Annotated in this window: 44 protein-coding genes and 2 pseudogenes; 17 read left to right on the forward strand and 29 right to left on the reverse strand. The window is 67.6% G+C overall.

The window, feature by feature from the left end; all coding sequences use genetic code 11:
• On the forward strand, positions 1-781 hold a 781-nt coding region (locus ACZ6DL_RS36640; RefSeq protein ID WP_466058160.1), incomplete at its 5' end, for a universal stress protein.
• A 69-nt stretch (positions 782-850) separates the two neighbouring features.
• Here the strand turns inward: ACZ6DL_RS36640 and ACZ6DL_RS36645 are convergent.
• Together ACZ6DL_RS36645 and ACZ6DL_RS36650 are read right to left on the reverse strand one after the other, a co-directional pair.
• On the reverse strand, positions 851-3,649 hold the full coding sequence (locus ACZ6DL_RS36645) for a cation-translocating P-type ATPase (RefSeq protein ID WP_466058161.1): 2,799 nt from the start codon (positions 3,647-3,649) through the stop codon (positions 851-853).
• Positions 3,646-4,524 (reverse strand): DUF302 domain-containing protein, encoded by an 879-nt coding sequence (locus ACZ6DL_RS36650; protein WP_466058163.1) that lies wholly within the window; start codon positions 4,522-4,524, stop codon positions 3,646-3,648. Before ACZ6DL_RS36650 ends, ACZ6DL_RS36645 begins: the two co-directional genes overlap by 4 nt.
• Positions 4,525-5,051: 527 nt before the next feature.
• On the opposite strand from ACZ6DL_RS36650, the gene ACZ6DL_RS36655 reads away from it, so the two are divergent.
• The 4 genes from ACZ6DL_RS36655 (at position 5,052) to ACZ6DL_RS36670 (ending at position 9,563) form a co-directional block, all read left to right on the forward strand.
• Positions 5,052-5,387, forward strand: a complete 336-nt coding sequence (locus tag ACZ6DL_RS36655; RefSeq protein ID WP_466058226.1) for a PfkB family carbohydrate kinase — start codon at positions 5,052-5,054, stop codon at positions 5,385-5,387.
• A 203-nt stretch (positions 5,388-5,590) separates the two neighbouring features.
• A complete protein-coding gene (locus ACZ6DL_RS36660) occupies positions 5,591-7,036 on the forward strand; it encodes a serine hydrolase domain-containing protein (protein WP_466058165.1) in 1,446 nt (481 codons plus the stop codon).
• Entirely contained in the window at positions 7,033-7,947 is a 915-nt protein-coding gene (locus ACZ6DL_RS36665; protein WP_466058166.1) for an ABC transporter ATP-binding protein, read from the forward strand. Before ACZ6DL_RS36660 ends, ACZ6DL_RS36665 begins: the two co-directional genes overlap by 4 nt.
• Positions 7,944-9,563, forward strand: a complete 1,620-nt coding sequence (locus ACZ6DL_RS36670; protein WP_466058168.1) for an ABC transporter permease — start codon at positions 7,944-7,946, stop codon at positions 9,561-9,563. Before ACZ6DL_RS36665 ends, ACZ6DL_RS36670 begins: the two co-directional genes overlap by 4 nt.
• Before the next feature lie 28 nt (positions 9,564-9,591).
• Here the strand turns inward: ACZ6DL_RS36670 and ACZ6DL_RS36675 are convergent, their stop codons facing one another.
• Both ACZ6DL_RS36675 and ACZ6DL_RS36680 read right to left on the reverse strand, forming a co-directional pair.
• A complete protein-coding gene (locus ACZ6DL_RS36675) occupies positions 9,592-9,762 on the reverse strand; it encodes a hypothetical protein (RefSeq protein WP_466058170.1) in 171 nt (56 codons plus the stop codon).
• Positions 9,762-10,373 carry a mycothiol-dependent nitroreductase Rv2466c family protein gene (locus ACZ6DL_RS36680; protein WP_466058172.1) on the reverse strand — a complete coding sequence of 204 codons (612 nt, stop codon included), beginning with the start codon at positions 10,371-10,373 and terminating at the stop codon, positions 9,762-9,764. The genes ACZ6DL_RS36675 and ACZ6DL_RS36680 overlap by 1 nt, the downstream gene beginning before the upstream one ends.
• Positions 10,374-10,511: 138 nt before the next feature.
• On the opposite strand from ACZ6DL_RS36680, the gene ACZ6DL_RS36685 reads away from it, so the two are divergent.
• Both ACZ6DL_RS36685 and ACZ6DL_RS36690 read left to right on the forward strand, forming a co-directional pair.
• Positions 10,512-10,781, forward strand: coding sequence for a metal-sensitive transcriptional regulator (locus ACZ6DL_RS36685; RefSeq protein ID WP_466058174.1), 270 nt, complete (start codon positions 10,512-10,514; stop codon positions 10,779-10,781).
• A gap of 32 nt (positions 10,782-10,813) precedes the next feature.
• Positions 10,814-11,227 (forward strand): DUF302 domain-containing protein, encoded by a 414-nt coding sequence (locus ACZ6DL_RS36690; protein ID WP_466058176.1) that lies wholly within the window; start codon positions 10,814-10,816, stop codon positions 11,225-11,227.
• On the opposite strand, the gene ACZ6DL_RS36695 is transcribed toward ACZ6DL_RS36690, so the two are convergent.
• Positions 11,180-11,899: an SRPBCC family protein gene (locus ACZ6DL_RS36695; protein ID WP_466058177.1), complete on the reverse strand. Its 720-nt coding sequence runs from the start codon at positions 11,897-11,899 to the stop codon at positions 11,180-11,182. The genes ACZ6DL_RS36690 and ACZ6DL_RS36695 overlap by 48 nt on opposite strands.
• Positions 11,900-11,978: 79 nt before the next feature.
• Positions 11,979-12,974 carry an Acg family FMN-binding oxidoreductase gene (locus ACZ6DL_RS36700; RefSeq protein WP_357963249.1) on the reverse strand — a complete coding sequence of 332 codons (996 nt, stop codon included), beginning with the start codon at positions 12,972-12,974 and terminating at the stop codon, positions 11,979-11,981.
• A 136-nt stretch (positions 12,975-13,110) separates the two neighbouring features.
• Between ACZ6DL_RS36700 and otsB the strand changes: the two genes are divergently transcribed.
• Complete coding sequence (otsB, locus tag ACZ6DL_RS36705; protein WP_466058178.1) at positions 13,111-17,100, forward strand: trehalose-phosphatase; 3,990 nt, start codon at positions 13,111-13,113, stop codon at positions 17,098-17,100.
• Positions 17,101-17,231: 131 nt separating this feature from the next.
• Here otsB and ACZ6DL_RS36710 read toward each other — a convergent pair whose 3' ends face one another.
• Together ACZ6DL_RS36710 and ACZ6DL_RS36715 are read right to left on the reverse strand one after the other, a co-directional pair.
• Positions 17,232-18,140, reverse strand: coding sequence for a universal stress protein (locus tag ACZ6DL_RS36710; protein ID WP_466058179.1), 909 nt, complete (start codon positions 18,138-18,140; stop codon positions 17,232-17,234).
• A gap of 284 nt (positions 18,141-18,424) precedes the next feature.
• Positions 18,425-18,952 (reverse strand): flavodoxin domain-containing protein, encoded by a 528-nt coding sequence (locus tag ACZ6DL_RS36715; RefSeq protein WP_396988713.1) that lies wholly within the window; start codon positions 18,950-18,952, stop codon positions 18,425-18,427.
• 178 nt (positions 18,953-19,130) lie between these two features.
• Here ACZ6DL_RS36715 and ACZ6DL_RS36720 point away from each other — a divergent pair, with 178 nt between their 5' ends.
• The 4 genes from ACZ6DL_RS36720 to ACZ6DL_RS36735 all read left to right on the forward strand — a co-directional run bounded on the left by ACZ6DL_RS36720 (position 19,131) and on the right by ACZ6DL_RS36735 (position 22,737).
• The gene (locus ACZ6DL_RS36720) at positions 19,131-20,843 is read left to right on the forward strand and encodes a SulP family inorganic anion transporter (protein WP_466058181.1); all 1,713 of its coding nucleotides are present in this window, start codon (positions 19,131-19,133) and stop codon (positions 20,841-20,843) included.
• 80 nt (positions 20,844-20,923) lie between these two features.
• Positions 20,924-21,526: an Rv1733c family protein gene (locus ACZ6DL_RS36725; RefSeq protein ID WP_466058183.1), complete on the forward strand. Its 603-nt coding sequence runs from the start codon at positions 20,924-20,926 to the stop codon at positions 21,524-21,526.
• 44 nt (positions 21,527-21,570) lie between these two features.
• Positions 21,571-21,813 (forward strand): SHOCT domain-containing protein, encoded by a 243-nt coding sequence (locus ACZ6DL_RS36730; RefSeq protein ID WP_466058185.1) that lies wholly within the window; start codon positions 21,571-21,573, stop codon positions 21,811-21,813.
• Positions 21,814-21,879: 66 nt separating this feature from the next.
• Positions 21,880-22,737, forward strand: coding sequence for a universal stress protein (locus tag ACZ6DL_RS36735; RefSeq protein ID WP_466058228.1), 858 nt, complete (start codon positions 21,880-21,882; stop codon positions 22,735-22,737).
• A gap of 106 nt (positions 22,738-22,843) precedes the next feature.
• On the opposite strand, the gene ACZ6DL_RS36740 is transcribed toward ACZ6DL_RS36735, so the two are convergent.
• The 8 genes and pseudogenes from ACZ6DL_RS36740 to ACZ6DL_RS36775 form a co-directional block, all read right to left on the reverse strand.
• Entirely contained in the window at positions 22,844-23,323 is a 480-nt protein-coding gene (locus ACZ6DL_RS36740) for a hydrogenase maturation protease (RefSeq protein WP_466058187.1), read from the reverse strand.
• Positions 23,320-24,609, reverse strand: coding sequence for a Ni/Fe hydrogenase subunit alpha (locus tag ACZ6DL_RS36745; protein WP_466058189.1), 1,290 nt, complete (start codon positions 24,607-24,609; stop codon positions 23,320-23,322). Before ACZ6DL_RS36745 ends, ACZ6DL_RS36740 begins: the two co-directional genes overlap by 4 nt.
• A complete protein-coding gene (locus ACZ6DL_RS36750; RefSeq protein WP_466058191.1) occupies positions 24,596-25,369 on the reverse strand; it encodes an NADH-quinone oxidoreductase subunit B family protein in 774 nt (257 codons plus the stop codon). The genes ACZ6DL_RS36745 and ACZ6DL_RS36750 overlap by 14 nt, the downstream gene beginning before the upstream one ends.
• Entirely contained in the window at positions 25,366-26,220 is an 855-nt protein-coding gene (locus ACZ6DL_RS36755; RefSeq protein WP_466058193.1) for an FAD/NAD(P)-binding protein, read from the reverse strand. Before ACZ6DL_RS36755 ends, ACZ6DL_RS36750 begins: the two co-directional genes overlap by 4 nt.
• Positions 26,217-26,726 carry a Crp/Fnr family transcriptional regulator gene (locus tag ACZ6DL_RS36760; RefSeq protein WP_466058195.1) on the reverse strand — a complete coding sequence of 170 codons (510 nt, stop codon included), beginning with the start codon at positions 26,724-26,726 and terminating at the stop codon, positions 26,217-26,219. The genes ACZ6DL_RS36755 and ACZ6DL_RS36760 overlap by 4 nt, the downstream gene beginning before the upstream one ends.
• A complete protein-coding gene (locus ACZ6DL_RS36765) occupies positions 26,713-27,840 on the reverse strand; it encodes a 4Fe-4S dicluster domain-containing protein (protein WP_466058196.1) in 1,128 nt (375 codons plus the stop codon). The genes ACZ6DL_RS36760 and ACZ6DL_RS36765 overlap by 14 nt, the downstream gene beginning before the upstream one ends.
• A gap of 291 nt (positions 27,841-28,131) precedes the next feature.
• Complete coding sequence (locus ACZ6DL_RS36770) at positions 28,132-28,992, reverse strand: universal stress protein (RefSeq protein ID WP_466058198.1); 861 nt, start codon at positions 28,990-28,992, stop codon at positions 28,132-28,134.
• Positions 28,993-29,107: 115 nt separating this feature from the next.
• A pseudogene (locus ACZ6DL_RS36775) lies at positions 29,108-29,794 on the reverse strand (DUF4389 domain-containing protein); the annotation flags it as partial.
• Positions 29,795-30,222: 428 nt separating this feature from the next.
• Here ACZ6DL_RS36775 and ACZ6DL_RS36780 point away from each other — a divergent pair.
• The gene (locus ACZ6DL_RS36780) at positions 30,223-31,170 is read left to right on the forward strand and encodes a universal stress protein (protein ID WP_466058200.1); all 948 of its coding nucleotides are present in this window, start codon (positions 30,223-30,225) and stop codon (positions 31,168-31,170) included.
• Positions 31,171-31,273: 103 nt separating this feature from the next.
• On the opposite strand, the gene ACZ6DL_RS36785 is transcribed toward ACZ6DL_RS36780, so the two are convergent.
• The 4 genes and pseudogenes from ACZ6DL_RS36785 to ACZ6DL_RS36800 form a co-directional block, all read right to left on the reverse strand.
• Positions 31,274-32,932 (reverse strand): SulP family inorganic anion transporter, encoded by a 1,659-nt coding sequence (locus tag ACZ6DL_RS36785; protein ID WP_466058230.1) that lies wholly within the window; start codon positions 32,930-32,932, stop codon positions 31,274-31,276.
• 135 nt (positions 32,933-33,067) lie between these two features.
• A complete protein-coding gene (locus ACZ6DL_RS36790) occupies positions 33,068-33,397 on the reverse strand; it encodes an ArsR/SmtB family transcription factor (protein WP_466058202.1) in 330 nt (109 codons plus the stop codon).
• 524 nt (positions 33,398-33,921) lie between these two features.
• Positions 33,922-34,326 (reverse strand): sigma 54 modulation/S30EA ribosomal C-terminal domain-containing protein, encoded by a 405-nt coding sequence (locus ACZ6DL_RS36795; RefSeq protein WP_466058232.1) that lies wholly within the window; start codon positions 34,324-34,326, stop codon positions 33,922-33,924.
• Positions 34,232-34,459, reverse strand: a pseudogene (locus ACZ6DL_RS36800) (hypothetical protein); the annotation flags it as partial. The pseudogene ACZ6DL_RS36800 and the gene ACZ6DL_RS36795, both read right to left, overlap by 95 nt.
• 882 nt (positions 34,460-35,341) lie before the next feature.
• On the opposite strand from ACZ6DL_RS36800, the gene ACZ6DL_RS36805 reads away from it, so the two are divergent.
• On the forward strand, positions 35,342-37,708 hold the full coding sequence (locus ACZ6DL_RS36805; protein ID WP_466058234.1) for a heavy metal translocating P-type ATPase: 2,367 nt from the start codon (positions 35,342-35,344) through the stop codon (positions 37,706-37,708).
• Between the two features lie 172 nt (positions 37,709-37,880).
• On the opposite strand, the gene ACZ6DL_RS36810 is transcribed toward ACZ6DL_RS36805, so the two are convergent.
• The 4 genes from ACZ6DL_RS36810 to ACZ6DL_RS36825 form a co-directional block, all read right to left on the reverse strand.
• Positions 37,881-38,729 carry an MFS transporter gene (locus ACZ6DL_RS36810; RefSeq protein ID WP_466058204.1) on the reverse strand — a complete coding sequence of 283 codons (849 nt, stop codon included), beginning with the start codon at positions 38,727-38,729 and terminating at the stop codon, positions 37,881-37,883.
• Between the two features lie 101 nt (positions 38,730-38,830).
• Positions 38,831-40,234 (reverse strand): wax ester/triacylglycerol synthase family O-acyltransferase, encoded by a 1,404-nt coding sequence (locus ACZ6DL_RS36815; RefSeq protein WP_466058206.1) that lies wholly within the window; start codon positions 40,232-40,234, stop codon positions 38,831-38,833.
• 83 nt (positions 40,235-40,317) lie between these two features.
• Positions 40,318-41,181, reverse strand: a complete 864-nt coding sequence (locus tag ACZ6DL_RS36820) for a universal stress protein (RefSeq protein ID WP_466058207.1) — start codon at positions 41,179-41,181, stop codon at positions 40,318-40,320.
• 108 nt (positions 41,182-41,289) lie between these two features.
• The gene (locus tag ACZ6DL_RS36825) at positions 41,290-41,619 is read right to left on the reverse strand and encodes a hypothetical protein (RefSeq protein WP_466058209.1); all 330 of its coding nucleotides are present in this window, start codon (positions 41,617-41,619) and stop codon (positions 41,290-41,292) included.
• A gap of 409 nt (positions 41,620-42,028) precedes the next feature.
• Between ACZ6DL_RS36825 and ACZ6DL_RS36830 the strand changes: the two genes are divergently transcribed.
• Positions 42,029-42,307 (forward strand): DUF1918 domain-containing protein, encoded by a 279-nt coding sequence (locus tag ACZ6DL_RS36830; RefSeq protein WP_466058211.1) that lies wholly within the window; start codon positions 42,029-42,031, stop codon positions 42,305-42,307.
• Between the two features lie 370 nt (positions 42,308-42,677).
• On the opposite strand, the gene ACZ6DL_RS36835 is transcribed toward ACZ6DL_RS36830, so the two are convergent.
• From ACZ6DL_RS36835 to ACZ6DL_RS36855, 5 genes are all read right to left on the reverse strand, one after another.
• Positions 42,678-42,860, reverse strand: a complete 183-nt coding sequence (locus tag ACZ6DL_RS36835) for a CBS domain-containing protein (RefSeq protein ID WP_466058213.1) — start codon at positions 42,858-42,860, stop codon at positions 42,678-42,680.
• Between the two features lie 272 nt (positions 42,861-43,132).
• Positions 43,133-44,140: an Acg family FMN-binding oxidoreductase gene (locus tag ACZ6DL_RS36840; protein WP_466058215.1), complete on the reverse strand. Its 1,008-nt coding sequence runs from the start codon at positions 44,138-44,140 to the stop codon at positions 43,133-43,135.
• Positions 44,141-44,480: 340 nt separating this feature from the next.
• The gene (locus ACZ6DL_RS36845) at positions 44,481-45,035 is read right to left on the reverse strand and encodes a flavodoxin domain-containing protein (protein WP_466058217.1); all 555 of its coding nucleotides are present in this window, start codon (positions 45,033-45,035) and stop codon (positions 44,481-44,483) included.
• Between the two features lie 479 nt (positions 45,036-45,514).
• Positions 45,515-46,237 (reverse strand): hypothetical protein, encoded by a 723-nt coding sequence (locus ACZ6DL_RS36850; protein ID WP_466058219.1) that lies wholly within the window; start codon positions 46,235-46,237, stop codon positions 45,515-45,517.
• 149 nt (positions 46,238-46,386) lie between these two features.
• On the reverse strand, positions 46,387-46,767 hold the full coding sequence (locus ACZ6DL_RS36855) for a universal stress protein (protein ID WP_466058220.1): 381 nt from the start codon (positions 46,765-46,767) through the stop codon (positions 46,387-46,389).
• A gap of 490 nt (positions 46,768-47,257) precedes the next feature.
• Here ACZ6DL_RS36855 and ACZ6DL_RS36860 point away from each other — a divergent pair, with 490 nt between their 5' ends.
• Together ACZ6DL_RS36860 and ACZ6DL_RS36865 are read left to right on the forward strand one after the other, a co-directional pair.
• Positions 47,258-48,148, forward strand: coding sequence for a universal stress protein (locus ACZ6DL_RS36860; protein ID WP_466058222.1), 891 nt, complete (start codon positions 47,258-47,260; stop codon positions 48,146-48,148).
• A 171-nt stretch (positions 48,149-48,319) separates the two neighbouring features.
• On the forward strand, positions 48,320-49,663 hold the full coding sequence (locus tag ACZ6DL_RS36865) for a phosphoribosyltransferase family protein (protein WP_466058224.1): 1,344 nt from the start codon (positions 48,320-48,322) through the stop codon (positions 49,661-49,663).
• Positions 49,664-50,237: the final 574 nt, after the last annotated feature.

A 50,237-nucleotide genomic window follows, 5' to 3' on the forward strand; every position in this document is an offset into this window, starting at 1 on the left:
TCGGTGCCGGTTGCATATAGTCACCTCCGTCGCCATTCAGCCCGGGTACGGTCCCGGTGCCACGCTGACCGAATCCGATGTGGAGTGGCTGCGCAAGGACGGGGAACGGGTGCTGACCGAGGCCGCTCGAGTAGCCAGGACAGCGGCTGCGGGCGAGGCGTTGGCCATCGATACCGAGCTGATCGTGGAGCAGATCATTCCGCAACTGATCGAAAGGTCCAGACACGCCAGGATGCTGGTCGTCGGCAGCCGCGGTCTCGGAGCCGTCCGTCGTGAACTGCTCGGCTCGGTGAGCACGGCGGTCACCCGCCACGCTCACTGCCCGGTCGCGGTCGTGCGTTCGACGTCCGCGACGGATGTCGTCTCGGCCGGCAGATCAGTCCTCGTCGGAGTGGATGGCACCATGACCAGCGTGCCCGCCCTCGAAGTCGCCTACGAGGAGGCCGCTCGACGTAAGGTCGGTTTGATCGCACTGCATGCCTGGAGCGACGCGAGTGGAATCGACCTCATGCCCGGCTGGGATGCGGTGCGGCAGCGGGAGGACGCATTGCTCGCCGAGAATCTGGCGGGGTTCGGCGAACGCTACCCGGAGGTGCCGGTGCGACGCGTGCTGGTTCGCGACCGGCCGGTTCGCTCGCTGCTCGATGAATCCGAAGACGCCCAGCTGCTGGTAGTGGGTAGCCATGGTCGCGGTGGTTTCACCGGCATGCTGCTCGGTTCGACCAGTGCCGCCTTGCTGCATTCGGTCGAGTGCCCGATGATCGTCGTACGTGAGCGATGAGGATGAATCGTGACAGCTCGGTGCTGATGGAGACGCGCGCTTCGCGTGCCCAGGCCGCCGGGAACCAGGTCACTGCCGATGGTGGCGGTCGCCTCCGCTGATCGCGTTCGGACGCGGCCTCGGACCCCGCACTGTGGCCGGATGCTCGGTGGCCGGCACGGCCCTGCGGCGCCGCAGCAGCCAGCGCCGTAGTTCGTCGGCGCCCCACACGATGAACGGATACGGCAGTGTGAACGCGAGCATGGCGGGAGTGAGTGCGGCTGTCCCGAGCAGGCTCTGTAAAACCGGTACGTAGATGATCGCCCCCGCGAGGGCGAGTTCGAAGGCGATCCCCCACAACAGCAAGCGATTGGACAGCACGCCGATCGAGCGCAGTGAGGCATGGTCGGTTCGTGCGGCGAACGCGGTGCCGATCTGGCCTGCGACCATACCGAAGAAGGTCATGGTGGTCGCTTGCTGGTAGGTGTGGTGCAGGGGCGTTCCGGGGCCGGTGGGGTCACCGGGGTGCCAGCCGCCGTGCAGTAGAACGAAGAAGAAGCCTGTCATGGCCAGGACCGCCGCGATCACGCCGAGGAACAGCCATGCGCGCAGCAGCATCGGTGTGCGGATCACCGATTCGCTGCGTTTGCGAGGCGGGCGGTGCATCAGGCCGGGCTCGGCCGCTTCTCGTCCGAGTGCGAGCGCGGGAAGGGTCTCGGTGCCGACGTCGAAGGCCAGTAGCTGCATCACGGTCAGCGGCAGCGGGACCGCGCCGCCGGAGAGCGCGAACACCAGCAGCGGTGTCACCTCGGGGGTGGTGTGGGCGAAGATGTAGCAGATGAACTTGCGAATGTTGTCGTAGACGCGCCGACCGGCCTTGATGGCCGCGGTGATGGTGGCGAAATTGTCGTCGGTGAGCACCATGGTGGCGGCCTCGCGGGCGACATCGGTGCCGGAACGGCCCATCGCCACACCGATATCGGCGCGCCGCAGTGCGGGCGCGTCGTTGACGCCGTCACCGGTCATGGCGACGACGTGGCCTGCGGCGCGTAGCGCGTCGGCGATGCGCAGCTTGGCCTCGGGCGAGGTACGGGCGAAAATGAGTTCGGCCGGTCCGGCCAGCAATTCGTCGAGTTCGTCCTCGCTCATCCGGTCCAGTTCGGCGCCGGTGATCACGATCGGCGTGCCACGCGTGATACCGAGCTGGTCGGCGACGGCCGCGGCGGTGAGGCCATGATCGCCGGTGATGACGATGACGCGGATGCCCGCAGTGTGGCACTGCTGTACCGCCTCGGCGACCTCAGGCCGCGGTGGGTCCTCCATGCCTATCAAGCCGAACAACACCAGGTCTTGTTCGGCCCGTTCCCGGCTCAGCGCCGCAGCTGAGCCCGGAAGCTCGCGCGCGGCGACGGCCAGCATCCGCAGGCCTTGCCGGGCGCGGTGGTCCACGAGTTCGGCGAGTTGCTCGCGGCGGTGCGGACTCAGCGGCCGGACGCTTCCGTCGGCACCGAGTTCGGCGGTGCACAACGGCAGCAGCGACTCCGGCGCTCCCTTGGTGTGCACCTCGAGTCGACCGTTCTCGTCGGCATCGACCGTCGACATCCGTTTGCGCACCGGGTCGAAATGGAACAGCCGCTGCCGGTAGCGCTCCCCGTCGACCTGCTGACCCAGGGCCGTGGCCGCGGCCAAGAGCGCCAGCTCGGTGGGGTCGCCCACTGCGGCTCCGGTGTCGGCGAGACGAGCGTTGTTGCACGCGGTCATCACTGCCGCGACGCGGGCCAGCGTGGGATCGCGCCTCGTAGTCGGGGCATGCGGGTCGTATGTTCCGGTCGTGGTGTCGATCGTGACCACCCGCATGCGGTTCTCGGTGAGGGTGCCGGTCTTGTCGGTGCAGATCACATCGGTGGAGCCGAGGGTCTCCACGGCGCTGAGGCGTTTGACCACCGCGCCGCGGCGCGCCAGATCCCGCACACCGATCGCCAGCGCCAGCGTGATCACCGGCAGCAGGCCCTCCGGGACGTTGCCCACCAGAAGTCCCACGGCGAAGACCACGGAATTGATCGGGGACAGTCCGGCGCCGAGCATCGCGAGCGGGATGAACGCCACCGCAAGCACAACGGAGATCAACGCGATCAACCAGGCCACGCGGCGCACCTGATGTTCGAGGGGGCTTTCGTCCGCCTCGACACGTTCCGACAGCGCGGCGATGCGGCCGAGTTCGGTGTGCATGCCGGTGGCGAAGACGACCCCGCGGGCTTCGCCCTCGGTGCAGGAGGTGCCGCTGAAGACGAGTTCGCGTGCCTGCGCCAGCGGCACCCCGGCGTCGACGGCGTCGGCGCTGCGGTAGACCGGCATCGATTCGCCGGTCAGTTCGGACAGATCCACCTCTATGCCGCCGTCGAGCAGCCGCGCGTCCGCGCAGATCCGGTCGCCCTCGGCGATGACCAGGACGTCTCCTGGCACCACATCGGTCGCCTCGATCTCGGTGATCTGCCCGTCCCGCACGACTTTCGCTCGCATCGGCAGATAGGCGGCCAGAGCCTCCACCGCCTGCTCGGCGTGCCGTTCCTGGGCGAATGCGAACGCCGCGTTGATCCCGATGACGACGACGATGGCGATCGCGACCGGGACGATGCCGACCGCCGCCGCCAGGGCAGCCGCCACCCACAGCAGCAGCGCCAGCGGGTGGGTGAACTGACGAACCAGATCTCGTCGCCAGCTTCGGCGGGTGCGCCGCTGCAGCATGTTCGGCCCGTAATGGATCAGGCGCCGTTCGGCCTCGCGCGTGGTGAGCCCGCTGCGGCTGCCACGCAGATCACGCAGCAGCAGATCGATCCGTTCGGTGGGATCGATTCGCAGACCCGGTTCCGCTTCGACCAGGCCGGTCATGTAGACGCCGTCGTCGCGTCTCGGAGACTGTCCAAGGCGGCGGTGAGGCGCTGCCGCAGCTCATCCGCGACCGAGCGCAGCCCCACTCGGCCGACGGCCCCCACCAGCACGTCGGGATCGATCACCTCGACCGCCGTGCCGCTCTCGATCGCTCGCACCACCACCCTGGACGACATCACCAGGGCGGCCTGCCGGTCGGTGAGCAGTGCCCGATATGCGAGGCTGGGATCGCAGACGTCCACGAGCAGGTAGTCCTCGATGTCTCGACCGGCGTTCGCCTTCAAAGTGGCCTGGATGTCGACCTCGGCTGTCACCATGAGCCCATGGTGTTGCAGTGCTTCCTTGGTGCGTTCGACCGCGACGCCGAACGGTGCGTCGAGATGGACCGCGATAGTCGCGGCCGGGGTCACCGGCACGCGGATCTCGGTCAGTAGGCGTCGAGGATCGGTGACGTCGTCCGGGCCGATCAGGTAAGCCTCGGTCGGCGGCCCGATCGGCCGGTAGCCGCCCTCGTGCATCCACTGCCGTAGCGCCTGATATGCCGCACCGAGGTCGTGGTAGCTACCACGGTGGCAGGTCCGGGCGACCAAAGTACCGGCCATCACGACAACCTGTGCGCCGGAACTCGGCCCGAGGTTGGGCGCGGGCTCGACCGGGACGCCGAATTCCACTGCGATCGCCTCGTCGGCGGGCATGTCGTCGTGGAAGGTGATCGTCGGCGCGCCACTGGCGGTCAACCCAGCGCGCTGCACGATTCGGCTCACCTCTCGCATGCCTTCCGCGATGTCCTGCCCCAGGAGATTTGGGCGGACCTCGCGTGGCACCCGCAGCACTGCCTCCGGCGCCGACTCGACCAGGGCCACCTGATACTCCACTGAATCCTCCTCAGCCTTCTCGGTTTGTCCTGCCACGAGCGTGCGCTCCCGGCGACGTGGCCGAACAGGGGCGAAGGTCCTGCCCTGATGGGGTAGTGCGACAGCGCTCGAGGACTTCGTGTGACCCGGTTCGATGTGGCGGCCGCTGCCCGGCGTGGCGGCCACAGGGGGTTCCGCCCGCGACCCAGGCGTCAGCGGTTGGCCCTTGCAGCCTGGAACCAATGCCCCCGGCGGAGGCGTCGAACCGGGTGCCGTGCAATGCCGAACGACTGTGCCAGTGGACTGTCGCCGCACGAAGCATGTCCGATTCTGCGGCACCGGACCCATGAAACGGGCCCTGCGGTAGCGACAAGGGACATCGGGCGCCGCGTGCACGGATGCGAGGACCTAAGTCCAGTGCCAGAGGGGCGGCCGACTCTGCTCCGGTCGCCGGCGAATGGGCAAAGTGATCGGTGTCGAACGATGGGTTGTCGTAGAGGGACGGATCGAGGAGGTTTCGGTGGGCCGGATCGTGACCTTGACGATGAATCCCGCGATCGACCTCGCGACCCGGGTGGCCGAACTCGTACCAACCGCGGGACTCGCACGAGTGGTTCGCGCCGCTTCCCGCTCGGGTGCGTAGCGGCATCGGCGCGGGCGACGCGATGGTCGGCGGCACCACGGTGGGGCTCACCCGGGGTTACGAACTGGCCGACGCCGTGCGTCTGGGTATCGCGGCCGCGACTGCGGCGCTCGCCACCACGGGCACCGGACCTGGTCGATCGGAGCACATCGCGGAGCTGTACCAGGAACTGCTGCCCCACCGCAGCAACGGTGGCGATGCCGATGATGTCGCGCGGCCGACGGCCCCGCGACTGCCGTAACCCGGCGAACTGTTCGCCTCGGGCACATCGGTATGTCGCGCGACCGCGCGTAGGGATCGAGGGCCGCGGTCGTCCGATCGCCGGCGAGGGGGGACATTCGGCCCCGGACTTCGAGTCGATGTCCTCCTCCACCGGTGGCCGCGGAGTCACACGCTGATAGGGAGGGCCACCACCGGCAGCGAGTGAATGGAGAAGCCGTGCTGATGAGTCAGGACATCCGGATAGCGGACCGGATCGGCCGCGTGTTCAACCGTCGAGCTGTTGTCGGCGCCGCAGTCGCGGTGGTGAGCGGGGGCCGGATGGACTTCGCTGGGCACGGTCTGGCCGACATCGAGGCGAACCGCCCTGTCACCGAAGACACCGTCTTCCGCATCGCCTCCATCACCAAGACATTCACCGCGATCTCGGTGATGCAGCTGTGGGAGACCGGCGTGATCGATCTGGACGCACCGGCGAGCGACTATCTGCGGGCCTATCGTCTCGTACCCGCCGATCCGCGGTTCGGGCCGGTGACGGTGCGCCACCTACTAACTCATACCTCGGGTATCGGCGAGACGGCGCACCCTCGTCGGGTGCTCAACCCCGATTTCGGGGAAAGTGTCTCCCCGGGCCGGCCGGTACCGGCACTGAGCGATTACTACCGGCACGGATTGCGGGTCCAGGCAGAACCCGGCAGCCGATGGACCTACACCAACCATGGCTTCGCCACACTGGGCCAGATCGTCAGCGACGTCACCGGCCTTCCATTCGCCGACTACCTGCGCGAGCGAGTCTTCCTGCCGCTGGGCATGTTCGACACAAGTGTCGCTCCGCCCGCGCCGACGCGGCGGGCCGTCGGGTACGCACTGCGCGCCCGCGGTCCGGAGGCGGTCACCCATCGCGAGATGATCACCGCCGCGGCCGCCTCGGCCTACTCCACTCCGCGCGACATGAGCAGATACCTCACCGCGTTGCTGGGCGGGGGCGGGAATGACTGCGGCTCCGTGCTCGAGGCTTCCACGTTGGCAATGATGTTCGCGCCGCAATACCAGCCCGATCCCCGTGTCCCGGGAATGGGCCTCGGATTCTTCCGCGGCGAGGCGGGAAGTCACCGGGTGATCGAGCACCAGGGCATTCTGCCGGGGTTCAACTCCCAGATCTGGCTGGCCCCCGACGACGGGCTGGGTCTCATGGTCTTCATCACAGGCGGGCATCGCGCGACGCTGTGGCTCCCGGCGGAGACCTCCGCGTTACTCCACGAACTCCTCGGTGCCCCGGAGTCGGCGATCCGCGACGACGTCGCGCACCACCCGGAGATCTGGCCGGAAATCTGCGGTTTCTACCCACTACCGGGCGCGCTCACAGATATCCGCGCTCGATCGATGGTGGGGGCCGGAGCCGAAGTGCGTATCAGCGGTGGTCGGCCGGTACTACGGGTGCTCACTCCCATTCCCGCTCTGCTGCGCGGGCTGCCGTTGCACCCTGATGATCCTGACGACCCGTTCGTCTTCGGCATCGATATGACCCGGTGGGGTATCGGCACCGGCCGGATCCTGTTCAGTCGCGAGCCCGGTGACGGGACGATGCGAATGCACTTCGATCTGCATCCGCTGACTCTGCGTAAGTCGAGAACCCCGATGACGCGTCGGGCGGAAGGGGCGCCGCGATGAGCGAGCCCGCGATCTCCATCACCGGTCTGACGAAGTCGTTCGGCCCGGCGAAAGCGCTCGACGGCCTGGATCTGAGCGTGAACACCGGTGAGGTGCATGGCTTCCTCGGTCCCAACGGCTCGGGTAAGACGACGACGATCCGCATCCTGCTGGGGCTGCTGCGAGCCGACACCGGTTCGGTACGCATGCTCGGCGGCGATCCGTGGTCGGACGCGGTGGCGCTGCACGCCCGGTTGGCCTATGTTCCGGGTGAAGTGATTCTGTGGCCGGGGGTCACCGGCGGTGAGGTCATCGACTTGATGGGGCGGTTGCGCGGCGGGATCGACCCGCGCCGACGGGCGGAACTGCTGGAACGATTCGATCTCGACCCGCATCAGAAGGCGCGCGCGTACTCGAAGGGCAACCGGCAGAAGGTCGCGCTCGTCGCAGCCCTGGCTTCGGATGCGGAACTGCTGCTGCTCGACGAGCCGACCGTGGGGCTGGACCCGCTGAAAGAAGCCGAGTTCCAGCGCTGCGTAGCGGAACTGAAGCGAGAGGGCCGGACAGTGCTGTTGTCCAGCCATATCCTCGCGGAGGTGGAGGCGCTGTGTGATCGGGTGAGCATCATCCGGCGCGGGCGCACCGTGGAAAGCGGCACTCTGTCCGAGCTGCGACACCTGACCCGAACCTCGATCGCCGTGGAGACCATCCGGCCACCCACCGGTCTGGAGGCGATGGCCGGCGTGCACGATTTCGCGTGTAACAGCACTCGGGCCAGGTTCGACGTCGACACCGCGCACCTGGACACCGTGATGCGCGCACTCGCCGAACTCGGTGTGCGCAGTCTCACCAGCAGCCCGCCCACGCTGGAGGACATCTTCCTTCGCCACTACGGCGCCGTTTCGGCGCCCGCGGGGCAGGCGAGCCGATGAGCGCCACGGCGATCTCTTGGTCGCCGCTTCGGGAGAATCTCTCCGGAGCCGGGACTCTGCTGCGTTTCTCGCTGCTGCGTGAGCGGTTCGCCCTGCCGGCTTGGCTGCTGGGCTCCGGCGCGTTGTTCGCTTTCCAGTCCCTGGGTAGTCAGCGCTTCTACGATTCCCCGCAGAAGCTGGCGCAGATCCGGGAGACGATGAGTGCCAGCGCGGCCACGGTGGCGATGGGCGGGCCGACAGGATTGCTCACGAGCATCGGTGGCGAGATCGTGTTCGAGATCTTCGCCTACCTCGCGGTGGTCGTCGCGTTGATGAACATGTTCCTGGTCGGTCGGCATACCCGCTCGGACGAGGAGACCGGGCGCGCCGAATTGCTCCGGTCGGCTCGGGTGGGCCGGCGGGCGCCCGCGGTCGCCGCCCTCGCGTTGGCGGGCCTGGCCGATATCGCCGTAGCACTGGTCGTTTTCGCCGCCGCTGTCGCTACCGGGCTCCCCGCGGGTGGATCGCTGCTGCTGGGAGTCGCGATCGGGGGCGTGGGAGTCACATTCGCCGCCGTCACCGCCGTCGCCGCGCAGGTCTTCGAGAATCCGCGCAGTGTCTACGGGGCGGTCGGTCTTGCCTTGGCGGCGGCCTATGTGGCGCGTGCGATCGGTGATGTGGGCAGCGGAGCCGCCTCGTGGGCGTCGCCTATCGGATGGGGTCAGCGTAGCTACCCGTACGCCGGCGACCGCTGGTGGACGGTGCTGCTGTTCGCCGTCGCGACGCTCACGCTGACCGCCGTGGCCTTCGCACTGCTGGATCGACGTGACTTCGGCGCCGGGCTGCTGCCGTACGGAACCGGCCGCGCCACGGCTTCTCGGGCGCTGGGCTCGCCGCTGGGCCTGGCCTGGCGGTTGCAGCGCGGTTCGCTGGCCGGATGGGCCGTAGGCGTCTTCGCGCTGGGGGCAGCGTACGGCTCGTTCGCCGAAAGCATCGAGGACTATCTCGCAGACAATCCCGAGATCGCCGCCTATCTTCCCGGTGGCGCCGCCGATGCGGTGAATTCCTATCTATCGCTGACTGTTTCGATCGTCGCGCTGCTCACCGCGGCTTTCGGCGTCGCGAGCTCGCTGCGTGCCCGCGGTGAGGAGACAGCGGGTCGGGCGGAGCCGCTGCTGGCCGCACCCGTCAGCCGGAATCGCTGGCTGGCGAGCCACCTCAGTGTCGCACTGGCCGGCGGTGCTGCGGTGTTGGCCGTCGGCGGATTCGGTGTCGGGCTGACCTACGGCTTGACGATCTCCGACGCCGTCCAGCCACTGCGAATGACCGGTGCGGCGCTGGTGTATCTACCCGCCGTCTGGTCGGTGACAGCGGTCGCGGCACTCGCCTTCGGCTGGGTGCCGAGGGCGGCTGCCGCCGTGGCATGGGCCACCTTCGCCTACTGCGCCGTGGCCTTGCTTTTCGCGGACGCCTTCGATTGGCCCGACTGGTTCGACGCCGCGTCTCCATTCACGCACACTCCGAACGCGCCGCTGCGGACCGTCACCGCCGCGCCGATACTCGCGATAGCCTCGAGTGCCCTGGTCGGCTCGGCGCTCGGTTTCGCCGGCTTTCGCCGCCGCGACGCCGGGTACTGAGCGAGATTTCGTCCACTCGCGCGCCGGGTCAGCGGAACCAGATGCGGCGAGGACGTCGCACTGGTTCCCGCTGGACGGTCTCGTCGTGACCGGAGCACCACTGGTCCGGCGGGGTGGCGGCGCGGACGGTGTCGATGTGCGCGCCGCAGCCGGCCCAGGTGGTCTTGCCGCAGACGCCGCAGGTGACGGGGGAGCACATCAGGGCTGTTCCTCGTTCCCGACGAAGGTGGGTGGGCCGTGGTAGGGACGCTGCAGCGCGGCGAATCCTGGAGTTGTGGCCGCGGTGACGATGGCATCCAGCAGTTCGTGGGCATGTTGTGCGGGGGGAGGCTCGGTCAAGACGGGGCCACCGAAGGCGTGGCCATCGATGCTGATGATGGGGCTGCCGCCACTCCCGCCGAGCGCGGTCTGGCTGGCGTGATGGGCGCGGGCCACTGCGGCGTCGTAGCGAGCGTCATCGAGCGATTCGAGCAGCGTGCGATCGCGTCCGGTCGCGTCCAGAGCTGTGGCTACCGCGTCGTCGACGTGCTGTGCGCGCACATGCAATCGCGGGCCGAGTGCCAGGTAGAGCGGTGTGAAGGCGGCTTGGCCGTCCTGCTCGACGGCGGCGGCGAACACGCGGCCGATCCGGCGCGATCGGGTCATCATCGGCGCGTGGTCGGCGTCGACGTCGCGACCGCCGTTGAGTACCGCCAGACTCATCTGGCGCAAGGTCACCACATGGTCGGCGCCGGCGCTGTCGAGCAGCCACTGCGCGGCCACCCAAGCGAATGGGCACACCGGATCCACGTATAGGTCGATATCGGCCATGGAAATCCTCCTGTCGCCGATAAAAGGAGATATACGGGTGGGGGTATAGTAGAACCTACTATACCCCCAGGGGTATATTGGTAGGTGTCATACCCCCAGGGGTATCATGGGATGCTGGCGGAGCAGGAAGGCGCAATCATGGTCGGCGACGAAACCGCCCTCACCGAAACACTCAACAGGCTGCGGCGCGCGCATGGTCAGCTCGCCGGCGTTATCGCCATGATCGAGCAGGGCCGGGACTGCAAAGATGTGGTCACCCAGCTCGCCGCGGTTTCCCGCGCACTCGATCGCGCCGGGTTCAAGATCGTCGCGACCGGACTGCGCGAATGCCTCACCGGCCAAGCCGTCGACGGACAGAATCCGATGACCGTCGAGGAACTGGAGAAGCTGTTCCTAGCTCTCGCCTGACTCGCAACCCCCCTCTACGGAAGGACCGCACCATGAATCTGGGACTGTCCACCACGTTGCACACCGGCTTCGACGACGCCGTCGCCCGGACCCGGACCGCCCTGAGCGAGCAGGGATTCGGCGTCCTCACCGAGATCGACGTCCGAGCCACCCTGAAAGCCAAACTCGACGAGAACATCGAGGACTACCTGATCCTCGGGGCCTGCAATCCATCCCTGGCCCATGAGGCGGTCGGTATCGACCGGCAGATCGGGCTCCTGCTGCCCTGCAACGTCGTCGTGCGCCGGAACCCCGACTCGGACGCCGAGATCCTCGTGGAAGCGATGAATCCGCAACTCATGGTCCAGGTCACCGACGAACCTGCCCTGCAATCGGTAGCCACGCGGGCGGGCGCCAAGCTACAGGCTGCCATCGACTCCTTGAGCACCCTGAGCAGCAGCCTCTGACGCGCCTCGCGCGGGTGTCTGCGGTGGCGTGGGCGCTTTCGACATCTCGGATGGCCGGTGTGCGGGTCCGAGCCGCTCTGCTCGCTGTTTGATACCACGCAGCATCTTTCGTTCCATGATGAGACTGCCCGGTTCCATCACGAGCACGGTGAACAGGCGCTTGAACGGGGACGCTCCGGTCAGTGCGATGCGGTTGCGGCTCACGAGCCGGGTCGCCGCATCCATGGGATAAAGGCCGAAGGACCAGACCCAGCGGCCGTCTTCGGACGCGAAGGTGAGATTGTGCTCGCTTTCGACAATCGCGACCCTCATACGCGGACCGGACTTGCCGATCGGGAAACTGTCGCCGACCGAGAGGTTCTGGAACTGCGGCAGGATCTCTCGGGCGCTGTGCATATCGAGGCCGAGCAGGTTCTCGATCCAATCGTAGGTGTAAGCGCCGCCGCGGCCGGGGCCCAGTTGAATCAGCCACGGCCAGATCTTGTCGGCGCCTGTGTCGATCGTGATCGCGCGCGTCGAGACGATATCGGCGTCCACCAGCAGATCATCACCGGGCATGACTCGCGCGATCTCTTCCCCGCAGGCTCCCCAGGTCAGCCATCTGGTGCGCAACCGGCTTCCGGTGTGCCTTCCGATCGCCGATCCGAAAGTGGCATGCATCGTCGTGTTCATGACGTCCAACTTCTCCTGATTTGGTTGTCGGCACCCTGCCCTGGCCTCGGGAGAACAGAGGCCAGGGCAGGGTGCGGCCTCACTGCGTCTCGCGGGTGGACTCGGGCAGGTCGAGGATCTCGCTGAGCGGGCGGCGTGGCGTCGCCGGACCGTTGGGCTCCGCTTCGGGCGCGATACCCACCCGGATCAAGACCTGCGGCAGGCCGGAGTGCCCGATCAGCTCGCGGACCACGGCGCGGCTGCGCGGTATTTCGGTCAGATGAGTCAGCGGGCAGGTCGCGTACCCGGCGAGGGTGCATTCCAGGAGCACCGTGGACAACACCTCACCGCAGCGCACCAGGTCCTCGGCTGTGTCGCGGTCGGTGGACAGCACGAGGATCAACGAATGGTCCTCGGCCTCGCCGCGTCGTTCGCCGGTGGCGGCGGTGGGGAATTTGCGGGCCACGGCTACTCGCGACCGTTCCTCCTGGGATATCAAGGCTTCGCTGGGCACGCCCGCGTCGGCGATCGCGTGTCCTGTCCACCATTGCATTTCGGCGTGGTATCCGGCGTCGTAGCGGCGCAGGGCCGCGCTCATCTCCGAGGCGCGGGCCAAGGTGGGGCGGCTGTCGTCTCCCAGGACGTCGAGCGTGGCGTCGGAGGGATCGAAGGTCGCCCGTAGGACCTCTTCGAAGTCGGGCCATCCGGTGGGCGCTCGGAACGGGAGCCGGTCGGTATGCCGCCGCAGGATGGCGTCGGCGCGGGCACGGTCGCCCTCGGTGACTATCCGCGCCGGTTCGAAGGTGATATTGGCCAGGTGCTCGCGGCGGTTCGGGTCGGGGAAGCGGGCGAGGTGGATCCGCCATCCCGCGGCGGCCATCGCGGCGCGCAGATGGTCCAGTGCGATACCGCAGCTGAGCAGCATCTGCCTGCCGGAGGTGTCCGTCGCCGAAAGCATGCGTTCTGGCACGGCGAACAGCCGCAGGGCGTGGCCGTCGAAGCTCCAGTGCCAGGGTTGGCTGTTGTGCAGGGACGGCGCCCGGCCGGCGAGCAGGACGGCCTTCTCGATGGTCTCTCCGGTCGGTAGCTGGTTCATAGTGTCACGGTAGGGATCGAGAGCCGATGCCCGGAGGAGTCGTAGGTCCCGAATTCCACCGCAGGTGGTCCTTTGTAGGACTGCCGCGTGACCTCGGCCTCTGGACGGCCGGCATCGGTCCGTTCAGGCTGGAGGGATGGGACATGGTGGCACGGCTCTACCGGTGATCGATGCGCGCAGGCACGATGCGGTGATCTTCGATATGGACGGTGTGGTCACCGATAGCGCGTCGATGCACGCCGCGGCCTGGACGGAATTGTTCGACGTCTTCTTGGATCACCGTCCGGCCGGCGCCGGACAGGACCGCTCCCCGTTCACCGAGGACGACTATCTGCGTTTCGTCGACGGCAAACCCCGCTATCGGGGTGTCGCGGATTTTCTCGCCGCACGGGGGATCGACCTGCCGTGGGGGAACTCTTCCGATCCGGAAACGGCCGAAACGGTCTGCGGGCTGGGCAACCGGAAGGATCTCCTGTTCCTGGAGAAGGTCGCCCGCGAGGGTGTGCGAGTGTTCGGATCCACGGTCACGCTGATCCGGCGGCTCGGCGACGCGGGTGTGCGCACGGGGGTGTTCTCCGCGAGCCGCCACTGCGCGGACGTGCTCACTGCCGCTGGTGTCGCCGATCTGTTCGCGGTGCGGGTGGACGGCATCGTCGCCGAGAAGCTGGGCCTGCCGGGGAAGCCGGATCCGGCGATGCTGCTCGAGGCCGCCCGGCGGCTGGGTGCCGAGCCGGATCGGACGGTGGTCGTCGAGGATGCCGAGGCGGGTGTGGCGGCCGGACGCGGCGGCGGTTTCGCCCTGGTCATCGGCGTCGACCGGCACGCGAACGCCGACCGGTTGCTCGCGCACGGCGCCGACTTCGTGGTCTCCGACCTGGCGGAGGTAGGACTGCGCGGCGGATTCCGGCGGATGTCGGAACTTCCGGACGCCCTGAGATGCTGGTCACGCATCGCCGATCTGTTGGGCACCGAAAAGCCCGCCGTCCTCCTGGATTTCGACGGCACCGTGGCCGATATCGTCGCCGACCCCGCCGACGCCGAACCGATCGACGGTGTCGCGGCAGTGCTGGCAGAACTGGCCGGACAATGCCCGGTCGCGGTCATCAGCGGCCGCGATTTGACCGATCTCCGGGACCGCGTCGGGGTCGACGGAATCTGGTACGCGGGCAGCCACGGCTTCGAACTCATGGCCCCGGACGGCACCCGGCATGTCCACGACGCCGCGCCGGGGGCGGAGCGGGTACTCGCCGAGGTGGCCGGTGACCTGAGTCGGAGATTGCGCGATGTAGCGGGGGTCCTGGTCGAGCCGAAGCGCTTCGCTGTCGCCGTCCACCACCGAAATGTCGCGGCCGACGAAGTCGCGCGGGTGGTCGCCGCCGTGCACGAGACCGGTCAGGCCGCCGGTTTGCGGGTCACGCATGGCCGCCGGGTCACCGAATTGCGACCGGACGTGGATTGGGACAAGGGCACCGCGTTGCGCTGGATCCTCCAGCACCTCACCACCCCGGTGATGCCGATCTACTTGGGCGACGACCTTACCGACGAGGATGCCTTCGATGCCGTCGGATCCGATGGCGTCGCGATCGTGGTGCGCGCCGAAGAGACCGGCGACCGGCACACCGCTGCCCGGTTCTCGGTCGCCGGAACCCGGCAGGTGCGTGCCTTCCTGCATCGGCTGGCGGAGTTGTTGCGCGGCGGGACGACTGCTGTCGCCCCGGAGGCCTGGACGCTCACCTTCGATGGTTACGACCCGGCGCAGGAGAAGCTTCGCGAGGCGCTGTGCACGGTCGGCAACGGCTACTTCGCAACCCGCGGTGCGGCGCCGGAGTCTCCGGCCGGAGCGGTCCACTATCCGGGGACCTATGTCGCCGGGGTGTACAACCGGCGCACCGACCAGATCGGCGAGCACGTCATCGACAACGAGAGTCTGGTGAATCTGCCGAACTGGCTTCCCGTCACCTTCCGGATCGACGGCGACGACTGGTTCGCCCTCGAATCGGCGACCTTGCTGGATTACCGGCAGCAGTTGAATCTTCGCCACGCCGAACTCGTACGGAGGTTCCGCTTCCGTGATCGTGCCGGGCGGATCACCGCGGTGTCGCAACGCCGCTTCGTCGCCATGCATCGCCCACACCTGGGCGCACTGGAAACGACGATCACCGCCGAGAACTGGTCGGGCACGCTGCGAATCCGCTCGACGATCGACGGCACGGTGCGCAATCGGCTGGTGCAGCGCTATCGCGATCTGTCGGACACCCATCTGGTAACGGAACGCGCTGTCGAGGTGTCCGGCGATTCGGTGCTGCTCGCCGTGCGCACCAATCGATCCGGCCTGCCGGTGGCGATGGCGATGCGCAGCACTCTGCGACGCGGCGGTGAACCGGTCGACCAGGTTCGGGATTCGATCGATCGAGACGGACTGATCGGCCACGAGTACACCGTTGACGTCGCCGCCGGAGACTCGGCCACTGTGGAGAAGATCGTCAGCGTCTGCACCGGACGGGATCACGCGAACGCGGGAACCGAAGAGGAGGCTGTCCGCTGGCTCGAGAGCGTCGGCGGCTATGCGGAGTTGTTCGAGGGACATGCCGTCGCCTGGGAGCATCTGTGGGCGCGGTTGCGCATCGACCTCGACGGCCGGGAACAGCCGGCCCGGGTCGTGCGCCTACACCTGTTGCACCTGGTACAGACGTTGTCGCCGAACACCGTCGATCTCGATGTGGGCGTGCCTGCCCGCGGTCTGCACGGTGAGGCCTATCGCGGTCACGTGTTCTGGGACGAGCTCTTCGTCTTTCCCGTGCTGAATACCCGCTTCCCCCATTCGACTCGATCCTTGCTGCGGTACCGCTATCGGCGGTTGCCCGAGGCGCGCCGGGCGGCCGCTGCGGCGGGACTGGCCGGAGCGATGTTCCCGTGGCAGTCCGGCAGCGACGGCCGCGAAGAAAGCCAGCGACTGCATCTGAACCCGCTGTCGGGACGGTGGAATCCGGATCCCAGCCGCCGCGCGCACCACATCGGGATCGCGATCGCCTACAACATCTGGCAGTACTATCAGGCCACCGGCGACCTGGAGTTCCTCATCGATTCCGGTGCGGAACTGCTGGTGGAAATCGCTCGCTTCTGGGCAAGTCTGGCGACCTACGACACCGAGCGCGACCGCTACACGATCCGCGGTGTCATCGGGCCCGACGAATTCCATTCCGGCTATCCGGACGCGCCCGGGACCGGCATCGACAACAACGCCTACACCAATGTCATGGCGGCATGGGTGATCTTGCGGGCGATCGACGCGCTCGCACTGCTCGCCCCGCGCGAACGGTCGGAATTGCTGGAGACGCTGTCGGTGCGCCCGTCGGAACAGCGGCATTGGCACGAGGTATCCCGGCGGATGTACGTGCCGTTCCATGACGGGGTCATCAGCCAGTTCGAGGGATACGAGCAGCTGGCCGAGCTGGATTGGGACGATTACCGGCGCCGTTACGGCGACAACATCCAGCGGTTGGACCGGATACTCGAAGCCGAGGGCGACGACGTCAACCGCTATCAGGCCGGCAAGCAAGCCGATGTGCTGATGCTGTTCTATCTCCTGTCGGCCGACGAACTGCGCGAACTGCTGGGGTATCTCGGGTACCAGCTGCCCGGTGAGATGATTCCGCGGACCATCGACTACTACGTGGCGCGGACATCGCACGGTTCGACGCTCAGCGCGCTGGTGCATTCGTGGGTGCTGGCGCGGGCCAACCGTGATCGCGCAGTGGAGTTCTTCGATCTGGTGCTGGGCTCCGACGTCGCCGACATCCAGGGCGGCACCACCGCGGAAGGGATTCACCTCGCCGCGATGGCAGGCAGCGTCGACCTGTTGCAACGCTGCTTCACCGGCATGGAACTGCGCCAAGACCGCCTGGTCTTCTGCCCGTACTGGCCCGCCTCGCTCGGCGCCCTGTCGTTCCCGATGATCTATCGAGGCCACCGGCTGACTGTGCGCGTCAGCGGCGACGGCGTCGAGATCAGCTCGGATCCGGGCGCGTCGCCGCCGATCGAGATCACCTGCCGGGAACGGACCGCGCGGCTGGCCCCCGGCGACACGGTCCGGCTGGCGAACTCGATTCCTGCCCGCGCGGGGTGAGCGCGTGGACGAGGCGGTCAGCTCTGCGATCTGGCGATGAGCACGGGCACGGCGGCCGGCGCGGACTTCGACCCGTCGACGCCGACGAGGACGAGCTGATTGATGTCGGCCGAGGTGTTTCTTCGCCTTCTCTAGGCCTGGTGGGCGACCATGACCGGGCAGTGGGCATGTTGGACAAGGTAATTGCTGACCGAGCCCAGCAGGAGGCTGCGGAATCCGCCGCGCCCCCGGCTGCCGACCACGAGCAATTGCGCGGACTTCGACCATGCGGTGAGCAGGTTGCGTGGCCGCGCGACGGCGGCCTCTCGAGTGACCTCGACCGCGGGATATTTCTCCTGCCAACCGGCGAGTTGCTCGGCGAGCAGAAGTTGTGCGGCGGTCTCCAGCTCGCGAGCCGGAAGGAACTCGGTGGCACCGGAATGGAAGGCGAAGTCGGTAGCTACATGGAGCGCGACCAGCGAAGTCCCGCGCCGGTCGGCCTCGGCGAAGGCCGCGCCGACCGCGGCTTCGGCGGCGGGGCTGCCGTCCACGCCGACAACGACGGGCCCATCGGTGCGGGTGCGTTGCTCACTGCCGGTGTCATGCACGACCACGATGCCGCCGTGGCCGTGTGCGGTCACCGCGAGCAGTGTCGATCCGACGTGGGCGAGTTCGCCGCCTCGCCCGGCGCCGAGCACCACGAGGTGCGCGGAGGCAGAGCGCTCGATGAGCACGGTGGCCGGGTGGGCGGGCGACAATTCGGTGTCGACGCGCAGTCCCGGATCGACGCGGCGGGCCAGCCGTGCCGAACAGGCCAATCGGGCGGCGCCTTCCTCTCGCAGTCGCTGGGCGACCGCGGGGATCATCAGGTCGTACATGCCGAAAACCGCTTGGGTTGACGCCACATCCAGGCCGTGCACGATCAGTAGCCTGCGTGCGCGCCGGGCGGCTGTCTCGGCGGCCCAGCACACAGCCAGATCGGAAGCTTCCGATCCGTCGATGCCGACGACAACCGCAGCCGATGCCAAGTGATGCGGATTGTCCGGAGAAGAGGCGGACATGGTGATAACCCTTCGGAGAGCGCTGTTTCTGTACTCGAAGAGTAGGAATCGACGCGGTCACATACGCCTGGCGTTGGTCCTGAATCCCGAGGGCCTTCGGCCACACTCGGGCGACGGTCCGATCTCGACGTCTCGGGGCTAGTTCGAAAGCCCTGGCCTGCAGCGAGTCGTGTTCAGGATTCCGAGTGGCCGATCTTTGCGGCGGCAGGGTGTCGTGCGGATGCGCTGGTCCCGGCCGGTGGTGAGTGGACACTGTAGTGCGGGTCTTCGGGCTCGCTCGCACGTCACATGTGGTGCATGATTCGGTCGAGTTCGGTATGGGCGATCCGCCCTGCCCAGACGCGCGCGCAGTCCAGCTCGCCCGGAGCGAGGGGTCCGGTCGTATCTTCGACGAGGAAGTCCACCGGCTGATCGGCGAGAGAATAGCCCAACCGACACAGCCGTTTCCCGATTCCGCGTGCGGCTGAGCCCGACAACCAGGGAGGTTTGTCGACCTTGGTGCCGAACGCCAACGCGCGGTGGCCCGGCGACACGGGGAGTGCCGCGGCGAGCCATTCCCGTACCCCGAGGTGAGTCGCGATCGGCGCATCAGTGAGCTTGGCGGCGTCGCGGCGTGTCTGGCGACGACTGAGCCCGAAGGCGTGGGTGGGGCCGCCGACCACGAGCAGGTGTACCGTCGGCGTGAACAATTCGGCGGCGGCCACGACGTTCACCACTTCTACCTCGGCATGCTCGCGCAGGCCCTGGGCGATGGCCTCGGCGATCGCTGCGGTGTTGCCGAACATCGATTCGTAGATTATTCGCGCGCGCATGACGAATCTCTCCTCTGCGCTGTGCTGGGTAGCACCCCGACGTTAGAACGGCGGAGTGCGTTCGGAACAGGGTCGAAGCGACCATCGCCATGGGACCTTGGCCCCGCGCTGGCCGCGTTGCCCTCGGAAGTCCGATTTCCGGCCGACGCCGTAGCGGTGGGTAGGCGATGCTGGAACGGTGCTGGCACGTTTACTTCCGGGATTGGGGCAGTTCAAGGGTTACCAGCGGGCGTGGCTACGGCCGGACTTGCTCGCGGGTGTCACCGTGGCCGCTTATCTGGTTCCCCAGGTCATGGCGTATGCGACCATTGCGGGGCTGTCACCGGTGGCCGGCCTGTGGGCGGCGATCGGACCGCTGGCGATCTACACCCTGCTGGCAACGTCGCGCCAGCTGTCGGTGGGACCGGAGTCGACCACCGCGCTGCTGACCGCTGTCGCGCTGGCTCCGCTGGCGATGGGCGATCCCCGTCGGTACGCCGCGCTGGCGGCTGTGCTCGCGCTGTTGGTCGGTGGACTGTGCCTGGCCGGTGCGGCCATCCGGCTGGGTGTGCTGGCGGACCTGTTGTCGAAACCGGTCCTCGTCGGGTATCTCGCGGGAACCGCCGGGATCATGATCATCGGTCAGCTCGGGGCGGTGACCGGAGTACCGGTGGAAGGCGAATCCATTCTCGCGCAATCGCGTTCATTCGCCGACAATCTGGATCATTGGCATTGGGCGACTTTCTGGCTCGCGGCGACCGTGCTGATGGGGCTTGTGCTGCTGGCATGGCGTGCTCCTCGCGCGCCGGGCCCGTTGATCGCGGTATTGCTGGCAACCGCGGTGGTTACCGCATTCTCGTTGGATCGTTTCGGTATCCGCTCGATCGGCGCGATTCCCACCGGCATCCCCGCGCCCGGGCTGGGCTCGGTCACGATCACCGACGTGACCGCTCTGATCCTGCCCGCCGTCGGCATCGCGGTGGTCGGATTCTCCGACTGTGTCTTGACGGCCCGGGCTTTCGCGGCGCGTCACGGTGACCGGGTGGAGGCGAACACCGAACTCGCGGCTCTCGGCGCGACGAATCTCACGGCCGGGCTGCTGCACGGATTTCCGGTGAGTTGTTCGGGCAGCAGGACCACCATCGCCGATGCGATGGGCGCTCGCACCCAGCTGTATTCACTCGTCACGCTGGGAGGTGTCGTGGCAGTGCTGCTCGTGGCACGTGACATCCTCGCAGCTCTCCCAACCGCCGCGCTGGGGGCGCTGGTCATTTACGCGGCGTTGCGGCTGATCAACCTGACGGAGTTCCGTCGTATCGCGCGATTCCGGCGCAGCGAGTTGCTCCTGGCGCTCGGCACGCTGGTCGCGGTGCTGGGCCTCGGCGTACTCTACGGCGTGCTCGTCGCGATTGCGCTGTCGGTCTTCGATCTGCTGCGCAGGATCGCCCGCGCGCACGACGCGATCCTGGGTTTCGTATCCGGCGTGGCGGGGATGCACGACATCGATGACTATCCCACCGCGAAACCCGTTGCAGGACTGGTTATCTACCGCTACGACGCGCCATTGTGTTTCGCCAATGCGGAGGATTTCCGCCGCAGGGCTCTGGCTGCCGTGGACTCGAGCGCCGAACGCGGGGAGACGCCGGTGCGCTGGTTCGTGCTCAACGCAGAGGCCAACGTGGAGGTCGACTTGACCGCCTTGGACGCCGTGGAACAACTCAGGGCCGAACTGTCGGGCCGGGGGATAGTCTTCGCGATGGCCCGGGTCAAACACGACCTGCGCGATGCCCTCGACGCTTCCGGCCTGACATCGAGAATCGGCGAGCGACACCTTTTCCCGACATTGCCGACCGCGGTTGCCGCCTACCATGCGTACTGCGATCCGGAGTCCGACGTCCCGCGCGATGAATGACCTTCGTCTCTGCCGATGACCCGCCGAGCGCGCGATCCTCGAAACAGACGGTGTCACCCGTCGGAAGAGGTGAAGAGGCGATGTCCGAGAGCGTGACCATTCCGCTGAGCGGGTGGTGGACCAGTCTGACCCGCTTGTGGACGCTGCAACCATGCAACCCGAACCAACTGATGCGTGCATCCGACCGCATCGAGTCAGCGGTGCGCGTGATCGCCACGGTCGCGATACTGGTCGCGGTTCCTGTCGCGGGCGCCCTCGCCACCGAAGCGTATGCCGACACCTCCGCCGAAATTCGCCACGAGAATTCGATGAAAACCCCGATCCATGCCGTGATCGTCGACGAGCCCGTCAAAGCCGCGGCGCATCGCTCCGAAGCCCGGGTGCGGTGGGACGAGACCGGCCGCACCGGCAACGCCATCGTGCCGGTGAGAGAACGGGCACGGACCGGCGATCGCGTCGAGCTGTGGCTCGACGCCGACGGCGCTCCCACCGCGCGACCACGCGACCCGGTCACCGCGGTCGTGGCCGGGATCGGCGTGGGTGTGTTCGTCCTCGTGGGTGTCTGGCTGTGCGGGTGGTGCCTGGTGCACGCGGCCACCCTGCTGCTGGACCGGCAGCGCAGCGCGCTATGGGACCGCCAGTGGCGACAGATGTGTCATGCGACCAGAGAGGACACGCAATGATGTACTGGGACGGGAACGGGCCACAGTGGTGGATGTTCGTTCTCATGATCTTGTTGGTCGCACCTCTGTGGATTGCGGTGGCCATCGCGCTCGTGGCCGTTCGCAGACCTGAGCGCCCCGAGGTGGTCCGCCCCGCCGGCCCCACCCGCCTGGCACCGGAAGCGCTGCTGGCCGAACGGTTCGCCAGTGGCGATCTGGACGAAACCGAATACCGGCGCCGTCTTACGGTACTGCATCCCGTCCCCACTGCCCGGGCGGCGGATATCGACTCACGCACTCGGCAGTGAGCACGGCGTAGAGAGGAAGTCGGCATAGACATCGAAAAGGATGCGCGCCCTGTACGGAACTCTCCGATCCTGGCGGCGGTGGACGGGTCGGCCAGTTCGTATCAAGCGGTGGCCTGGGCGGCAGCCGAAGCAGCCCTGCACCGTTGCGCGCTGCACATCATCACCTCCATGGCCATCCCCACCGGCTTCGGGCCGGGCATGTCGCTGGGGGAGGCCGACCTGGAGTGGATGCGCAGGGACGGCGAACGCGTAGTCACCGAGGCCGCGCGGGTTGCGCGGACAGCCGCATCCGGGGAGGAGCCGCCGATCACCACCGAGGTGAGCTTCGAACTGGTCATACCACTACTCATCGAGCGGTCCACGGAGGCGCGGATGCTGGTGGTCGGCAGCCGCGGGCTCGGCGCGTTCCAGCGTGGCTTGCTGGGTTCGGTGAGCACCGCGACCACCCATCACGCGCACTGCCCGGTCGCGGTGATCCATGGCATGTCCGCGATCGACGCGGTGTCGGCGCGCCAACCGGTGCTCGTCGGCGTCGACGGCACCGACAACAGCATGCCCGCCGTCGAGCTCGCGTTCGAGGAGGCATCGCGGCGGAAGGTCGAGCTGGTCGCGTTGCACGCCTGGAGTGACAGCAGTGGTCTGGACGTACCGGTACGGGGGTGGGACGCCGCGCGCGGGTCGGCTGAGGCGCTGTTGGCCGAGAGCCTGGCAGGCTGGGGGGAGCGCTATCCGGATGTCGCCGTGCGGCGCGTCGTCACGGTCGATCGGCCGGCGCGGTCGCTGCTGGAGGAGTCGGCGAATGCGCAATTGGTGGTGGTGGGCACTCACGGTCGAGGCGGATTCGCGAGCACTGTGCTGGGGTCGACCAGCAACGCGTTGCTGCACTCGGTGGAGGTACCGATGATCGTCGTCCGTTCGCGGTAGCGGGGAGGAACAGGTCGATCCACGTTGTGTTCGGGTGGCCGAAGTCGAAGTCGGGCCGTGCCGGATCAGGGGCAGCTTCCGGAGCGGTCGAAGGGCGATCGACGGGTCAGGTCCGTAGTCCAGTCGCCGGCTCGGCCGGCCGCAACCGTGCCGCAACGGCTTCGACCGCGCGCGGAACGGCGGCGGCGACCGGTTCGGACAGACCGACACCCGGATCGACAGTCGCGACATCCACGGCGATGACCACGATCCTGCCAGGGAGTCGGCCGAGGATGCGGCCCAAGGCCAGCGCGTCCGGCAACCCGAGGGTGTGGGAGGACGCCGAACCGAAGTGCCGGAGCAGGTCGATGTCGGCGTGGCGAAGCCGGCCCGGGATCGATGGCTCGCTGCGGACAGCGTCGATCACGATGGCGAGGTCGACATCAGCCCAGAGCTCCAAAAGTCTGGTCGGCTCGCCATCCGACAGATTTACGAGGACTCCGGGGAGGTCGAGTTTCTGGATCTCGGAGGCGACGGTCGGCCCGAACCCGTCATCTCCGCGGAATTCGTTGCCGATGCCGATGACCACGGCCCACGGCTCGGTCATCGGCGCACCACGTCGATGTCAAGAAAGTGGGCCGAGCAGGAGATGCACGGATCGTAGTTGCGGATCGTGCGTTCGCACATCGCGGCCAGCGCGGCGTCGTCGAGATCGAGGTGGTCGGAGGCGACGCGCCGCAGGTCGTCCTCCATCACCGCCTGGTTCTGGGATGTCGGTGGCACGATCATGGCCGAGCGTACGACTCCCTGATCATCGATCTCGTATCGGTGGTAGAGCAGCCCGCGGGGCGCCTCGCTCACGCCGTGGCCGATACCGGCCCGGGGCCCGACCGGAACGGCGGCGCGAGCGGGGCGTTCGTAGCCGTCGATGATCGTCAGCGCCTCATCCGCCGCGTGGATGACTTCGATCGCTCGCACGAGGATGCTGCGGAACGGGTTGCGGCATTCCGCGCCGAGTCCGATCTCCGCCGCGACCTGCCGGGCGATCGGTGACAGCTGGTGGTGATTCAATGTGTACCGCGCGAGCGGCCCGGTGAGGTACCGTGCGCCGTCGAGCGTCGCGTGCAACGCGGTCGAGTGCGGAACCTGATGCTCCCGTATGTGTTCGGAGAAATCGCTCGCGGGGAAGTGGAGTCCGGTGCTGGTGTGCAGATCACCATTGTCGATGGCGTACCGGTCCGGATCGGCCGCCGCCAGCAGCGCGTATTCGAGTTCCGGCTCGGGGAAATCGAAATTCGCCGCGACGAGTGCGGTGTTCACCGCATGATCCCGCGCCCGACGCAGTTGTTCGGTCACGGCGGAGAATTCGGCGCGTTCGGGGACCGAGTAGAAGCCGCCGAGCCGGACGTTGACCGGATGGATGGCCCGGCCGCCGAGGAGTTCGAGCAGCGCGTTGCCCGCTCTTTTCATCGCTAATCCCTCCTCGACGAGTTCGCGGTGATCGGCGGCGAGCGTGATCGCGTCCGGATAGCCGAGGAAGTCGGGCATGTGCAGCAGATGAATATGTAGAGAGTGGCTGGAAATCCACTCGCCGCAATACAAAAGCCTGCGCAGGTCGGCCAGTGGCCGGTCCAACTCCACGCCACAGAGTTGTTCGAGGGCGTTGCAGGCGCTGGTCTGGTAGGCCACCGGACAGATTCCACAGATGCGAGAGGTGATATCGGGCGGTTCGGTGTAGGCGCGTCCGCGCAGAAATGCCTCGAAGAATCGCGGTGGTTCGTAGATGTTCAACTCGGCGCTTTCCACGTGCCCGTCCGAGACGACCACGCGCAGCGCGCCCTCGCCTTCGACGCGAGCCAGCGTGCCGACCTTCAGCTGCCTACGCCGACTCATCGCGGGTCCTGTTCGCGAAGTCCGGCGCGGCGGCGGCGTAAGTGGCGAAGACGCGGTCGATGTCGTCGGTGTCCATGCCATTCACGCGCAGGATGGGGAGCAGCGCGTGGATGTTGGGATCGGCCATAGGACCGAAACAACCGAAGCACCCGCGGTGGTACGCCGGGCACAGTGCCCCGCATCCCGCCTGTGTGACCGGACCCAGGCAGGGGATTCCCTCGGCGACCATCACACAAGTGGTGCCGCGGCGTTTGCACTCGGTGCAGACGCTGGTGTTCGGGATGTCGGGTGCGCGACCGGCGAGGAACGCGCACAGGGTGTCGAGCAGTTGGCGCCGGTCGATCGGGCAGCCACGTAGCTCGAAGTCCACCGGGACATGGGCAGAGATCGGTGTGGAGGTCCTCAGGGTGGCGATGTACTCCGGGCTGGCGTACACCACCGACGTGAATTCGGCGACGTCGGCGAAATTGCGCAGCGCCTGAATACCGCCGTGGGTGGCGCACGCCCCGATGGCCACCAGGATCCTGGATTGCTCACGGATCTCGATGATCCGGCGCAGCTCTTCTTCGGTCGTGATCGAACCCTCGACCAGCGACACATCGTAGGGGCCGGGCTCCATGGTGCTGGACGCTTCCGCGAAATGGGTGATGCGCACCCGTCCCGCGAGAGCGAGCAGTTCGTCCTCGCAGTCGAGCAAGGTGAGCTGGCAGCCATCGCAGGAGGTGAACTTCCACACCGCGAGTGTGGGTGTCTTCGTCATAGCTCTCGCACCGCCAGGAGTGGTTCGGCGGTCGCGTAGTCGACGACGGGTCCGTCTCGGCACAGCAACAGCGGGCCGAGCTGGCAATGACCACATCGCGCGACACCGCACTGCATGTTGCGCTCCAGCGACAGTTGGATGTCGGCGGCGGCAATTCCCTTGCGCAGCAGACTCTGTGCGCAGAAGCGCATCATCATCTCCGGGCCGCAGAGCAGGGCTGTGGTCTTGTCGGGGTCCACGATCAGGTGAGCCAGTGGTTCGGTGACGAAGCCGACGCGGCCCCGCCAGCCCGGCGCGGGGCGATCGACGGTCTGCTGAAGTTCGATCGAACCGGCCTTCGGCCACGATTGTTGGTCGTCGCGGAACAACATGTCCGCCGGGGTGCGGGCGCCGGTGATCAGCACGATCCGCCGGTAGTCGGAGCGGGCGGCGAGCACGGTGAGCACGGCTGAGCGCAGCGGGGCCAGTCCGACGCCGCCGCCGATGATGACGAGATCTCCGCCGATCGCGGACGCCAGGTCCCATCCTGTGCCGAACGGTCCTCGGACACCGATCAGCCCCCCGATGTCGGTGCCGTGCAACGCTGCGCTCACCGCGCCCACCGCGCGGATGGTGTGTTCGAGAGGGCCGTCGTCGTCGGTGGGGTCACCGCTGATCGAGATGGCGATTTCGCCCACGCCGAAGCTGTAGAGCATCATGAACTGTCCGGCCCGAAACCGTTGTGCCGCATCATGTACCGGTTCCAGGCGCAGTGTCACGGTGTCCGGGGTCTGTGCCTTGCGGTCGATCACGCGGTAGGGCAGCATCATGTCGCCATACGGCACCGCGCGGGCCTGCGTGTCCACGCTCATCGAGCACCTCGCCCGGCCGTGCCGCGCGGTGCAGCGGCGGTACACGTCTCAGCGGGGTTGCGGTAGAGGTCGAGCAGCCGGGCCCTGGTGGCCTGCAGCCGGTCCAGCAGCGCCTCGAACAGCATCATGGCCAGCGCACGACCGAATCGAGGGTCTTTGTCGGCGAGTTCGGCGAGGGTGCGCGCATCGAATTCGACGGCTTCCACCGGTTCGGCGGCCACCGCTCCGAAATGCCACCGATACGGCGGCACCAGCCATGACCAGCCGAGCAGATCGCCGCCACTCAGGGTCTGGAGCACGACGGCGCCCCGACCCGGTACCTGCGCGTCGAGCAGGATGCGGCCGCGGCGGATCAGCCAGCACCGATCGGCCGGACGGCCCTCGCTGATCACCCGGTGCCCGGCGGGGAAGGTCACCTCACGCGCGGCACCGGCCAGCGTGTGCAACTCTTCCTCGCTCAGTGCTGCCAGCTGCCCGAACGCGGACAATTGCTCACCGGTGCTCATGGTCGGTTTCCTCGGCTAGCTCAGCCAGCCGGGCGACCTCCGCGGTCAGATCGATCTCGGCCGGGCACCAAGCGATGCATCGTCCGCAGCCGACGCATCCCGAGCTGTCGAACTGGTCGTACCAGGTGCTGAGTTTGTGGGTGATCCACTGGCGGTAGCGGCTTTCGCCGGATTGCCGCACGCTGCCGCCGTGCAGGTATGAGAAGTCCAGTTCGAAGCACGACGACCAGTGCTCCCAGCGTTCGGCGTGGTCGCCGGTGAGGTCGGTGACGTCTTCGGTGGTGGTGCAGAAACAGGTGGGGCACACCATGGTGCAGTTCCCGCACGTGAAGCAGCGGCCGGCGACGTCCTGCCAGTGCGGAGACTCCCGAGAGTCGCGCAGCAGTGCGCGGATATCGACTTCGGGCATCGCCCGGCCCATTCGGCCTGCGGCCGCCGACACCGCCGCGCGGGCGTTCGTGACCTCCGCCGCGTCAGCCGGGCGCGCGGTGAGTTGGGCGAGAATCTCGGCGCCGTCTTCACTGCCCACGTCGACGAGGAATCGGTGGCCATCGGCGTCGATGCGCTCGGTGAGAGCGAGGTCGTATCCGGCCGAGACTCCGGGGCCGGTGCCCATCGACGCGCAGAAACACACCCCGCCCGGCTCGGTGCAGTTAACCGCGACGACGAACAGGTCTTTCCTTCGGGCGGTGAACGAGGAGTCAGGATACGCCCCGCCGCCGAGCACTCGCCCGAGGATTGCGATCGAGGTGAGGTCGCAGCCACGGACGCCGAGAAACGCCGAGCGGACCGGCGTGTCCTCGACGGGTTCTGGCTGGAGATCTGGTCCGAATCGCCCTATCTTGCGGTGCGGCGGATGCAGGAACTGCTTCCAGGATCCGGGACCGGCGGAATGCGCGAACACCGCCACGTCGTCGCGGCGATGCAGCCGATAGCGGCCGGGCGCGGTCTGCACGCCCCACCCGGCGGGCAGCTGTGTGCCGGAGTCCAGTTCGTCCAGGACGATCGCACTACCACGCACCTGCGGACCGATGACGCGGTAGCCCCGCTCGTGCAGCACGTCCACCAGACGATCCAGACCCGCGCGATCGATTACCGCGGTGTCGTTGGGCATTTTCACGGCCCTCTGTTCGGTCGGATGTAGCCGTCCGTTGTCGAGTCTGGTCGGAGTACGGGACGCACCGCGAGGGACCAAGGTCCTGAATGACGATGGCCGACGGCATCGGTTGCGGCAGCGACGCCGGTTTCGGGGCGCGGCCGGCAGCGAGGAGCCGCAGGCTATCGCTGGGAAGACGCCACCTGTGGTGTGATGCGGCTGAAAACCGATTCCACGCCGACAGGGCAGCGGTCACCGACTGTTCTGAAGGCGGGATGCCGAACCGGCCCTCGGGCGCAGCGGTACAGATCACTGCCGACGGGTCGCGATGAGGACCGGAACGAGGCTTTCCTGAAGCACTGTCTGGCTGACCGACCCGAGGGCCGCGCCCACGATGCCTCCGCGCCCCCGGCTGCCGAGCACGATCAACTGTGCATTACCGGACTCCCACAGCAGCCGCTGAGCGGGGGACCCCTCGGTAACTACGCGTTGGATACCGACCTCCGGGTACTTGTGCGTGAAGCCCGCCAATGTCTCCTCCAGCAGCGCGCTGGTTCTTTCCTGCGCGTCGGCGAGCGCGTCACGGCGAGCCCAGGTCGTCACCGCTACAAGCCCGGCTTGCCGTATCGACGCCTCCTCGAAAGCCATCCCCAGAGCGATCTCGCTGCGGCGCGACCCGTCCACGCCCACGACAACCGGGCTCTGCGGCGAACGCGGAACCGATTCCTCGACACCGGGTACGACGGCCACTGGAGATCTGGCATGCCTGATCAGGCCGGTCCCGACCGATCCGAGCATCACCCGCTCGAAGGCGCCCAGCCCGCGAGCTCCGACCACCAGAAGCTGGGCATCCGCGGAGCGACCGACCAGAGCGGGTACCGGCGATGACGACTCGACGAAGGTTTCGACCACGAGCGCGCCGGCGCGCCCGGCGACCTCCTGCACGATGCCGCGTCCCGTGCTGAGCGCGGAATCGCCCACTGTGCGCAATCCACTCGTGTCGAACAACAGTCGGCCGAGCACAGGCACAGCATCGGCCGGGACGCCGATCGCGTAGACCAGATGCAGTGGCGCGTTACGCCGGGCGGCTGCCTCGGCTGCCCAACGGACCGCCGCGAACGAGGCCGCCGAACCGTCCACGCCCACGACGACAGGACGAACGGCCCGCATGGTCACGACGATGTCGCCTCTCGGATCGCGAGCCTTTTCACGTGCTCGAATGTTGGCTGACCGATGCACTGGTCGAACTCGACGCTATCGGATGAGACCGAGGCCGTCCGACCGCTCAGCCCTCGGTCCGGCCTCCGGAGCCGAGGGAGGTGCGGGGATCGACCAGTTCACGCGGGCCCTGATCGAGGCGGAACGGCGGGTACTCGTCTCGCATCAGCGCGGCATAGGCCAACACCCGGTACAGCCAGCGATTGATGCCGACGACGAAGTCGAACAACCGGCGTGGGTACCGGCCGGTGACCAGCAGGGTGACCGCGGCGATGAGTACGAGGATCCCGATCAGCGGGATCGCGGTAGGGCTGCTGTCGTCGTCGCCGGTGAGCGCCACCGAACCACCCCACATCGCGGTGATCACGAGGTAGTGGGGGATTGCCAGCAACCACCACTTCACCAGTACAAGGCCACGCGACGATCGTTCCGGATAGTCGACCTGGATTTCGGCGGGATATCCGGTAGGACGCAATGTGAACGGTGGGTACCGGTCGGTGCCGAGCGCGGCGTAAGTGTAGAACTGTACTCGCCACGACCACCGCATCACACCGACGTTGAAATCGAAGATCCTTCGCGGATATCGGCCGGTGAGCAAGATCGCCACCCCAGCTACCACGGTGAGCCCGACGAATGCGATCCACAGGAAGAACAGGACGACGTAGTGCGGGATTGCCAGCAGCCATTTCAGCAGCCAAAGCCACCGCGACAGCGGCTCTTCCAGGTCGCCACGCAGGTATACCGGATACGCGGACGCGGTGTCGAAGTCCCGTCCGGCCGCACTTGTACTTTCGAGATTCATGATCGACGCTCCTCATCGCGTCATGGTGAGAGCGCCGAAATGGGCGCTCGTCACGAAACGTTCGAATAGCCGCGGATTCGGTGTCACTCCGACCGGAGGTTCCGCACAGTCGCACGCAGGGCGACGACGTGGCGGGTCGATCATGGTGGAGGGGTGCGAGCGGCCATGACCGACAGCTTCGCGGGAAATCCGCTTCCGGGCGAGAGTCCTTGGGCCCGGGCGTCGAGGGACTTGCGTGTCGCTTCTTCTGTTCGCCTAGTGGCCTTTCGTCCCTGTCCTCGAGGCCGATAAGCCGCATTCATGGCTGCGGTGAGGCTCATACCGTTGAAGTGGGTGCCCGGCCGGGCGCTACACGATCACATGGGCTCAGGAGGCATGCCATGACAGAGCGGCGATTCGACGATCCGCATCACCTCGCCACTGCGAAGGTCATCGTCGGTGTGGACGGTTCGGACGGGTCGTGGGCCGCTGTCCGGTGGGCGGCGCAGTTCGCGGCCGAACGTGGACGCGAACTCGAGATCCTGCACGGCATGGATCTGGTGGGCACCGGTTGGGTGCTGGGTGACTACGAAGTCGTCATTCCCTCGGTGATCGATGCAGTACGCGAACAAGGCGAAGACGTGGTTGCGCGGGCCGAACGGCTGGCCCGCTCGAGCGCGCCCGGGCTGCGTGTCTCGACTCGCGTGTCCTCCGACACCGGTAGGGAGCTGTTGATCGAGCACAGCGCGGAGGCGTTTGCGGTCGTGATCGGGGCGACCGGCGACGCAGGCACGTTCACTCATCTGGGTTCCACACTGCTGGCGGTGACCGCTCACGCGCACGGCACGGTGGTGGTCGTTCGCACCGGCCCCGACGCCGGCGACGCGATGCAGGTCTCGGGGCCGGTGGTCGTGGGCGTGGACGGCAGCGCGGGCGGGGATGCGGCGATCGCCGCGGCGTTCGCCGAAGCGGCCGAGCGCGGGGCCGAGTTGGTCGCCGTGCATGTCTGGAGCGACTGGGACTTCGGCCGGTTCGCCGGTCACACCAGCTTGGGTGAGCTCGACCTGGACAATGTGGAACGGGCGATTCTCGCCGAGCGTCTGGCGGGTTGGCAGGAGAAGTTCCCGGAAGTCCGGGTCGCCCGGAAGGTCGAGGTGTCCGCGCCGGCTCCGCACCTGCTGGACTGGTCGAAGGTGGCGCAGTTGCTGGTCGTGGGCAGTCGCGGACGTGGCGGGTTCGCGGGCATGCTGCTGGGGTCGACAGCCAACACTCTGGTGCAGCACGCGTCGTGCCCGGTGATGGTCGTCCACTCGCGCGAGGAGCAGCGGGGGAGTGGACACCGCCGCTGAAGTCGGCGCGGACCGACGTGCTCGCCGCCGCCGTGCGGTGGCGGGCTGCGGCCCAGTCGATCTCAAATGCGTTGCGCTGCTCGCGGTTGCGTATGCCTCGTCATCAGGAAGGGTTCTCCGCCAAGCTGGGTAAGCGGCTGCGGGCGTGGGCGATGGCATCGGGGGTGTGTTCGAAGATGTGGCTGTCACCGCCCGCGGGGAGAGCGCCGATCGCGGCCAGCCGTCGCTTATGGTCGTCGCGCAGACCGGACATGAGCACGGTGATGCGGCGGTGTTCGAGCTTCGCCATGGCGTCTTTGAGCACGAGGGCGCCGGTGGTATCGAGGGCGGTGATATGGGACATACGCAAGATGACGATGTGGACGTCGGACACCTCGGCCAGCTCGAGGAGGAATCGGTGGGCGGCGGCGAAGAACAGGGGCCCGTCGATGCGGTAGGCCACGATGTGATCGTCCAGCAGCTCATGTTCTTCGGCCAGGTGGTCGAAGTCGTCTGCAGGGTCTTCGAGCGAGATCTGCTGTAGCCGGGCCTCTTTCGCGACCGCCCGCAAGGCGAACACGACAGCGATGCCGACACCGACTGCGACCGCGGTGACCAGATCCATGGCGACGGTGACGCCGAAGGTGATGGCCATGATCGCCGCGTCGGCTTTCGAGGCGCGGGCGATGGCCATCAAGGACGCTGCCTCGATCATCCGCACCGTGGTGGCCAGCAGCACCCCCGCCAGCGCCGCCAGCGGGATGTCGGCGACCAAGGGCGCGGCCAGGTAGACGATCGCGGCCAGCACGACAGCATGGGTCAGCGCGGCGAGACGTGTACGGGCGCCGGAACGGACATTGACGGCGGTGCGGGCGATCGCGCCTGTGGCCGGGACGCCGCCGAACATCGGAGCGGTGAGATTGGCCAGTCCCTGCCCGAGCAGTTCTCGGTCGGGATTGTGACGGGTGCCGACGGCCATCGCGTCCGCCGCGGTGGCCGACAGCAGCGATTCCAGCGCGGCGAGCGCGGCCACCGCGAGCGCGGGTCCGATCAGGGCGCCGATCTGGTCGAGTTGCACGAATCCGAGCGTGGGAGCGGCCAATCCGGCGGGGATCTCGCCGATCGGGGTGAGTTCCAGGTGGAATGTGTGCGCCGCGGCGGTGGCGGCGGCCACCGCGATCAGCGCGAGAGGCAGTTTCGCCAGGTACCGGCCACCGGCAAGCACGGCCACCGCGACCAACAGGGTCGTTGCGAGCGCCAGATGGTGTGGATGCGCGAGGTATTGCCGCACCGCGTCGAGGGCCGATTGCCACACCTTCTCACCTTCGGCGTGGGCGATGCCGAGGGCGGACGGAAACTGTTGCAGGGCGATGACGACGGCGATCCCGGCGGTGAATCCCTCGATCACCGGGGCAGGCATGTACCGCACTGCCCGGCCGACCCCGGCGAGTGCGAGAGCTACCAGCACGAGACCAGCCATCATCCCCACGGCCAGTACCCCGCCGCCACCGTGCTGGTGAAAGATCGGCACCAAGACCACGGTCATAGCTCCGGTCGGTCCGGAGACCTGGAACCGGGATCCGCCGAATACCGCCGCCACCGCGCCGGCGATCACCGCAGTCGCGAGACCGGCGGCGGCACCCAGGCCGGAGCTGATGCCGAATCCGAGCGCCAGCGGCAGCGCGACCAGCGCGACCATGAGCCCCGACAGCAGGTCCGCCCCGGGTGCACGGATGGCGGCGTTCCAGTCCGACCACGACGGCAGGAGCGCGCGCGTGGTCATCGGGCGGCGGCCGGACACAGTTTCGATGCCGCGAGCCACGGTGAATCCCTCCTTTATGAAAACGCAATATTGTTAGTTTAGAAAAGCTGCAATCAGCTGCCGCGCGTGGCCCTCGCTAGTACGGGTGCGATCCGGTTACACGGGTTGCTCGAGGGCTTCGACTTGGCCTGCGACGACGCCGGTGAGGATCGCGCGGGCGGTGGCGAGCAGTTCCGCGACCGCGGGGGTGGTGAGTTCGTAGGTGACCGATAAGCCCTCGCGTCGCGCGGTCACCAGGCCCGCACGCCGCAGAATGGACAACTGCTGCGACAAGTTCGCCGCCTCCACGCCGATCTCGGTCAGCATCTCCGACACCGTGTGCTCGCGCTGGCTGAGCAATTCCAGAACGCGGATGCGCACAGGGTGGCCGAGGGTTTTGAAGAAGTCGGCCTTCATCTGATAGAGCGGCCTGCTCCGTCCCGGCATGGTAGCCGCTCCCTCCCTTCCGCGGGCAGGCCGTTCGGCAACGGCCTTAAGCCTACTGATTGCGAATTTTAGCAAACAGTGTAACTTCGGCAACGCGCCGACCCGCAGACGCCTGTCTCGCGCTCGTGTCGTAACGCCTCTGCTTGCGGCTGGTCCGCCACGGGCATATCCCGAGCCGGTGATCCACGGGGGGACAGGGCGCGTACGTTGCCGCACGATGCGGTGTCGACGCCTTCCGGTCACTGCTCCTGCCGGAGCGATTGCTGTGGGGTCGGACATCTTTCTGTCGACGAGAGCAGCGGCGGTGGTCGAAACCTGCTCGGGCAGCCGGGGCTACTCCGTCCGGCGATCTCGCGGCCGGCTCATGGCGATCGCCAGCAGCGGGCAAGCCACAGCGACCTGAAGTACCAGGAGTGTGACGACCGGCAGACCGGCCAAAACCAGCGCGGCGGCTCCGACAGCCACCGCGAGCACATACAGCGGTGCGTGGCGGATGTCGAGCACACCTTGCCCTGACCGGGTTCTCATTGCTGTGTCGGCGGCGTGATCAGGCCGTAGTCGCCGTCGTAGCGGTGATAGAGCACACTGCCTCGATCCGACGACCGGTCGCAGAAGAAGACGAACGGCAGACCGGTCAGCTCGAGACGCGCGACAGCGTCCTGGAGCCGAAGTATCGGCGCGGGTGTCGGACTGACTGTGAACGGCACCGCACCGCTGGTCACGAGTTCCGGGCGCGGCTGTACCTGCGCGAGGCGGTAACCGGTGGCTCCCGGCGCGATACAACACGCTGTCGGCGCCGGTACCGGATTCGGTGAACAGGTGGAAGTAGTAATCCATGACCTCCATCTCGAAAACTGCCTCGTCGCAGGTTTCCCCGACCAGCGCATAGGATTTGCGCCGCACGATCTGCCGCTGCTCGGCAGCGTCATGAGCGCGCGGCAACGCGGCGCCAGGGGCGCCACCATGTCGCCATTCGCGCGGACGCAGACCGGGCCCGCCCGCCGCGCACCGCTTCCCAATGCCGCGCAAGTCGCTCCAACGATCGCCAGTGCCGCGGCCCACTGGACGCGGCTTGCGTACGGGCTGAGCAAAGTCACGATCCCGAAAAGCACCAGCGCGTGCCCGGAGGGAAACGCCAGCCCGGCGGTCGGCGCATCACGCAGCACGGCGTCCGGCATGAGGGCACCCGGCCTGCTGTGCGTGACCAGCGACTTCAGGATCTCCCGCTCGACAACCAGTTTTGCCGGAACAAGCAGCAGCAGTCCTACCGCCAGCCGAAACCTGCGCGCAGTCAGCGCAATTGCCGAGACTACGGCAGGCGCACCGACCACACCGGCCAGTTGCATCAGCCACAGCGGCCGCGCCAGCCCATCGGGCAGGGTGTTGATCATGCGGAATAGTGTGTGATCGACACGAGCGATGACGCCAGAGCCGCACGCCCACGCAAACGCCGCGGTCGCCGCCACACCGGCGACCGCGACTCCGCAGTCCGCGCCGCGGCGGGCCGGGCCTTCAGGACTGCTGGCCGCGCCGCGTTCCAAGGCACTGAAACCATCGGCGGATGACCCGAGCGACGGCGCCGGCCGATACGGAACAAAGGCGTCATGATCCACTCCGCTGTCGTGCTCACTTACCGCGTCGATGATCGCGGTCGGTAGATGCGGTTCGGAGAAGATGGTGCCGGGGGTGATCAGGATGTGCGGGGTTCCGGCGGGCGGGTCGCGAGAGTGGGCGCACTCGACGTCGGTGTGCTTGCGGTCGCAGCCAGAGATGGGGGAGAGGGCGAGCCCAGTCCGGAGGCGGTGTCGCTGGGGCTAATGGCACCTGGGTTCGGGAATTGCGGCCCTGTCCAGGGTTGCGCGGATCGGGTGTCCTGAGGTGGTGAATCTGCTCACCGGCAGGGCTGGGTTCGGGAAGGAGCGGGGTGTGGCCGGAACGAATTCGATGGTGCGGCGGTGGTCGCAACGGGTCGCTTGTCGGGTGGAGCCGGTGCTGGTGGCGGTAACCGTGGCCGCACTGCTGCTCGGGCTGATTATGTGGCTGTTCGGGCTGCACGGGGTGGCTGAGGGAGCCTGGATCGCGGCGACGGTGGTAGCGGTCGTGCCTGCGGTGTGGTGGATGGTCGCCACGCTGCTGCAGGGTAGGGCCGGAGTCGATTTGATCGCGGTGTTGTCGCTGGTGGGCACGTTGCTGGTGCACGAGTACCTGGCCGGTGCGCTGATCGCGGTGATGTTGGCGACCGGTCGTGCGCTGGACGCGGCCGCCGAGCGACGCGCCTCGCACGATCTGCGGGCCCTGCTCGAGCATGCGCCACGCTCGGCTCGCCGCCGCATCGGCGCCGAAGTCGGTGTGATCGGCTTGGATGAGGTCGCTGTCGGCGATGTGCTGGTTGTGGTGCCCGGTGAGGTGGTGCCGGTCGACGGGCGGGTTCTCGACACCGTGGCCGTGCTAGACGAGTCGGTGCTGACCGGAGAACCGATGCAGGTCGAGCGCGGGACCGGGGAACCAGTGCGCAGTGGCGTCGTCAACGTCGGCGCCTCCTTCGAGATCCGTGCGACCGCGACCGCGTCGGAGAGCACCTACGCCGGAATCGTGCGGCTCGCTCGAGAGGCCGGCGCCGAGAACGCGCCAGTGGTCCGGTTGGCCGACCGGTACGCGGCTTGGTTCCTGCCCCTGACACTGCTGGTGGCCGGGGCGGCGTGGCTGATCAGCGGGTCGCTGGTGCGCGCGGTCGCGGTTCTGGTGGTGGCAACCCCGTGTCCGCTGTTGCTGGCCGCGCCGGTAGCTATCGTGTCCGGACTGTCGCGAGCCTCCCGCCAAGGAGTCGTGGTCCGCAGCGGCGGTGCGCTGGAAAATCTCGGTCGCGCGACCACTCTTGTGATGGATAAGACCGGGACTCTCACCGCGGGTCGACCCGTAGTGGTGGAGGTCATCGCCGCCCCTGGCCAGGATGCTTCCGAGGTACTGCGCCTGGCCGCGTCGGTGGACCAGCTATCGCCTCATGTGCTGGCCGAGGCGATCGTCACCGAGGCGCTGGCCCGCGACTCGGCGCTGTCGCTGCCCACCGCTGTGATCGAACAGCCTGGCCGCGGCATATCCGGCACCGTCGACGGTCGCCATGTCGAGGTGGGCAAACTGCACCATACGGCGACCGGATCCCAGTGGGCGCGTGCGGTGGACAGCCGAGCGCGGTTGGACTCGGCGGCGATCGCGTGGATCGTCGTCGACAATGAGCTCTACGGGGCGGTTCTGCTGCGCGATCCGCTGCGGCGGCACGCGCCGCGCACGATACGAAGACTGCGTGAGGCGGGGCTGAACCGGCTGGTGATGCTGACCGGTGACCGTCTCGAACCGGCTCGTGAGGTCGCCTCCGTACTCGGCCTGGACGAGGTATATGCGGGACAGAGCCCTGCGGACAAGGTCGCCGCTGTGCGTGGCGAGCGTGAGCGCGCGGTGACGGTCATGGTCGGCGACGGTGTCAACGATGCTCCCGCCTTGGCCGCCGCCAGCGTCGGCGTGGCGATGGGCGCACGCGGGTCCACCGCTTCGTCGGAGGCCGCCGATATCGTGCTCACCACCGACCGGCTCGACCGGCTCGCCGACGCCATGGACACCGCCCGCTGGTCACGCCGCATCGCCGTGCAAAGCGCCGTCGCAGGGATGAGCCTGTCGTTGCTGGCGATGATCGTAGCCGCCGCCGGGCTGCTCCCACCCGCCGCCGGGGCCCTGCTGCAAGAGGGCATCGACGTGGCGGTGATCCTCAACGCGTTGCGTGCGCTGCGGGGCAGTCCGGCCACCCGAACAGAGATGGCCGCGACAACCGAGAAACTCCTGCACCGCTTCGCAGGCGAACACGAGGCGCTGCGCGAGATGCTCACGCTGTTGCGTGCCGCCGCCGACCAGCTCGCCACCAGAAACGATCCCGCGGCCCTGGCCGCCGTCGAGGATGCCCACCACTTCCTCGTGACCGATCTGCTGCCCCACGAACAGGCCGAGGAAACCCTCCTCTATCCCGCCCTGGCAGCCCCGCTGGGCAGCGCCGAGGCTACCGTGACGATGAGCCGCGCCCACGCCGAAATCCAGAGGCTGGTCACCCGCATAGGCGCTCACCTCGACCGCGCCCACGCCGCGGGCGCCATCGCGGGCGACCAGATCGATGACCTGCTCGCTTGCCTCTACGGCCTGCACACGTTGCTGCAGCTGCACTTCCTGCAAGAAGAGGAGAACTACTTCACCCTCACCGACGACGAGGAACCCGAGAACATCTCGGCCTCCCGCCGGTCTCACCGCCACGAACCCTTGCGGCGATAACGCCGGGGCGGCCCGGCGCGGCGTGGGTTATCGACCTCGATCGCGGGACCCGCTGCCGTTCCGCTCTCGAGATCGGCTGCGGAATGCTCGGACGCCGACCCGCCGCGTTCGGTGCCGCGACGCACGAGCAGCAGCGCCGCCACGGACACGACGATCGGTAGGAAGCTGACGGTCAGCATGGTGAGCCGGAGGGCGTCCGCGAAGTCCACGTCGAGCCGCAGTCCGGCCGCTTGCCGCAGCAGGTTGGGATCGTAACCGGCGCTGCCTGGACTGTGTGCCGCCGCGCTGCGTGCGGCGTCGACGGCTCGCTCGGCGCCAGCGGTCGACAGTGCGCGGGAGTGCGCGTCCGCCAGCCATGAAGCGTGAACGCAGTCGCCGCCGCTGCGCTGAAGACGAAAGGCAGCCAGGTTTCGGGTCGCAACATCCCTTTTTGCGCGGCGGCGATGCCGACTACGAGGCCGAGCAACGCCGATCCGACCAAGGCCACGCGGATCACGTCGAGCCGAGGACGCTGGCGGGCGGGTGACTCCGGCACAGAAACGGCCGTGAGCCACAGCGCGAGCAACGACAGCGACGGGGCGACCAAGAACAGCGACCGCCAGCCGACGGCGGTCACCATCCAACCCGTGAGTGCCGGGATCACACCGCACAAGATCATTTCCACCGCCATGAAGACGCCGATGGCGCCGGGGCGCTTCTTCTCCGGTACCGACGTCTTCAGCAGGGCCAGCGGTACGCCGAGCAGCGCTGTCATCCCGAGACCGCCGAGTACACGCATCGCGAAGAGGTAGACGTAGCCGGGTGACAGCAGCGAGAGCAGGTCGGCGACCGTCACGATGCTCAGACCGATCATCAACAACCGCTTGAGCCCGAAGGCATCTGCGAGATTGCCCGCGGCGAGGACCGCGGCGGCCATCACCAGGGTCGCCGTTCCGCCGAGCACACCGGCGAGTTGCGGCGGCACGCGCAGGTCCCGGCTGACTTGCGGCAAGTTCAGGCTCAGCAAGAGCGGGTCCAGCACGGTGATCGTGAAGGCCGCAGCGAGGCCGAGTATTACCGGCAGGTCGCGGCTGGTTACCGTGTTCGCCGGATCGCCGTCTGGTGCCGGTTGTCGTCGCGGACTCACTTCACGTGCCGTGCTCGGGCGCCCGTGGCGCGGCCGAGGGCCGGTGACGGTCGTCGTGAGAGCTGCCGGTCGCGGGCGTGGGCCAGCAGCACCGCGATCTCCGTCGTGATGCTCGATGACATCGTCTCGATGTCGGGCGTCGTGTCGTAGTCACCGGTGATGCCGAAAGTCAGCCGGTCGAGATAGCTGAGGATCGCGATGGTCGTGCGAACCCGCATGGCGATCGGAATGCAGGGCCACAGCTCGAGCACCCTGCGGCCGCCGAGTGTCAAGCGGTGCCGGGGGCCGGGGATGTTCGTCGCCAGTGCGACGACGCCGCGCTGCGGAAAGGACACCGCCAGCCGGAATACTTCGGCCACGATCCCGAACGGCAGTCGCCGGGAGAAGGAGAGCACCGATCTCTCGGCATCGGCTTCCCCGCGGGCTCGGTGCCTCCCGATCTGCTCATGGACCGCGAGCAGGCGCTCCACGGGCTGGTCGAGTTCGATCGGCAGATGACTGATCACCGCCGAGACGCGGTTGTCGAGTACCCGTCTCGCCTCGGTCGTTCGTGTCGAGACCGGTACGACGATGCGCAGTTCGGCAGGGGCGGGATGCTCGCCGCGGCTGAGCAGCAATCGCCGATAGGCGGCGGCGATGGCGGCGACGGCGACGTCGTTGACGGTGACATCGAAAGCCGTCGCTATCTCCCGCACCTGCGGGAGCATGGTTCGCGCCACCGTGTAGCGCCGCTGTTTCCCGATCGGGCCGTTGAGCGAGGACTCGCTTGCCGGCGCAATCGCCGCGTACAGCACTGGCGCCAGTGTGCGCACGGTTCCCACGGCGGCACGCGGGATGGCCACAGGTGCCTGAATCGCCTTCCTCAGTAGGTTCAGTATCCCCGCACCCGAATGTCTCGCACCCGGCCTTCGACGCTCGCCGACGTCGATCGCGGCGGGGTCGCAGAAGCTTTCGAGCAGTGTGAGTTCGGAGATGCCGTCGACCATGGTGTGGTGAGCCTTGAGGATCAGCACCCAGCGGTCCTCGGTCAACTGGTCGACCACGACCACTTCCCACAGCGGATGATCACGATCCAGCCGCTCGGTCAGCTCGGTCGCGATAAGCTCCCGCAACTCCTGCTCGCCGCCCGGCGCTGGTAAGGCGGTCCAGCGGATGTGGTGGTGCAGATCGAAATTCGGGTCGTCCTCCCACACCGGCGCCTTGACGTCCCAAGGCACGCGCCGGACCCGCTGTCGCAGCCGTACATGCCGTTCGAGTCCGCGATCCAGCCAGGCGCGCAGCTCGTCCCTGGACGGCGATAGCCCCTCGAGGATCGCCACGGTTCCGATGCCGAGACTCACCCGGCGGTCGGTGTCTTCCATTTCCATGAATCCCGTGTCCAGCGGGCCCAATTCGGTCATCGCGAACCTGTCCCGGCAGCATTGCTGAATGCTGCCTGTTTGCTGGAGCTACAAGAGAATCCTCCCGTGAAGAGGAACCGTGGTCAACTCGCCGACCTGGCGATGATCACCGGCACCTCGGCCGCGTGCAGGACGGCCTGACCGACCGAGCCGAGCGTCATTCCGGAGAAACCGCCGCGACCATGGCTGCCGACCACGATGAGCTGGGCCTTGTCGCCGATCATGAGAAGCCGGTCGGCAGGACGGTCCCCGGTCACGACGCGGTGCACCGGAACCTCCGGATACTTCTCCCCGAACCCGGCGATGCTCCGGGCGAGCAGTTCTTCGCCCTTCTCCTGCATTTGCTCGGATGATTCGAAACGCAAGAACTCCGACCAGGTGTGCACTGCGACCAGTTCGGCACCGCGGAAAGCGGCTTGGTCGAAGGCGATCTCGACGGCGTGCGCGCTGCTGTGTGAGCCGTCGACGCCGACCACCACCGGGCGGTTCGGCGCCGCGGGCGTTTCCGGGATGACCGCCACCGGGCAGGCGGCGTGCCGCGCCAAGGCGGTGCTCACCGAACCGAGAAGTCTCCGGCTGACCGCGCCGAGCCCGTGGGTGCCGACAACGAGCAGTCGCGCGGCTTTGGAGCGCTCACGCAGGACCGGGATCGGAGGCATGTCCACCAGTTCGGTGCTGATGTCGAGTTCGGCGATCGACGCGGATTCGGCGACGGCGGTAACGCGGGCGGTTTCGAGCGCGTCCAGCCCGCCTTGGCGGTAACTGTCGAAGTCGAACTGCCCGATCTCGAAACCCGACCCGAATTCACCGAAGTCACCGATCGCGTAGAGGAGGTGCAGCGGCACGTTGTGGCGAGCGGCGTCGACGGCGGCCCAGCGCAGCGCCGCGAGCGCGACGGGCGATCCGTCGACGCCGACGAGAGTGGAAGGATTACCGATCCTGGACATCTGGTTCGCCTCTTTCCGACTGGCGGCAACGAGTTCCGATTCCATCCCCGACGGAGGTGCGAGGGGGCGGGCAACCTGCGGCGTGCGTCCGTGGCCTGCCGCTACCGGCTACTGCGGAGCGGATGCGCTGGTGAGATGCTCGGCGATGAGGATGCGGTGTGCTTGCTGGGCCGCGTCGGCTCGGCGTCGATCGTCGATGTCGCTGCTCGGCAACTGTTCGAGTCCGCGGGCGAGAATCGCGATGGCGTCGCCGAGCAGCAGCACTCGGTGCTCCAGTTCCGCGAGCCGTTCGGCGATGGCATCCTCGAGCGCGACCCGGTGGACGCCCTCGGCGCCGGTTACGCCGCGCAACACCGAGCGCAGGCGCACCGGCAGCTCGGTGACGATCCGGCGCGCGAAGCGCAGAGGCGCTTCGAGTGAATCGCTCTGAGGGGACATGGCACCAGAGTCGTCCCGATGGCCCTGGTCCACTAGGGTCGGATGGCCCTCGCGGGACGTCCGACGGCCTTTGTGGCGGTGTGGCCGCAGGGGCCGGTTTCGGCGGTGACAGTCCAGATGGGTTCGTCGCCCTCCGCTTCGACGGTGGGGTCGATCGGTGGTGCGGCGTGCGGGTCGGGTGTCGATGGCGAAGACCACGCCGAGGTCGCGTGCCCGCCTGATGAGTCGGTCGTCGAGGTCGAGGCGGTCGGGGTAGGCGTTGATCTCCATGGCGGTATCGGTCCGGGCGGCGGCGGCGAACACCGCATCGGCGTCGAACTCGATGGGTGGCCTGCGACCAATGGCCCTACCGCCGGTTTGCGGCAGATTGCGACGATGAGTCGGACGGGCGAGCAGAGGAGGTTGTGCGATGCATGCGAAGGCAGGGGACTGGCTGGTAGTCGAAGGTCGCACTCTCGGCGGCGCGGTCCGGCACGGTCTCATCGAGGAAGTACACGGCAGCGACGGAATGCCGCCTTACCTCGTGCACTGGACCGATACCGGCCATCGAGCGCTCACGTTTCCCGGACCGGACGCGCATGTGGTAACCCGCGATGAACTACGCGCGCAGGAGGAAATCGCGGAGGCGCGTCTGTCCTCACGGCACTATCGGGCGAGCCGATCTGCTGCGAGGTCGGGTGGCGCCTGAGTGCAGGTGAACATACCCGGACTCCATCGAGCCGGGCGACGATCGAATAGGCCAGCTCGTGGGCCGGCAGTCGCGCAGAACGCGGAGGCGCCCGCGGCGGCGGTGGCCTATGCGACCGGAGCTGCCGCGGTGCCGGTTGAATCCGAGAGCACCAAGGTCACCGTCGTCGGCGGCAGGCTCGTCCGGAAACGACGGAGGTCACCAGCGAGCGAGGTCTTTACGCCCTGCCGGAGTGGCGCTCATGGGTCGTTGACTGGATCAGGGAGGCCGAAATGGAAAATTTTAGCCACGACGCATCGAACTATGCGCGAACGCGGTGGGACCCGATCGAGAAGGCCCCGGAGGAACGCGTCGGTGCGAATCTGACCGACTATCGGATGTCTTGCGAAGCGTTCGATTGGGCGGCGGCGCGCTCCTCGCTGGCGCGGCCTTGCTCGTCGATGATAGGTAGTGCGGCGAAGCCGTGTGCGGTCAGCAGCGCGGTGGCCTCCGACAACGGTGTCCCCGGCCGTGCCGTCACGACGGGCCTGCTCAGGACGTCACGTGCACGCATCGGTATCACCTCGTAGCTGCGGTATTCGGAGCCGTGCCCACGCGATCGCGGTAGGCGGGAACACAGCGGTGTGTCGTCTCGGGGTGTTTCGGCCGGGCGGCGGTCGGTGTCGGCACCGCCCCATACGTCCAGCATGGCTCGGCTTCCTCCGTTGCGTGGAGAGGCATCTGCCCTGCCCGTCTGGGACCAATGTCCTCAGTCCGGGGCAAGGCCCTCGGTCAGCGTATCGGGATCGTCGCCGTATGAAGTGACCCTACGTTCGCATGCGGGGTTCAGCTGGCCCCAGTGACGGTGAAGATGTCGGTGACCGGTCGTCGCGGGGTCCGGGGGATCAGGTCCGTGTCGTCGGGCGCGGTGCCGACGCGGATCAGGACTTGCGGTGTCGCCGGGCGGGGGACCAGGCCGCTGAGCAGTCTGCGGGTGGTCGGTAGTTCGGTGATGTGGGTCAGCGCGCAGGTGGCCAGCCCGGCCGCGGTGCATTCGAGCAGCACAGCCGACAGCGCCTCGCCTGTGTGCAGCCACTGGTCGACCGAGTCGCTTTCGGTGGCGAGCACCATCAGTGCGGCGTGATCGTCGAGCCGGGCGCGTCGCATCGTATGCGGAGCGGGCGGGAACGCGCGGGCGATGCCGACCCGGGCGTTTTCGGCGTCGGACACCAGCGCTGAGGCGGGTACCCCTTCTGGAGACTCCGAATGTCCTGCCCACCATTCCAATTCGGTTTGATACAGCAGATCGTGGCGGCGCAGTGCTCCAGCCTCCTGGGAGGCGGTGGCCAGCCGAGGGCGCACGTGGGCGTCGAGCACGTCCAGTTCCACCTCGTGCGGGGAGGTGAGCATCCGCAGGCGGGGCAGGATGCCGGGGAAGCCGTCGGGTTCGTTCATCGGCAGTCGGTCGGTGCGGCGCCGATCGATGGCCGCGGCTCGGGAGTGGATGCCCTCGGGCGGGTCGGGCCATGGGCGGAATTCGATCACCGCGAGATGATCGGGTCGTTGCCGGTCGGGCACCCGCGTGGTGTCGGTGTGCCAGCCCCGGTCCGCGAAGGCGGTGCGCAGGTGGTGCAGCACGGCTCCGCAGCTGATGACCAGTTGGCGGCCGTGTGGATCGGTGGAGGGCAGCAGCCGGTCGGCATCGGTGTAGAGGTGCAGGCGGGTGCCGTCGAACACCCACCGCCACGGCTGGGTGTTGTGCACCGAAGGCGCCCGAGTGGCCAGCCGCAGCGCCGCGAGCATCATCCGGCGATCAGGTACCGAGATGGTGGGTGCTTCGTCATTCGCTGTCATACCTCGAGTGTTCCCGCTGCGTCACGCTGCGGATACGGGCATGCGTCCGCAGCGCAGGGTCTTTTGTCATCTCGGATGGCCGGCAGGTGCCACTGCCACCGCACGTGGCCCCCGGTCGGCCGGCGGGGCATCAGCCGCGCGGATTGGGACCAGCCGCGCAGCACCGAGTCCTTCGCCAGCATGCCGGACTGCATATTGCGTCCCGGCCGCCGACAGCTGAGAACACGCCGTCCTCGCCGTTCACCGCAAGCTCGATCAGAAGTGGGCAGAACCCGTAAGTGCGGACTTCGGCGTCGGTGGTTCGTCACGGGGAGAGTGCTGTGGGTAGCGGGTGCGTCTCTCAAGAAGTGATGGTGGTCGAGCGGGCCGGTGGCAGCCGAAGACTGCGGGCGATGGTGTTGGTCCAGGAGCGAACCGTCGCCCAGTCGCGCAGGTCACCGTAGCGGCCTTTGCCGAGCAGGCGGTAGAGCATTCGGGTTCGCAGTGAGATGCCGTCGCTGTCGTATCGTCCAGCGAAGGCCCGGTAGTCGTGCGCATTGATGGAGTCGCGTAGGGCGGCGATCTTCTTCGGGACGATCCGGCCGAGGCGGCGGCCGATGGGGCCACGCAGTGCCGGGGCGAGTCCGACGCTGAAGAGCCAGACGTCCTTGTTCGCCAACTCGTCGTGGTGGGCGTGTGCGTAGTCGGTGAGGGGAGGCAGGAGTTTCATGTTGTGGACTGCGCTGCCGAGTACGAGGGTGTCGAAGTTGGATAGGTCGGGCGCGTGTTCGATATCGGCGAGTTGGACGATCGTGTCGCGTCCTGAGAGTTCGGCGCTGATGAATTCGGCGATGTCGCGGGTCGATCCCTGTTCGGTCGCGTAGACGACAGCGATTCGGTGTTTGTCCTTATCCATGTGAGAAATTTTGCTCGGGTGAGCCGAGGTCGGTCAGAGGACTCCTGCCTGTGGCGGGGGGACCATGGTCACTGTCGGCGGCGCAGCAGCCAGCGCCGGATGTCGTCGGCGCCCGGACGAGAGCCGCGCAGAAGTCCCTCGACCGCGCCGGCATCGGCGCCGACCGAGGCACACGACCTGGACCGGCGTGTCTACCGCGCGTTCGATTCGATGCCGCTCTGAAATTTGACACCATTAACCTGGATGCTTGCTGGACAGCACCCGATCGTTTCCTGTTGAACTCATCAACTGCCCGTCCGGAACCATGGGACGCGAGTCGGCGATATCGAGCCGATGACTCGTATGGCGGCCACGGGCGAAACCACTGAGATGTGTCAAGAGATCAGTGAAGGAATCTGGGCATGGCTGGATACCTGTTGGTCTCGAGGGTGACCGGCCCCATTAGAAGCACGGCAGCGACCACTCCGCAACCGGAGCGATCACCGCGATTCCAGCTCTCCCGCACCGAGTTGATCTCGCTCGACACGGTTTTCGCGCCGGCCGGGATCGGCGGCGCTGCCGCGCTCGTGATCGCCGAGGCGGCGGCGCAGGTTGGCGAACTGCCGCGCTTGCATGATGAGGTGAGCGGGCTGACCGACGAGGAAGTCGGTGACCGCCATCAAAGGGCGGGGCGCATCCCGCCCGATGGTGCGCACCACCAGGCGAGTACGTCCGCCGGGTAGCTCGGTGAGATGGAAGCCCCACACGCCTTGGGTGAACATCCGGGGGAGCGGACCACGAGGGTCGAAAGGACGGCCGGTGGGCAACGCGAGATCACTCCGCAGCACCAACGTCGTCGGACGATCGGCGATCGCCACCGTGAAATACATTCTGCCGTCGGCTGTGGCATTCACGCGGTCGCCCACGCGTAAGTTCTGCCATTCCGGCACAATTCGCGTCGAGCTGGGCCGCCCGCGATTGTCCAGCCGGTCCCAGCTGTACCAGCCGGCCCGGTCGGCGCCCATTTGAACCAGCCAGGACCAAACGGCGTCCGGGGGCGCTTCCAGGGTGGTGGCCATGGTCGAGCAGCCAGTCGGTGCCGGCACCAATGTGTCACCGGGGTATCCGGCTGCCGCCTCCGCGGGGGTGGCGCCCCAGCGCAGCATCCGGTGCCGCAGCACCAACGCAGCTACCGTGGCCAGTAGGACAACGGTCGATCGCATGTTTTCGCCTCCTGTCGTGGATTCGTTCGAATGCTCAGCTCAGCGGCCAAGGCCCAGGCCCCCGACGTTCTCACCCGCCGTGATCCGTGGCATCGGTCGACGCCAACGGTGGCTGCGGTCCAGCCCGACCGGCCCCGCGGCGTGCGCGGTCAACTCGCCGACCTCGCGATGATCACCGGCACCTCCGCCGCGTGCAGGACCGCCTGACCTACCGAACCGAGCGTCATTCCGGCGAAACCGCCGCGCCCATGACTGCCGACGACGATGAGCTGGGCATCCTGGCCCACTTCGAGTAGCCGCTCGGCGGGGCGGTCCTCGACCACGATGCGCCGCACTGGAACCTCCGGATACTTCTCTCCGTACCCGGCCAGGCTTCGGGACAGCAGTTCTTCGCCTTCCTCTTGCATGTCGGCGGATGAACTGAAGCGCAGGAAACCCGACCACGTGTGCACCGTGATGAGTTGCCGTCGACGCCGACGACGATAGGCGGATCGCTGATCGGGGACATCAGTCCGCACTCCTTCCTGCATCTGGCGGGTACCTATTGCCGATCGACGAGCGGCGCGCGACACCGGTCAGTGTGGGCTGCCGAGCCGGGCGACCACGACGGTCGCGCGATCTGCTCCCATGCCGCTGCCGGACTCGCCTCGCAGCACTGTGCGCAGCAATGCCGGCGGCATCCCAGTGCCGATCTTCTCGGCGACGGCGTCGAGCCGTTCCCCGCGGTGCGCAGTATCGCTGTCGGTGAAGCGCTATTCGGGGACATGCCATCAGCGTCGTCCCGTCGGCCGCGGTCGACTAGGGTCCGATGGCCCTGGCCGCGAACCGCCGATCGCCTTCCGTGTGGGGTCGCGGGCGGCCGCTGCGAACCGCCTATCGGCCTCGCGCTGCGCCGAGAAGGACCTTTGCCTGCGACCAATGGCCCTACCGTCGGATCGCGGCCGGTTGCGACCATGAGTCCCGACGGCCGCCGCATACCGGCAGAACTACGTAGGACAGTCTCGTTTCTCAGGTGAAGCCATGACGGAGAACACGCCACGACCGCGTGGGCACATCGATCGGCCGAACGTCGTCGCCGTGGACGGCTCGGCGGTCTCCCTCTACGCCGCGGCGTGGGCGGCGGCGGATGCGGCGTTGTACCGGCGCAGACTGTGTATCGTCACCTCGGTTCGGACCGGCTTCGGCGCGAGAGTTCTCTCGGCCGACACCGACGCATCGCGCAGCCGGAACGGCGAACAAGTGCTCGGCGAGGCCTGCGAGGTAGCCCGAAAGGCTGCGCGCGACGAGACGCTGCCGATGGAGACCTCACTCATCGCCGATCCGATCGTTCCGCATCTGATCGACCGCTCGAGATGGTCGGGGATGGTCGTCGTCGGCAGCCGTGGTCTCGGGACGTTCGGTCGTGGGTTGCTCGGATCGGTGAGCACAGCGGTGACCAGGCACGCGCGCTGTCCGGTCGCGATCCTCCGTTCGGCTCCGGCCACGGATGCAGTCTCCGCGGGTAAGCCGGTCCTTGTCGGAGTGGACGGAACGCCCAATTGCATACCGGCGATACGACTGGCGTTCGAAGAAGCCTCGCGGCGCGAAGTCGAGTTGATCGCGTTGCACGCGTGGAGCGATACGCGCGGGGCCAATCTTATTCCGACCTGGGATGCTGTACGAGAATGGGAGATCGCGCTACTTGCGCAGAACCTGGCCGGGTTCGGCGAGCGATACCCGGAGGTGCCGGTGCGGCGCGTATTGACGCGCGACAGTCCTGTTCGCTGTCTGGCCGACGAAGCGCGGGACGCGCAACTGCTGGTGGTGGGCAGCCGTGGCCGTAGAGGCGTGACCGGTGTGCTGCCCTGGTCCACCACGTCCGCACTCGTCGATGCAGTGCAGTGCCCCGTCATCGTCGCGCGTCAGCGCTGAGGCTGTGGTACGCGTGGCCCGCACCGCGCGCCATCACCCCGCACCGGGTGTAAGTGGGCGGAGCGTCGTTCCTGTCGTGGACTTCCAGGACCAATGGCTCTTCGCCCGGCGACGATCGGATCTGCCGTCACGAGGACAGGAAGGCGACGCTGGACTCGAGAGGAGGTGTCGATGCTTTTCGATGATCGCTATGACGCCGGGCGTCGCCTGGCGAAACGACTGGAGTACTTGCGAGACGAGGATGTCGTCGTCGTGGGCCTGCCGCGTGGCGGTGTTCCCGTGGCCTACGAGGTCGCGCGGGGGCTGGACGCACCGCTGGATGTGATCGTGGTCCGGAAACTCGGTGTCCCGTACCAGCCGGAGCTCGCTTTCGGCGCGATCGGCGAGGACGGCGTCCAAGTGATCAACGACGTGGTCCTCGGCTACACAAGGCTCACCCGCGAGGAGATCGCTGAGGTGGAGCGTCGTGAACGCGCCGAATTGAGACGGCGGACCGAGCGGCTGCGGCGTGCTCACCCGCGTATCCCGCTGTTGGGTCGAACTGTGGTCGTCATCGATGACGGCATCGCCACCGGCGCGACGGCTCGCGCAGCGTGCCAAGTGGCGTGGGAACAAGGCGCGCAGCGCGTTGTGCTGGCCGTCCCGGTGGCTCCCCGTGACACGGTGGCGATGTTGCAGGATGTGGCCGACGAGGTGGTCTGTCTGGAGATGCCCATGTGGTTCGGCGCGGTCGGCGGCTGGTACCACAATTTCGGCCAAGTGGCCGACGCCGAGGTCGAGCTGCTTCTTCGTTCTGCGGAAACCCGCAGCGAGCTTCCCCGAATGCCCGTGGACGATCCGTCGCTGTGTGATGAGGAGGTTCAGATCCCGCTCGGTGAGAGGCAGGTCTCCGGGCATCTCACCATCCCGGAGGACCCACTCGGGCTGGTGGTGTTCGCGCACGGCAGCGGCAGCAGCCGTCGTAGCCCGCGCAACCGGTTCGTTGCCGGGGTGCTGAACCGAGCCGGGCTGGGCACCTGCCTCTTCGATTTGCTCACTCCCGACGAGGAGATCGACCGGTCACAGGTTTTCGATATCGAGCTGCTGTCGCGGCGACTGCTCGATGCCACGCGATGGCTGACCGGTCGACCCGACGTCGCCGGCCTGCGGATCGGGTACTTCGGGGCCAGTACGGGCGCCGCCGCTGCACTACGGGCCGCGGCCGATCCCAGCGTCGCTATCGCCGCGGTGGTGTCGCGTGGCGGTCGGCCGGACCTCGCCGGGGCGCAACTCGCGGCGGTTCGAGCGCCCACGCTGCTGATCGTGGGTGGGCACGACCATCTGGTGCTGGAGCTCAATCGCGTGGCGGCGCAGGAGATGTCGTGCGAAACCGCGCTGACTGTGGTGCCTGGCGCCACGCACTTGTTCGCCGAGCCGGGGGCGTTGGAGAAGGTCGCCGAACTCGCCCGCGATTGGCTGCTCGCTCAGCTGGCGCCCGCGCCGGAGGTCGAGAACCGGACGGAAACTCGATCTTGATCTCGATTCGTGTTGTCGGCCGGCGGCGCCGACCCTGGTCGCGGAGTCGACGACCTGTATGCGGTATCGCGTCCACCGACTCGGCTGGGCAGTCGGGGTACACCGTCCGGCGCACTTCCGCCGGGCTGCGATCGGTTCAACGCAGCGGCACCTTCCAGCACAGCAGTGCGGTGATTCCTCGGGTGCGGCGTCGGGATCCGGCACGACCGCGAGGAAGGTGCGGTCGGTGCCGCGCCGGCCTTCGGTGTGCCGAGGGTCGGTGGCCGGCGGGCCGATCGTGGCCAGAGGGCCCGGTTATCGGTGACCTTCGGCCATCACGGATGCCTGTCGGTTCGCGCAATGCTGAAGTCGAAAACAAGCGTGCACCAGCTGAAGGTGATCGATGGCCATGGTCGGACTCCAAGGCAGAAGCGCGGTCGTCACCGGCGGTGCACGCGGCATCGGCGCCGCCGTCTTGTCCGCCTTCGCTTGATACACCCTGGTGGCGCCACCGCCGGTCAGGTCTTGGGCCTGCCGGACGAATCTCGATGAGAGGCAAGCGATGCCGAAAACACATCCCGATCTCGATACGCTG

This window comes from Nocardia sp. NPDC041819 (assembly GCF_055590505.1).

Bases quoted from the DNA above. Each gene is read 5' to 3' on its own strand.
- ACZ6DL_RS36725 (WP_466058183.1), top strand. From the start codon at position 20,924: ATGTCCGAGAGCGTGACCATTCCGCTGAGCGGGTGGTGGACCAGTCTG.
- ACZ6DL_RS36745 (WP_466058189.1), bottom strand. From the start codon at position 24,609: ATGAGTCGGCGTAGGCAGCTGAAGGTCGGCACGCTGGCTCGCGTCGAA.
- ACZ6DL_RS36750 (WP_466058191.1), bottom strand. From the start codon at position 25,369: ATGACGAAGACACCCACACTCGCGGTGTGGAAGTTCACCTCCTGCGAT.
- ACZ6DL_RS36660 (WP_466058165.1), top strand. From the start codon at position 5,591: ATGAGTCAGGACATCCGGATAGCGGACCGGATCGGCCGCGTGTTCAAC.
- ACZ6DL_RS36685 (WP_466058174.1), top strand. From the start codon at position 10,512: ATGGTCGGCGACGAAACCGCCCTCACCGAAACACTCAACAGGCTGCGG.
- ACZ6DL_RS36865 (WP_466058224.1), top strand. From the start codon at position 48,320: ATGCTTTTCGATGATCGCTATGACGCCGGGCGTCGCCTGGCGAAACGA.
- ACZ6DL_RS36690 (WP_466058176.1), top strand. From the start codon at position 10,814: ATGAATCTGGGACTGTCCACCACGTTGCACACCGGCTTCGACGACGCC.
- ACZ6DL_RS36855 (WP_466058220.1), bottom strand. From the start codon at position 46,767: ATGCAGGAAGGAGTGCGGACTGATGTCCCCGATCAGCGATCCGCCTAT.
- ACZ6DL_RS36805 (WP_466058234.1), top strand. From the start codon at position 35,342: ATGGTGCGGCGGTGGTCGCAACGGGTCGCTTGTCGGGTGGAGCCGGTG.
- ACZ6DL_RS36770 (WP_466058198.1), bottom strand. From the start codon at position 28,992: ATGCGGGCCGTTCGTCCTGTCGTCGTGGGCGTGGACGGTTCGGCGGCC.
- ACZ6DL_RS36790 (WP_466058202.1), bottom strand. From the start codon at position 33,397: ATGCCGGGACGGAGCAGGCCGCTCTATCAGATGAAGGCCGACTTCTTC.
- ACZ6DL_RS36740 (WP_466058187.1), bottom strand. From the start codon at position 23,323: ATGACCGAGCCGTGGGCCGTGGTCATCGGCATCGGCAACGAATTCCGC.
- ACZ6DL_RS36820 (WP_466058207.1), bottom strand. From the start codon at position 41,181: ATGTCCAGGATCGGTAATCCTTCCACTCTCGTCGGCGTCGACGGATCG.
- ACZ6DL_RS36830 (WP_466058211.1), top strand. From the start codon at position 42,029: ATGCATGCGAAGGCAGGGGACTGGCTGGTAGTCGAAGGTCGCACTCTC.
- ACZ6DL_RS36710 (WP_466058179.1), bottom strand. From the start codon at position 18,140: ATGTCCGCCTCTTCTCCGGACAATCCGCATCACTTGGCATCGGCTGCG.
- ACZ6DL_RS36780 (WP_466058200.1), top strand. From the start codon at position 30,223: ATGACAGAGCGGCGATTCGACGATCCGCATCACCTCGCCACTGCGAAG.
- ACZ6DL_RS36680 (WP_466058172.1), bottom strand. From the start codon at position 10,373: ATGGCCGATATCGACCTATACGTGGATCCGGTGTGCCCATTCGCTTGG.
- ACZ6DL_RS36845 (WP_466058217.1), bottom strand. From the start codon at position 45,035: ATGGATAAGGACAAACACCGAATCGCTGTCGTCTACGCGACCGAACAG.
- ACZ6DL_RS36675 (WP_466058170.1), bottom strand. From the start codon at position 9,762: ATGTGCTCCCCCGTCACCTGCGGCGTCTGCGGCAAGACCACCTGGGCC.
- ACZ6DL_RS36715 (WP_396988713.1), bottom strand. From the start codon at position 18,952: ATGCGCGCGCGAATAATCTACGAATCGATGTTCGGCAACACCGCAGCG.
- ACZ6DL_RS36645 (WP_466058161.1), bottom strand. From the start codon at position 3,649: ATGACCGGCCTGGTCGAAGCGGAACCGGGTCTGCGAATCGATCCCACC.
- ACZ6DL_RS36665 (WP_466058166.1), top strand. From the start codon at position 7,033: ATGAGCGAGCCCGCGATCTCCATCACCGGTCTGACGAAGTCGTTCGGC.
- ACZ6DL_RS36795 (WP_466058232.1), bottom strand. From the start codon at position 34,326: ATGACGCTGCCGAGCAGCGGCAGATCGTGCGGCGCAAATCCTATGCGC.
- ACZ6DL_RS36860 (WP_466058222.1), top strand. From the start codon at position 47,258: ATGACGGAGAACACGCCACGACCGCGTGGGCACATCGATCGGCCGAAC.
- ACZ6DL_RS36765 (WP_466058196.1), bottom strand. From the start codon at position 27,840: ATGCCCAACGACACCGCGGTAATCGATCGCGCGGGTCTGGATCGTCTG.
- ACZ6DL_RS36755 (WP_466058193.1), bottom strand. From the start codon at position 26,220: ATGAGCGTGGACACGCAGGCCCGCGCGGTGCCGTATGGCGACATGATG.
- ACZ6DL_RS36670 (WP_466058168.1), top strand. From the start codon at position 7,944: ATGAGCGCCACGGCGATCTCTTGGTCGCCGCTTCGGGAGAATCTCTCC.
- ACZ6DL_RS36785 (WP_466058230.1), bottom strand. From the start codon at position 32,932: ATGACCACGCGCGCGCTCCTGCCGTCGTGGTCGGACTGGAACGCCGCC.
- otsB (WP_466058178.1), top strand. From the start codon at position 13,111: ATGGGACATGGTGGCACGGCTCTACCGGTGATCGATGCGCGCAGGCAC.
- ACZ6DL_RS36850 (WP_466058219.1), bottom strand. From the start codon at position 46,237: ATGCGATCGACCGTTGTCCTACTGGCCACGGTAGCTGCGTTGGTGCTG.
- ACZ6DL_RS36835 (WP_466058213.1), bottom strand. From the start codon at position 42,860: ATGCGTGCACGTGACGTCCTGAGCAGGCCCGTCGTGACGGCACGGCCG.
- ACZ6DL_RS36730 (WP_466058185.1), top strand. From the start codon at position 21,571: ATGATCTTGTTGGTCGCACCTCTGTGGATTGCGGTGGCCATCGCGCTC.
- ACZ6DL_RS36825 (WP_466058209.1), bottom strand. From the start codon at position 41,619: ATGTCCCCTCAGAGCGATTCACTCGAAGCGCCTCTGCGCTTCGCGCGC.
- ACZ6DL_RS36760 (WP_466058195.1), bottom strand. From the start codon at position 26,726: ATGAGCACCGGTGAGCAATTGTCCGCGTTCGGGCAGCTGGCAGCACTG.
- ACZ6DL_RS36700 (WP_357963249.1), bottom strand. From the start codon at position 12,974: ATGAACCAGCTACCGACCGGAGAGACCATCGAGAAGGCCGTCCTGCTC.
- ACZ6DL_RS36815 (WP_466058206.1), bottom strand. From the start codon at position 40,234: ATGACCGAATTGGGCCCGCTGGACACGGGATTCATGGAAATGGAAGAC.
- ACZ6DL_RS36695 (WP_466058177.1), bottom strand. From the start codon at position 11,899: ATGAACACGACGATGCATGCCACTTTCGGATCGGCGATCGGAAGGCAC.
- ACZ6DL_RS36840 (WP_466058215.1), bottom strand. From the start codon at position 44,140: ATGACAGCGAATGACGAAGCACCCACCATCTCGGTACCTGATCGCCGG.